Annotated in this window: 45 protein-coding genes and 1 other RNA gene; 18 read left to right on the forward strand and 28 right to left on the reverse strand. The window is 39.7% G+C overall.

The window, feature by feature from the left end:
- The first annotated feature begins 66 nt into the window (after nucleotides 1-66).
- The gene (locus MKL35_RS19145) at nucleotides 67-516 is read left to right on the forward strand and encodes a hypothetical protein (protein WP_135925307.1); all 450 of its coding nucleotides are present in this window, start codon (nucleotides 67-69) and stop codon (nucleotides 514-516) included.
- A 45-nt stretch (nucleotides 517-561) separates the two neighbouring features.
- Here MKL35_RS19145 and MKL35_RS19150 read toward each other — a convergent pair whose 3' ends face one another.
- From MKL35_RS19150 to MKL35_RS19175, 6 genes are all read right to left on the reverse strand, one after another.
- The gene (locus MKL35_RS19150; RefSeq protein ID WP_032010853.1) at nucleotides 562-1,152 is read right to left on the reverse strand and encodes a hypothetical protein; all 591 of its coding nucleotides are present in this window, start codon (nucleotides 1,150-1,152) and stop codon (nucleotides 562-564) included.
- A gap of 349 nt (nucleotides 1,153-1,501) precedes the next feature.
- Nucleotides 1,502-1,861, reverse strand: a transfer-messenger RNA (tmRNA) gene (gene ssrA, locus MKL35_RS19155).
- 161 nt (nucleotides 1,862-2,022) lie between these two features.
- On the reverse strand, nucleotides 2,023-4,008 hold the full coding sequence (gene ggt / locus MKL35_RS19160) for a gamma-glutamyltransferase (RefSeq protein WP_032010878.1): 1,986 nt from the start codon (nucleotides 4,006-4,008) through the stop codon (nucleotides 2,023-2,025).
- Between the two features lie 303 nt (nucleotides 4,009-4,311).
- Complete coding sequence (locus tag MKL35_RS19165; protein ID WP_032010880.1) at nucleotides 4,312-5,835, reverse strand: DHA2 family efflux MFS transporter permease subunit; 1,524 nt, start codon at nucleotides 5,833-5,835, stop codon at nucleotides 4,312-4,314.
- Nucleotides 5,836-5,841: 6 nt separating this feature from the next.
- The gene (locus MKL35_RS19170; RefSeq protein WP_004710210.1) at nucleotides 5,842-6,993 is read right to left on the reverse strand and encodes an EmrA/EmrK family multidrug efflux transporter periplasmic adaptor subunit; all 1,152 of its coding nucleotides are present in this window, start codon (nucleotides 6,991-6,993) and stop codon (nucleotides 5,842-5,844) included.
- Nucleotides 6,994-7,260: 267 nt separating this feature from the next.
- The gene (locus MKL35_RS19175; RefSeq protein ID WP_004710212.1) at nucleotides 7,261-7,758 is read right to left on the reverse strand and encodes a thioesterase family protein; all 498 of its coding nucleotides are present in this window, start codon (nucleotides 7,756-7,758) and stop codon (nucleotides 7,261-7,263) included.
- Between the two features lie 142 nt (nucleotides 7,759-7,900).
- Between MKL35_RS19175 and hemB the strand changes: the two genes are divergently transcribed.
- Complete coding sequence (gene hemB / locus MKL35_RS19180) at nucleotides 7,901-8,914, forward strand: porphobilinogen synthase (RefSeq protein ID WP_032010882.1); 1,014 nt, start codon at nucleotides 7,901-7,903, stop codon at nucleotides 8,912-8,914.
- A gap of 25 nt (nucleotides 8,915-8,939) precedes the next feature.
- Nucleotides 8,940-10,055 (forward strand): NAD(P)/FAD-dependent oxidoreductase, encoded by a 1,116-nt coding sequence (locus tag MKL35_RS19185; RefSeq protein ID WP_032010884.1) that lies wholly within the window; start codon nucleotides 8,940-8,942, stop codon nucleotides 10,053-10,055.
- Here the strand turns inward: MKL35_RS19185 and MKL35_RS19190 are convergent.
- Both MKL35_RS19190 and MKL35_RS19195 read right to left on the reverse strand, forming a co-directional pair.
- Nucleotides 10,047-10,952: a TIGR01777 family oxidoreductase gene (locus tag MKL35_RS19190; RefSeq protein WP_032010885.1), complete on the reverse strand. Its 906-nt coding sequence runs from the start codon at nucleotides 10,950-10,952 to the stop codon at nucleotides 10,047-10,049. The genes MKL35_RS19185 and MKL35_RS19190 overlap by 9 nt on opposite strands.
- Nucleotides 10,953-11,035: 83 nt before the next feature.
- Nucleotides 11,036-11,488 carry an ABZJ_00895 family protein gene (locus tag MKL35_RS19195; RefSeq protein ID WP_017398091.1) on the reverse strand — a complete coding sequence of 151 codons (453 nt, stop codon included), beginning with the start codon at nucleotides 11,486-11,488 and terminating at the stop codon, nucleotides 11,036-11,038.
- A gap of 375 nt (nucleotides 11,489-11,863) precedes the next feature.
- Here MKL35_RS19195 and MKL35_RS19200 point away from each other — a divergent pair, with 375 nt between their 5' ends.
- Nucleotides 11,864-12,241 carry a VOC family protein gene (locus MKL35_RS19200; protein WP_032010887.1) on the forward strand — a complete coding sequence of 126 codons (378 nt, stop codon included), beginning with the start codon at nucleotides 11,864-11,866 and terminating at the stop codon, nucleotides 12,239-12,241.
- Between the two features lie 69 nt (nucleotides 12,242-12,310).
- Here the strand turns inward: MKL35_RS19200 and MKL35_RS19205 are convergent, their stop codons facing one another.
- A complete protein-coding gene (locus MKL35_RS19205; RefSeq protein ID WP_032010889.1) occupies nucleotides 12,311-12,784 on the reverse strand; it encodes an OsmC family protein in 474 nt (157 codons plus the stop codon).
- Between the two features lie 164 nt (nucleotides 12,785-12,948).
- Between MKL35_RS19205 and MKL35_RS19210 the strand changes: the two genes are divergently transcribed.
- Nucleotides 12,949-14,217, forward strand: coding sequence for an exonuclease SbcCD subunit D (locus MKL35_RS19210; RefSeq protein ID WP_032010891.1), 1,269 nt, complete (start codon nucleotides 12,949-12,951; stop codon nucleotides 14,215-14,217).
- 9 nt (nucleotides 14,218-14,226) lie between these two features.
- Nucleotides 14,227-17,823: an AAA family ATPase gene (locus MKL35_RS19215; RefSeq protein WP_032010892.1), complete on the forward strand. Its 3,597-nt coding sequence runs from the start codon at nucleotides 14,227-14,229 to the stop codon at nucleotides 17,821-17,823.
- 121 nt (nucleotides 17,824-17,944) lie between these two features.
- Here the strand turns inward: MKL35_RS19215 and MKL35_RS19220 are convergent, their stop codons facing one another.
- Entirely contained in the window at nucleotides 17,945-18,787 is an 843-nt protein-coding gene (locus MKL35_RS19220) for an undecaprenyl-diphosphate phosphatase (protein WP_006581385.1), read from the reverse strand.
- Between the two features lie 107 nt (nucleotides 18,788-18,894).
- Nucleotides 18,895-19,587, reverse strand: a complete 693-nt coding sequence (locus tag MKL35_RS19225) for a YggS family pyridoxal phosphate-dependent enzyme (protein WP_032010894.1) — start codon at nucleotides 19,585-19,587, stop codon at nucleotides 18,895-18,897.
- A gap of 126 nt (nucleotides 19,588-19,713) precedes the next feature.
- Between MKL35_RS19225 and MKL35_RS19230 the strand changes: the two genes are divergently transcribed.
- Nucleotides 19,714-20,751 (forward strand): type IV pilus twitching motility protein PilT, encoded by a 1,038-nt coding sequence (locus MKL35_RS19230; protein WP_006581387.1) that lies wholly within the window; start codon nucleotides 19,714-19,716, stop codon nucleotides 20,749-20,751.
- 27 nt (nucleotides 20,752-20,778) lie between these two features.
- Nucleotides 20,779-21,897: a PilT/PilU family type 4a pilus ATPase gene (locus MKL35_RS19235; protein WP_002052019.1), complete on the forward strand. Its 1,119-nt coding sequence runs from the start codon at nucleotides 20,779-20,781 to the stop codon at nucleotides 21,895-21,897.
- A gap of 69 nt (nucleotides 21,898-21,966) precedes the next feature.
- Here the strand turns inward: MKL35_RS19235 and fur are convergent, their stop codons facing one another.
- Nucleotides 21,967-22,404, reverse strand: a complete 438-nt coding sequence (gene fur, locus MKL35_RS19240; RefSeq protein ID WP_002052029.1) for a ferric iron uptake transcriptional regulator — start codon at nucleotides 22,402-22,404, stop codon at nucleotides 21,967-21,969.
- Between the two features lie 111 nt (nucleotides 22,405-22,515).
- Here fur and MKL35_RS19245 point away from each other — a divergent pair, with 111 nt between their 5' ends.
- On the forward strand, nucleotides 22,516-22,914 hold the full coding sequence (locus MKL35_RS19245) for an outer membrane protein assembly factor BamE (protein WP_001170994.1): 399 nt from the start codon (nucleotides 22,516-22,518) through the stop codon (nucleotides 22,912-22,914).
- 55 nt (nucleotides 22,915-22,969) lie between these two features.
- Here MKL35_RS19245 and MKL35_RS19250 read toward each other — a convergent pair whose 3' ends face one another.
- The 10 genes from MKL35_RS19250 to MKL35_RS19295 all read right to left on the reverse strand — a co-directional run bounded on the left by MKL35_RS19250 (nucleotide 22,970) and on the right by MKL35_RS19295 (nucleotide 32,972).
- Complete coding sequence (locus tag MKL35_RS19250; RefSeq protein WP_032010899.1) at nucleotides 22,970-23,293, reverse strand: RnfH family protein; 324 nt, start codon at nucleotides 23,291-23,293, stop codon at nucleotides 22,970-22,972.
- On the reverse strand, nucleotides 23,293-24,360 hold the full coding sequence (locus MKL35_RS19255) for a hypothetical protein (RefSeq protein WP_004710227.1): 1,068 nt from the start codon (nucleotides 24,358-24,360) through the stop codon (nucleotides 23,293-23,295). The genes MKL35_RS19250 and MKL35_RS19255 overlap by 1 nt, the downstream gene beginning before the upstream one ends.
- A gap of 152 nt (nucleotides 24,361-24,512) precedes the next feature.
- Nucleotides 24,513-24,968, reverse strand: coding sequence for a bacteriohemerythrin (locus MKL35_RS19260; protein WP_000782976.1), 456 nt, complete (start codon nucleotides 24,966-24,968; stop codon nucleotides 24,513-24,515).
- A 251-nt stretch (nucleotides 24,969-25,219) separates the two neighbouring features.
- Nucleotides 25,220-26,068, reverse strand: a complete 849-nt coding sequence (locus tag MKL35_RS19265; protein WP_009505210.1) for a class II glutamine amidotransferase — start codon at nucleotides 26,066-26,068, stop codon at nucleotides 25,220-25,222.
- A 108-nt stretch (nucleotides 26,069-26,176) separates the two neighbouring features.
- Complete coding sequence (locus MKL35_RS19270) at nucleotides 26,177-26,959, reverse strand: GNAT family N-acetyltransferase (RefSeq protein WP_004710230.1); 783 nt, start codon at nucleotides 26,957-26,959, stop codon at nucleotides 26,177-26,179.
- Nucleotides 26,960-27,077: 118 nt separating this feature from the next.
- Complete coding sequence (gene argB / locus MKL35_RS19275; protein WP_002052003.1) at nucleotides 27,078-27,986, reverse strand: acetylglutamate kinase; 909 nt, start codon at nucleotides 27,984-27,986, stop codon at nucleotides 27,078-27,080.
- Between the two features lie 14 nt (nucleotides 27,987-28,000).
- Entirely contained in the window at nucleotides 28,001-29,419 is a 1,419-nt protein-coding gene (locus tag MKL35_RS19280) for a phosphomannomutase/phosphoglucomutase (protein WP_032010902.1), read from the reverse strand.
- A gap of 188 nt (nucleotides 29,420-29,607) precedes the next feature.
- Complete coding sequence (gene dut / locus MKL35_RS19285; RefSeq protein WP_002121799.1) at nucleotides 29,608-30,060, reverse strand: dUTP diphosphatase; 453 nt, start codon at nucleotides 30,058-30,060, stop codon at nucleotides 29,608-29,610.
- Between the two features lie 25 nt (nucleotides 30,061-30,085).
- Nucleotides 30,086-32,125: a UvrD-helicase domain-containing protein gene (locus tag MKL35_RS19290; RefSeq protein ID WP_002052000.1), complete on the reverse strand. Its 2,040-nt coding sequence runs from the start codon at nucleotides 32,123-32,125 to the stop codon at nucleotides 30,086-30,088.
- Nucleotides 32,126-32,318: 193 nt separating this feature from the next.
- Nucleotides 32,319-32,972, reverse strand: a complete 654-nt coding sequence (locus MKL35_RS19295) for an OmpA family protein (RefSeq protein ID WP_002052040.1) — start codon at nucleotides 32,970-32,972, stop codon at nucleotides 32,319-32,321.
- A 245-nt stretch (nucleotides 32,973-33,217) separates the two neighbouring features.
- Between MKL35_RS19295 and MKL35_RS19300 the strand changes: the two genes are divergently transcribed.
- The 6 genes from MKL35_RS19300 to MKL35_RS19325 all read left to right on the forward strand — a co-directional run bounded on the left by MKL35_RS19300 (nucleotide 33,218) and on the right by MKL35_RS19325 (nucleotide 37,578).
- Nucleotides 33,218-34,144 carry an acyltransferase gene (locus MKL35_RS19300; protein WP_032010905.1) on the forward strand — a complete coding sequence of 309 codons (927 nt, stop codon included), beginning with the start codon at nucleotides 33,218-33,220 and terminating at the stop codon, nucleotides 34,142-34,144.
- 14 nt (nucleotides 34,145-34,158) lie between these two features.
- Nucleotides 34,159-35,205 carry a hypothetical protein gene (locus tag MKL35_RS19305; protein WP_004710238.1) on the forward strand — a complete coding sequence of 349 codons (1,047 nt, stop codon included), beginning with the start codon at nucleotides 34,159-34,161 and terminating at the stop codon, nucleotides 35,203-35,205.
- A gap of 121 nt (nucleotides 35,206-35,326) precedes the next feature.
- Nucleotides 35,327-36,049 (forward strand): septum site-determining protein MinC, encoded by a 723-nt coding sequence (gene minC / locus MKL35_RS19310; protein ID WP_002052013.1) that lies wholly within the window; start codon nucleotides 35,327-35,329, stop codon nucleotides 36,047-36,049.
- 70 nt (nucleotides 36,050-36,119) lie between these two features.
- Nucleotides 36,120-36,932: a septum site-determining protein MinD gene (gene minD, locus MKL35_RS19315; protein ID WP_001074362.1), complete on the forward strand. Its 813-nt coding sequence runs from the start codon at nucleotides 36,120-36,122 to the stop codon at nucleotides 36,930-36,932.
- A 2-nt stretch (nucleotides 36,933-36,934) separates the two neighbouring features.
- Complete coding sequence (minE, locus tag MKL35_RS19320; RefSeq protein ID WP_000896934.1) at nucleotides 36,935-37,207, forward strand: cell division topological specificity factor MinE; 273 nt, start codon at nucleotides 36,935-36,937, stop codon at nucleotides 37,205-37,207.
- 83 nt (nucleotides 37,208-37,290) lie between these two features.
- The gene (locus MKL35_RS19325; RefSeq protein WP_001218558.1) at nucleotides 37,291-37,578 is read left to right on the forward strand and encodes a PA4642 family protein; all 288 of its coding nucleotides are present in this window, start codon (nucleotides 37,291-37,293) and stop codon (nucleotides 37,576-37,578) included.
- Between the two features lie 50 nt (nucleotides 37,579-37,628).
- Here the strand turns inward: MKL35_RS19325 and rhtC are convergent, their stop codons facing one another.
- Both rhtC and MKL35_RS19335 read right to left on the reverse strand, forming a co-directional pair.
- On the reverse strand, nucleotides 37,629-38,249 hold the full coding sequence (gene rhtC / locus MKL35_RS19330; RefSeq protein WP_002052086.1) for a threonine export protein RhtC: 621 nt from the start codon (nucleotides 38,247-38,249) through the stop codon (nucleotides 37,629-37,631).
- Between the two features lie 149 nt (nucleotides 38,250-38,398).
- A complete protein-coding gene (locus MKL35_RS19335; protein WP_032010907.1) occupies nucleotides 38,399-41,431 on the reverse strand; it encodes a DNA translocase FtsK in 3,033 nt (1,010 codons plus the stop codon).
- Between the two features lie 269 nt (nucleotides 41,432-41,700).
- Between MKL35_RS19335 and trxB the strand changes: the two genes are divergently transcribed.
- The 3 genes from trxB (at nucleotide 41,701) to MKL35_RS19350 (ending at nucleotide 44,333) form a co-directional block, all read left to right on the forward strand.
- On the forward strand, nucleotides 41,701-42,648 hold the full coding sequence (gene trxB, locus MKL35_RS19340; RefSeq protein ID WP_002052068.1) for a thioredoxin-disulfide reductase: 948 nt from the start codon (nucleotides 41,701-41,703) through the stop codon (nucleotides 42,646-42,648).
- A gap of 119 nt (nucleotides 42,649-42,767) precedes the next feature.
- Nucleotides 42,768-43,499 carry a leucyl/phenylalanyl-tRNA--protein transferase gene (aat, locus tag MKL35_RS19345; protein WP_032010909.1) on the forward strand — a complete coding sequence of 244 codons (732 nt, stop codon included), beginning with the start codon at nucleotides 42,768-42,770 and terminating at the stop codon, nucleotides 43,497-43,499.
- An 18-nt stretch (nucleotides 43,500-43,517) separates the two neighbouring features.
- Entirely contained in the window at nucleotides 43,518-44,333 is an 816-nt protein-coding gene (locus MKL35_RS19350; RefSeq protein ID WP_002052085.1) for an arginyltransferase, read from the forward strand.
- Between the two features lie 40 nt (nucleotides 44,334-44,373).
- Here MKL35_RS19350 and rimI read toward each other — a convergent pair whose 3' ends face one another.
- The 4 genes from rimI to tuf form a co-directional block, all read right to left on the reverse strand.
- Nucleotides 44,374-44,829 carry a ribosomal protein S18-alanine N-acetyltransferase gene (gene rimI, locus MKL35_RS19355; protein ID WP_002052080.1) on the reverse strand — a complete coding sequence of 152 codons (456 nt, stop codon included), beginning with the start codon at nucleotides 44,827-44,829 and terminating at the stop codon, nucleotides 44,374-44,376.
- 108 nt (nucleotides 44,830-44,937) lie between these two features.
- Nucleotides 44,938-45,813 carry a metal-dependent hydrolase gene (locus MKL35_RS19360; RefSeq protein ID WP_270914459.1) on the reverse strand — a complete coding sequence of 292 codons (876 nt, stop codon included), beginning with the start codon at nucleotides 45,811-45,813 and terminating at the stop codon, nucleotides 44,938-44,940.
- Nucleotides 45,814-46,052: 239 nt separating this feature from the next.
- Nucleotides 46,053-46,934, reverse strand: coding sequence for a metal-dependent hydrolase (locus MKL35_RS19365; RefSeq protein WP_004710249.1), 882 nt, complete (start codon nucleotides 46,932-46,934; stop codon nucleotides 46,053-46,055).
- A gap of 203 nt (nucleotides 46,935-47,137) precedes the next feature.
- On the reverse strand, nucleotides 47,138-48,328 hold the full coding sequence (tuf, locus tag MKL35_RS19370) for an elongation factor Tu (protein WP_002157016.1): 1,191 nt from the start codon (nucleotides 48,326-48,328) through the stop codon (nucleotides 47,138-47,140).
- Nucleotides 48,329-48,340: the final 12 nt, after the last annotated feature.

Consider the following 48,340-nt stretch of genomic DNA (forward strand, 5'->3'; position numbering starts at 1 on the left):
AGATGACTCATTTATCTTAACAATCACAACTATAAACAATGGTGAAATATGCTTTTTGATAATTTAATGAATAAAGAACTGCAATCATTTTCTAGAAATATTGCTTCTCAAATCTTTATCGGTGGTACAGGTTTATTATTTTTATACCGAGCAGATACAAAACCAGGGTTAGTATATTATGAGTTTTTTGGTTTATATATTGTTGGTCTTCTCCTCTTAACTTGGTCTATGTATATGGCACTAAGCAATGCCACAATTTTACGTAATGATTATCGAGATTATTTATGGCGTCAGAGTGAAAAGTTTGACCGTATACGATTAATGAAACATTCTGAAAAAGAAGATAATAAAACAAGCGATATTTTGAAAACCTTTAAAGGTTTAAATTTTGTAGATGTAATTAAATTTCGTTTCGAAGGGGCATGTATCTTACTTATGTTGTTCCTATTCACAATCATGTACATGCTTGGAATTATCGCTATTCTTTTCCAACAAGCTAAGGCTTTTGGATTTTAATTTATATAAAAAACCCGCATATGCGGGTTTTAAAATTTTAATGTCTTAATAATTTTCAGAACTACCAGTATCTGACGTTGTAGATTCAGTAGCTGATTCTTCAATAGCTACTTCCTCTTTCTTACGTTTACTAACTGATCGAGTTTCATTTTCTAAAGTTTCTCCCGCTGCCGCATCAGCAGCCGCTGCCGCTGATATTTGTTCAGTTGTATTCGCATCAATTGCTATATCTTCACTTGTTTGCACTGGAAACTTAGCTAAATAATCTTTATGGCAATATGACTTAACCAAACTATCAAAATAGTAATTATCAGGCCCATCAAAGATAACTTGTTTTTCTGATTTAACTATAAATCTGGAGAAACCCGAATAAGCCCCCCATGAGTTTTTAGCATTTACCTCACCACAATTTTTAATGACATTTCTAAATTTTGCAGAATCACCATCTTTAAGATAATAGCGAACAGCATCCTCAACTTTTTTAAGTTCAGCCTGTTCTTTTAATTGTCTCTCTTGTTCTTGTTTTATTTTAAGTGCTTGTTCTTGAGCTTGCTTTTCTTTAGCAATATCTTCTGCCGATTTACCACAACCAACTAACACTAAGGAAAATAAAAATATTCCTATTATTTTTTTCACAGTCTAACCCCTATATATTAGAGGTTAGACTATAACGAGATTACAAAACATTACGCAAGTAAGTCTTTATAAAGAATAGATAAGGTTCTACTTCTTTTATCTTTGTTATCGATTTATTGTTTGTTCTTTCTAGATCATTCAAGCTTAATAAAATGAAAATTTAAATAATTAATTACACGTCCATATTCAAACTTGTTATATAGCTAAATCATATTTGTAAAAACTAGAATCATTTAAAAACAAGGAATTTAAAAGTCTTCCTTTTCTTTCATCGCCTAGATGATTTAATAATTTGAATCTTAAAAAGAAAAAACCCCGAAACTTACGTATCAGGGCTTTTCACGAATCTTGGTGGAGATGGCGGGAGTTGAACCCGCGTCCGCCAGCACTACGCTCGAGAATACTACATGCTTAGATATCGTCTATTGTTTTAACACCAAGTGACCCGACGAACAGGGTACAAGGTGCGATCCTCTAAGTTTGGTATAAAGCCCCGAGGCTTGACTCTATACGGACTTGTGTGCGTGCGCTTCAGTCGGGTTCCCAGACCACAAGTATTCTAGGAAGCGGACAAGCGGCCCTTAGGCAGCTAGAGCGTAAGTTTCGTCGTTTGCGACTATTTAAATGCAAATTTTATTTACGAGAGAAAATGCGCTCTCGGCATGCATCTATGAGTTTCATCACCGGCGTCGAAGCCAATAACATCCCCATGAATGTCTGCACATCATAGCATAACTAAAATAAAATGCTGTGCATTTTATCAACAGTCTGCCACTGATGAACATACTTACATAATTGAGTGCCTTTTGATTTTTTCAAGGCCCCTTATAAAAAAGCTGCCAAAAATGACAGCTTTTTTTAAAGTTTGGCCTATAAAGCACCATTGCCTAACACGATCCCTTCACGGCGTGGGTCTACCCCACCTGCGTATTTACTTTGATTATTTATATTTACTTTCATAATCGTTGAAATACCACTGGTTTGTGCAGTGTTAGAGATACCATGCCCTTTTGCTTTTAAGCCTTCAATCAGGTCAACTAAAGAAAGCTGTACATTCGAGCTATCAATATTGGTGTTTTTGCTATTGGTTGCGCCAAAGTTTACAAGCGAAGTGGCCTGCTGTGCGTTTAAGTTCCAGTCCAATGCACCCACCAAAGTTTTAACCACATATTGAATGATGGTACCGCCACCTGGTGAACCTGTTGCCATATAAAATTCATCTGGCGTGGTGCCTTTAAACACTAAGGTTGGTGCCATAGTACTACGTGGGCGTTTACCCCCTTCTACACGGTTGGCAACCAGCGCCCCAGTGCTGTCATAAGGGTTCGCGCTAAAGTCAGTTAACTGGTTTGACAGCAAGAAGCCATCCACCATGTGGAATGAACCCATGCTCGATTCAACAGTCGATGTCATTGAAACCACATTGCCATAGGCATCTACTATCGTAAACTGAGTTGTGCCGTGTTCAACAGTGGTGTCTACACCTGCCGCTGTATTGAAATTACCTGCTGGTGCAACGCCCATACTCTGGTTCGGATTAATCAGTGCGGCACGTTGTTTTAAGTAATTTTTATCGATAAAACTTGGAATACCCTGTGCCGGCAAACGAACAAAGTCGGTATCTGCGACATATTTATCACGGTCAGCATAGGCCAAACGCTCTGCTTCAGACACTAAATGCACACCCATGACATCGGGCACACCACCTTCATTTTCAGGGTTCTTAGGTGGATACAGCGACATATCAAAGTTTTCTAAAATACCCAGCGTCTGTGCAACTGCAATTCCTCCCGAAGATGGAGGTGGCATGGTACATACATAGTAACGATCACGGTACGTTGTACAAATCGGGTCGCGTTTTTTCACCTGATAGTTCGATAAATCCTGCAAGGTCATCAAACTTGGGGTAATTGGAGTTTTTGCTGGGTCATCTCCTACGGTTTGCCCTGCTTTTGCCACAATGGCTTGCGCAATCGGGCCAGAGTGCAATGCATTTGCTCCTTGTGAAGCAAGTGCTTCAAGTGTTCTGGCATAGGCTTTATTGGTCATGGTCTCGCCGACTTTCCGTGGAGATCCATCTGGGTAGAAATAGGTCGCCATTGCATTTGCATCGAGCGCTAAATTGCTTGCATTGCTTGCAATTGCATCTGCCAAACGCCCCGGTATACGGAAACCGTTGTCAGCCAAACCAATCGCTTCACCAAAAAGCTGTTTCCATTCAAGCTTGCCATGTTCTTTTTGGGCTTGTTCAAGCAAACGCATCACACCTGGCACACCAATCGAGCGACCGCTACGGCGCGCACTTGGTACAGGCGGAGGTGAATTTGGGTCATATATATTTTGGCGAATTAAATAAAATTCGTTGGCTGCCGCTGGTGCGGTTTCACGGCCATCATAAGCAGTGACCTGTTTGGTTTTAGCATCGTAATACATCATAAAACCACTACCGGCAATGGTGCTCGACTGTGGTTCGACCAAACCAAGTACTGCTTGTACCGCAACCGCCGCATCGACTGCGCTACCACCTGCTCTTAAAACATCACAACCTGCTTTTACCGCAAGTGGTGTGTTTGCCACCACCATATATTTATCTGCGTATTTAACCGTGTTACCAAGTCTATAACCCGAAGCACCCTCTGGCGCGGCAGGGTCACCATTTTGGTTTGAACCGACCACCACGCTTGAACCGTCTTGTGCCAGTTTGCTACAACTGGTGGGGTCATTATCTACAATTAAATTGGGCGGGGTTGTATTTGAATCATCCTTGGGCTGATCTGACGAGGAGTCATCTCCACATCCCTGTAATAAACCGACTGCTAATAAACTACTGAACAAAAATGAATATCTTTTATTCACGTGATAACTCCAATATATACGCCTGCCTATCCATGCAATTGCCATGCAAGCTTCTTTGTTTTCAGGTCTTCAGTTTTTTAATCTTTGATAAAAATAAAGTTTTAATAATATTAAATGATTAAGGGTGTTTATTTTGTGCCCTGAGTTATGCCTCCTCGCTTGATATCACACTCTTTTATAACTGATTTGCCCAATTCTGGCATGTTTTATTTCTTTAAATGTAGACAAAATCTGCTGTTTATAAACTCACTCATTTTGTAGCAGGCCTAAAAAAAGCACCTCCGAAGAGATGCTTTTTGATGTTTAGTGAGAAGGCATACCACTGACCTGTTTGGGTTTTGGACACAGCCAAATGACCAGCCCCGCAAAGACAAACACAATCGCAAATAGCAAAAATACATGGTTTGCTGACATGGTAATGGCTTCTTTATCGACAAGGTTAGAAATAATTCCTAAGGTCGAGTCAGTCGTAAAACCATTTTGCAGAAGGTTGTTTTGTACTTCGGTTGGGTTCAGGTTGGACACCATTTCACTACGAGCAACTTTGGCGTGGTCATCCCATACGGTCACTGCAATTGAAGCACCAATCGCCCCTGCCATGGTTCTTAGGAAGTTCATGAGACCCGCAGCAGATGCAATCTCTTGCTGGAGTACCGAACCAAGCGCAATATTCGACAATGGAATAAAGAAGAACGGTACAGCAAAACCTTGCAAAATTTGCGGCCAAGCCAACGCCATAAAGTCGGCATCTGTAGTCCAGAATGCCCGCATTAAGGTCACTATACCCAGCAAAATTAAACCGAAACTCGCCAGCGCACGCGGGTCATGTTTGGTCGAAAGTTTTGCCACAATCGGTGACATGGTCAAACTACCAAAACCCATGGTTGCGGTTAAATAACCGGCCCACGTCGCGGTATAGGAAAGGTTCATTTGTAGCCACTGCGGTATCAATACAATACTGCCAAAGAATGCGCCAAAGCCAAGCGACAAGGCCAGTACCGAAATTGCAAAGCCCCTATGCCTAAAGACTTTGACATCTACCACGGGATGTTTATCGGTGAGTTCCCATATCAGGAACACCACAAAGCCAATAGCGGCAGTTAAGCCTAAAACGACAATACTCGTACTATTAAACCAGTCGCGTTCATGCCCCAAGTCAAGCATAAGCTGTAATGCACCAATCCATAGAATTAATAGACCTAAACCAACAGTGTCGATTCTTAAAGAAATGGTTTCTGTTTCGGCAACTCTTAACAAGCGCATTGCTGCTAATACACAGACAATACCAACCGGTAAGTTAATAAAGAAGATCCAGTGCCAAGACAGGTTATCACTAATCAGACCACCCAAAATTGGCCCTAGAATTGGTCCAACGACTGTGGTCATTGCCCATAGGCCCATCGCCTGTGCATGTTTTTCTTGAGGGAAAATACGCATAAGCAAGGTTTGGCTAAGTGGCATAAGCGGGCCGCCACAAAGGCCCTGCCCAATACGGAAAAATACCAACATTTCTAACGATGTTGCCAAACCGCACAGGAAAGAAAAGACCGTAAAGCCAATTAAACCAAAAATAAAGACCCGTACCGTCCCAAAACGGCCAGCCAGCCAGCCCGTTAAAGGTACACAAATCGCTTCTGCAACTGCATATGAAGTAACGACCCATGTTCCTTGTGTACTTGAAACAGCAAGGTTACCGGTAATATGCGGTACAGAGACGTTGGCAATGGTCGTATCAAGTACGACCATAAAGTTCGACAAGGCAATAACAAACGCTGCCAGTAGTAAACGTCCACCGCTTAACTCGGCAAAAGGTGTTTGCGTTTTCATAAGCGTTTACTTCGCAGATAAGTCGACTTTTGCTTCCATCGACAAGCCAACACGTAGTGGGTGTTCAGCAAGTTCTTTCGGGTCAAGTGCAATACGAACCGGTAAGCGTTGAACTACTTTAATCCAGTTACCTGTTGCGTTTTGAGCCGGAATTAAGGCAAAGGCAGAGCCTGTACCACCAGAGAAGCCCACCACTTTGCCGTGGTATTCAACATCATCACCATATAAATCTGACGTTAATGTGACTGGCTGGCCTGGGCGGACTTTTTTCAACTGACTTTCTTTGAAGTTAGCGTCTACATATAACTCGTTCAGCGGCACAATCATCATCATACTGCTACCCGGTGCCACACGTTGTCCAACCTGAATATTACGACGTGTAATGACACCATCAACTGGTGCACGTATTACGGTACGTTCCAAGTCAAGCTGAGCTTGTTCCACATGTGCTTGTGCAACTTGTACATCCGGAGTCGATGTTTCGCTTACACCCTGAATTAACGCTTCGTTTGCAGCTAAAGTGCTTTCGGCAGCTTTACGGCTAGAAGTCGCTTGTGCCAAGCCAGCTTTAGCAAGCTCTAGTCCTGCTTTAGCAGTTTCAACTGCACTTTGTGCTTTGGTGAGTTCTTCTTTAGATACCGCACCAGAAGCAGCAAGCTGCGCACGGCGATTAAGCTCTAAAGCAGCTTTGTCATAGTCGGCCTGTGCTTGGGCAACTTGTGCTTTGGCACTGTTAATTTCGTCAGCACGGACCACAACTTGAGAGTTTAATGAGCTACTGTTTGCCGCAGTCTGTTTGTATTGGCGTTTTGCTTTGGCAAGTTCTGCCTCGGCTTGTGCCAATGCAATTTTGGCATCACGGTCATCAATACGAACCAGCACATCACCCCGATGTACTGTTTGAGTATCATTTACCAAAACCTGAGCGACCTGACCACTCACCATTGAGGTAATTTGCGCGGTTTCTGCACCGACATAAGCATTATCTGTACTCACCGAGTGATTTAAAAATAATGCCCAAATTGCATATAAAATAGCGGCGATCAATAAAATCAGCGCAAAAAAACCAAGAAATTTTTTGCGCTTGTTTTGGTTGTTGTCATCCGAGGCAGATGTTGTTGGCACTGTTTCTTGTACATTGCTTTGTGCATCAGTCATGGTATGTTCCTAAAGATGAGTTGGCTTTGCCATCAATCTTGCACTACACCTTGTTATAGAGTTTTTATTATTCTATAAACAAGACATATCGCATTGTCAAAGCAGTCAATTTTAACGCTAAAACCTCATGATGTGAGAATAAAAAAATATAACTCATGCGTTCGTTCTAATTAAATTAATGTTTATCTCAAGATTTTTATGAAAATTCTAGCTTTTCAAGCACTAAAAAAAGCGCACATGGCGCTTTTAAAGTGTTCAATTCATCGCCTAATAGGCATATGAAGCGATCCCCGCAGCGATGGGTTTATCTTCATCATTCACCATCGTCATACGCATAGTGCAGCCTTTACGACCTAAACGTAACACTTCTGCACGCGCAATAAAATACTTACCGCGTCCCGGCGCCAAATAATCTACACGCATATCGACGGTTGCCAAGCGTGTAACTTGTTTAATGGTTTCAGGCAGGGTTTCCGGCGTTGAGCGGCGATAGAGATGTTCCATTGCCACAATTCCACCAATGCTATCGAGCAAAGTTGCAGCCACACCACCATGCAAAACCTGAAAAGCCAAATTGCCAATGAGATCAGGTTTCATTTCAACATAGCCTTCAATATGCCCATCTACCACACGCATAATCATTCCACTATGCTTAAAAAAAGGACAATTATTAAACGCTTTACACAATTGGTTGAGAACCACATTTAGGTCAGTTTTAGCGCCTAATTGTATGTTCCCCGTCCAATTTTTCTTTTCATCACTCATACGTTGCCTAAATTTAAAAGCATGATAAATACCCATAATTTTGTACAAATCTAGCATTATGGGTCTACAATACAGCAGTCGGTTGACAGTAATGGAATATCCGCCAACCTATCCTAGTGTAATACCGAACATCGAGATTGTTATGACTTATACGTTCAATCGTCCTGCATTTCCAGCTACTCGCATGCGCCGTATCCGTAAAAATGACCAGTTGCGTGCGATGGTCAGCGAAACACAGCTCACTACCAATCACTTGATTTATCCAGTATTTGTATTACCAGGACAAAATCAGACTCAAGATATTCCAAGTATGCCAAACATTCAGCGTTTGTCGGCAGATTTATTACTGAAAAAAGCTGAAAGACTTCTGAAATTAGGTGTATCAAAACTGGCTCTTTTCCCTGTAACACCTCAAGAAGATAAAAGCCTTACCGCAGAAGCTGCATGGCATGAAGATGGTTTAGTTCAAACCACTTGTCGTTTGCTTAAAAAAGAATTGCCAGAAATGGTATTAATCACTGATGGTGCACTCGACCCATATACGACTCATGGTCAAGACGGCATTATTGATGAAACAGGCTATGTGCTCAATGACGAGACTGTAGAATGCTTGATTAAACAAGCCTTAAGTCACGCAGAAGCAGGTGCCGATGTCGTTGCACCAAGTGATATGATGGATGGCCGTATTGGCGCGATTCGCCAAGCTTTAGAAGCCAATGGTTACATCTATACCAACATCATGGCCTACTCTGCAAAATATGCGTCTAGCTTCTATGGTCCGTTCCGTGATGCTGTTGGCTCTGCAACCAACCTAAAAGGTGGTAATAAATATAACTACCAGATGGACTTTGGTAACCGTGCCGAAGCTTTACACGAAGTTGCGCTTGATATTCAAGAAGGCGCCGACATGGTGATTGTAAAACCGGGCATGCCATATCTGGATGTGGTACGTGAAGTGAAAGATACCTTTGGTATTCCAACATTCATTTATCAAGTGAGTGGTGAATATGCAATGTTAGCTAGCGCAATTCAAAATGGCTGGTTATCAGAATCAGTGATTTTAGAATCACTCATGTGCTGCCGCCGCGCTGGTGCAGACGGAATCTGGACTTACTTTGCAGAAACCGCTGCTGAAAAACTCAAGGAAATGAACTAAGTTCGCAGAGAAAGGATAACACTGCATGCATATTGCAATTATTGGCGCGGGCATAAGTGGATTAATGTCTGCGCTGGAGTTGGCTGAACAAGGCTGTACCATCAGCATTTTTGATCAACAACAAGCGGGACAAGCAGCCTCTTGGGCTGGCGGAGGTATTCTCTCTCCGATGTACCCGTGGCGTTATGTGCATGCAGTGAACCAACTTGCTCAATTTGGTAAAGCCTCTTATCAAGCATGGAACCAAAAGCTCTACCCTATTACAGGGATTGATTTTGAAATTCATGACACAGGCATGCTGATTTTTGATGAAGAAGATTTTGACGTTGGTTTGTCCTACGCCGAGCAGCATCAAGAACCAATGCAGCGTTGTGAATATTTACAGCGAGATGCCCTAGAGCAAGTCAACCCGCATATTTCCGATCAGTTTCAAGAAGCGATTTATTTCCCTGAACTGTCTAATATTCGTAATCCGCGTGTATTACAGTCCCTGATTCGCTATTTAAAGCAACATCCAAATGTTGAGTTTTTTGAACACACTCCTGTTAAAAAACTGATTCAACAAGGTGATGCCATACAAGCGCTCCAAACCGAAGATGGTCGCAAACATACAGCAGACCATTTTGTAATAACTTCAGGCGCTTGGAGCCATTACTGGAACTCACAATTACAACTCGAAATTCCAGTCGAACCTGTTCAAGGCCAAATGCTGTTATTTAAAACTCCTGCTCACTGGCTACCGACCATGTGTATGAATCGAGTCATGTATTTGATTCCACGTATGGACGGTCATATTGTGTGTGGGTCTAGCATGGCACATCGTGGTTTTGACACCTCTACCGACGAAACGACTCAGCACAATATTTTAGAAGCATGTTTAGAAATGGTGCCTGAACTGGCCGATTTCCCGATTGTACATCGCTGGGCAGGACTTAGACCAAGTTCACCAAATGGCGTTCCGTACATTGGCAAAATGCCTGAAATGGATAACCTATGGGCAAACTTTGGTCACTTTAGAAATGGTTTGTGTATGGGCGCAGGTTCTGCACAATTGCTTCGTCAACTTATGCTAGGGCAACCAACTTTAGTTGATGCCAAAGCATATTCACCAGAGCGTTTGCAAAATAAAATCTTAGCCTGAGGCGAGTATATTCTCTAAAGCCATTTTTAATTGAGGATAAGCAAACTCAAATCCTTCAGCTTGTAAGGCAGCAGGTTTAACGTATTGCCCATTCAAAATCAATTGCGACTGCTCTCCTAACAAACAGCGGAAAACTGTGCTCGGCGCCGACAACATTGGTTTCTTATTTAAAACTTGTGCAGCTTGTTCAACAAAAGCTTGTTGGGTCACATTTTCTGGCGCTACCACATTATGAATTTGAGCAGATTGAGGATGCTGAAATATAAACTCGATGGCATTTAACACATCTTCAATATGTACCCAAACCACAGGCTGGTGCCCGTGACCAATTTGACCGACTAAATTAAGTCGTATAGGAAATAACATTTTAGGCAAGATACCACCACCCTGCCCGAACACTACGCCTAAACGAATAATTTTAGTATTTTGCTGAGCGTCTGCTAACGCTGCGCGCTCCCACTCTTGGCAAAGCTCGGACATAAAAATAGGTTGTGGCGAGCTTTGTTCAGTGCACACCTCTGTCCACTTTTCTTGAACATCGATCCCGTAATAACCAATTGCAGAACCAGAGACAATCACTTCAGGAAAAATTTGAGATTGCTTGAGCCACACATAAAGTTTTCGAGTCGTATTTACACGACTTTCAATGAGTTGTTTTTTACGTGACTCGGTCCAGCGTTTCTCACCAATATTGGCACCTGCCAAATTCACTACATAATCAATTTTATGGGTTGAGATATCTTCGAACTTTCGTACCCACTGCAAGGCAGGATGGTCAGATTCCTTTCCAGCCTGCCGTGTCACCGCAATCACGTTATAATTTTTTTGTAATAGGAACTTAATTAAATGCGTTCCGATAAAACCACTGGCACCAGTAATTAATACATTCTTATTCATATTTCCTCCTAAGCTGAGGATTCAAGTTTTATTTTATTGTATAAGACTCATTTATATTTAATCGTATGAGTTTTCCTAGTGATCTATTGCACATTAAACATTTTGTCTGCCATACGCTGTGCCTGTTTGCCATAAAACCAGTAAGTAATTAAATACAGCGGAATAGCCAACATTAAAATCATAATGACCATAATACTTAAGAACTGAGGCTGCTTGAGGTAAAGCATAAAGTTTTGCAAAATCTCAGGGTCTTTTCTTGAAAATAAAAACAGACCGAACAAAACACCACACAAGTTATAGCCCCAAAATATGAGGGTAAAGCCTAAAGTAAATTTCTTTTTTTCTGGTACAGTCGGTGCACGGCGTTCTTTCTTTAAAAATCTAAATAAGACAAAAATCATTGCGCCTAAATATGGAACGGCTGTTAAAATACCGCCTACACTCGCTGGTAATAGTGCTGCAATTACACCGACAATTAAAGTGAGCACGATGCATAAAGCAAAAAACCAGAGAAAGTAAGAACGTAATTTGGTCATATTTTTGCCTAATTTATGGGTTCAAAAAATAATTATAAATTTTTTTCGATTTTTTTTCATTTTTCTGTCAACCAATCCTGATCTCTTGACGTTATATAGAGTAACAAGGTCGCAGCAACCGAATACTTCCTTTGCACGGCATCCGCAAAATTGTTTCGGTGACCTTTCATTACGACTCTTTCTTCCTTCGGATTAGGTTTTGTTAGCAGCCGAAACCCTTGATGAAGTCTTTGACCGACGATTCTCTCATCACTCGAATCGTCGGTTTTTATTTTCTAGCACGTTCATTTTACGCTCAACATACACAATCGTTATTTCATAGCCATGAAAGCCATGCGTATACTTTTTACACCATAAAAATATGTTTTAAATAATATGAACAACATTGCCTATTTTGAAATCCAGTCTTCAAACCCTGCTCGCGACGCGCAGTTTTACCAAGCTGTGTTCGGCTGGCAATTTAAATTAGATCCAAACTTACCGATTGAATACTACCGTATCGAAACCCCTTCAATTATGGGCGGCCTTTTAAAACGTCCCGCTCAAACACCACCAATGGAATATGGCACTAATGCATTTACTTGTTCGGTTCAGGTGGAAAATTTCGATGAGGTAGCTGCAAAAATTTTAGCGCAAGGCGGTATTGTCGCAATGGATAAATTTGCTATTCCGGGCCGCGCTTGGCATGGCTATTTTGTCGATTTAGACCATAACGTTTTTGGTATTTTCCAAGTCGATGAAAATGCAGCTTAAAGATTTTACTTAGCCTTTTTATTTTAACTTATAGCCACCGCTTTTTTATTGGTGGCTATTTCATATAGTTTATTCAGCAAAGCTAAAACTGGCTTCACATGTAATTGGAAAATTTACCGAATTGGCAATCATGCATTCGTGATGTGCTTCTTCATGCAATTTTGCTGCAAGCTCTGGGTCAGCACCTTTTTCTAACACAACCTCAGGCCTTAAAATAATTTGGGTAAAGTGACCACGTTTGACCGGATCTGTATCTTCCATAAACCCAAGTGCATGATCGACATAACTCACAACGTGAATATGATTGACTGCACAAAGGTGTAAATACCAAAGCTTATGACAAGCTGAAGCTGACGCGACCAATAAATCTTCCGGGTTCCATCTGGTCACATCGCCTAAATAGGCAGGGTCTGATGAACCTTGAATAGTCGTCTTTTGAGGATGCTGAATACTAAAGTCTCGTTTATATGAACGATAAGATGAAGTGCCTGTACCCGTATTGCCTTCCCACTGTATTTTTACTTCGTATTTATGAATAGTCATTTTATTCTCAAAGTTCATGGTTTGACCTGATAGTAACAAAGCAGAGTTTAAAGTGAAAAATTTAATTCAAGTTTTACTATGGGCTTAAATAACGAGCACTTTAAAATGTCTTGATAAAATCTGCTGCCAATTTATGCTAACGTATCTGTGTTTATTTTGGCTTGATGTCTGTTTCTATGTCCGTACATTTTCTACATACTTCTGACTGGCATTTGGGGCAGTTTTTTTATAATCACTCTCGACATTACGAACACCAACAATTTTTAAGCTGGTTGCTCACTCAAATTCAAGAAAAACAGCCACATGCTCTGCTTATTGCTGGCGATATTTTTGATGTTATTAACCCAGGTTCTCAGGCACAAAAACAACTCTACCAATTTTTAGCAGATGCGCATCGCATTGCACCGCACATGCAAACACTCATGATTGCGGGTAACCATGACTCAGGCTACCGTATTGAACAGGTCGAACCGCTTTTAGAAAAATACAATGCGAAAACTGTGGGCGTGGTTCGCTGGAATGAAGATAAAACTCTAGATCTCGATCGGCTACTTTTACCTATTTATAATCAAAATCAGGATATTGTGGCATGGTGCCTTGCCCTACCTTTTTTACGCTCGGCTGAAATTACGGGCTTTAACGAACATACCACCAATAGCAAAAACGCAATTGCCTATTTGCACCAGCAACTCATTGCCGAAGCCAAACGTCGCAAGACACCGGACCAAGCGCTTATTTTGATGTCACATGCCCATATGCAAGGTGGGGAGACATCCGACTCTGAACGCCCCATTATTATTGGTAATGAAGAGGCACTTTCAACGACTTTATTTGAAGATGCAGTCGACTATGTCGCTTTAGGGCATCTACATAAACCACAAAAAGTAGGTCAGCCACACATTCGTTATAGCGGTTCACCCATTCCACTTTCTTTCAGTGAAATTAACTATAAACACCAAGTGGTTGAAGTCAAAGTTGACCCTAGTCAGGAGGCAAACAGCCGATTGCAATTTGAAGCTATCGAAATTCCTCGCTGCATACAATTGCACCGCATTCGTGGTGAGCTAAACGAAGTACTGCAACAACTCAAAGCCTTGCCTCACGGCGTGATTGAAAATATTGACCACCGTGAATATGTCGATATTGAATATTATAGTTTAACGCCGCCACAGCCGAATTTACGTCAGCAGTTTGAAGCAGCTCTACCACCTGACCGCTATCGTTTAGTGCGTATTTCACGTCAATATGTCAATAAAGACACCACTAATTCAAATACCACCCAACAGATTGCTCTTGAACCGCCAACACCAGAAAAACTCTTTCAAAATATTTGGGAAAAACAAGGTTACAGCGCCGATGACGCGGTCTTAAAAGATTTTCTGAGTCTGGTACAAGAAGCACAAAAACATCTTGAAAATGATGCAAGCCATTAAGGATATGTCATGAAAATTTTATCCATTCGAATAAAAAATCTGGCATCGCTTGCTGATGAACATTTTATTGATTTTGAAAGCGCACCTCTGGCTCATGCAGGTCTTATTGCAATTGTGGGGAAAACTGGCGCAGGTAAATCGACCATTTTAGACGCGATGTGCCTAGCCTTATTTAATCGGGTTCCACGTCTTAAAGACAGCGATGGTAAGTTAAAAGATGTCGATGGTTCCGAGTTACTGACCAATTCGCCTTTAACCGTCTTACGCCGTGGTACAGGGCATGGTTTTGCTGAGCTTTGCTTTATTGCTCAAGATCAAAAACGTTATTTGGCTCGTTGGGAAATTAAACGTGCACGTGAAAACCCAAATGGCAAATTACAAAGCGTACAGCGCCACTTAAAATGCTTAACCGATGGGGTGGTGCTTGCCGACAAAGCCAAAGCGGTTGATGAAAAAGTTAAACAAATTACCCAGCTTTCTTTTGAACAGTTTACGCGTGCCGTATTACTTGCTCAGTCAGAAGTCACTGCATTTTTAAAAGCTAGAGACAGCGAACGCGGTGAATTACTTGAGTACCTAACCAACTCCAGCATTTTTGCTAAAATTGGTGAACTGGCTTTTCGTAAAACAGCCGATATTGCAAAGCAGCGTAAACAGTTGGAAGAATTTTTAGGTCACATTGAAATTTTGTCTGATGAAGAGATTGCTGCATTTACCGAGCAATACCAGCAAGCTCAAGAAAACTATCAACAGTTAGAACAACAAAAACATGTCTTAGACAAACAGCAACAATGGTTTGAACACAAAGCAAAACTTGAACAAGAAGTTCAAGCGAAACAGCAACAGTTTCAAACTCAGCAAAATCACCATCAACAATTGACTAGTGAGCGTGAGCAATTAAAACGTCTCGAAGTTTTCTCTGAAATACGCCCACAAGTTTTTCAGCAAGCTCAAAATTTACAAACACTACAACAACTTGAGCCGCAAATTCAGCAAGCTCAGACCAAGTTTAATGAGTTGGTGCAAATTTTTGAAACAGGGCAAAAACAATATCAACTTGCAGAACAAGAACTGAAACAGACCCTTGATTTTGAGCAACAGCATCAACATGCTTTAAATCAAGTTCGACAGTCCATTCAAGAACGTGCTTTTATTGCTGATGAATATAAAAAGTGCAAAGAAAAGAAAAATGTACTTGAGCAGAAACTCAGTCCATTGCAACAGCAGCAAAACATTGTGCAACAGCATATTACACAGCTTGAGCAGAACCAAGTTCATCTACAACAGCAGCTGATCCAGACTCAGCAATACGCTGTATTAGACAAAGGCCTTTCAGCGCATTTGCATCAGCTTAGGCAATTTATTCAAAATTACGAAGCGATTGAACAACAGCTTGGCAATCCTACCCTTGCCCGCCAAAAATTATCGGAAGCTAAAAGTGAACTCGAACAACTCACAGCTTCACTCGGCACAGTTGAACAAGTTGAGTTAAAGCTTGAACAGCAACGTAAAGATAAAGATCAGAAACTTGCTCAAGTCACGCAGTTAGATCTAATTCAGCAAAAAATAAAAATTTATCATGAGCTATACGCTGAGCTTCAGCAATTCTTTGAAAAACAAACTCAAGTCTCAGCCCAAGAGCAGCAGCTTAAAACCGTTTGTCAGTTAGCTGAACAAGAATACCAAACAGCAAAAACTGAGCGTGAAAAGTTACAGCACATCCTGCAACAGCAGCGTTTACTACACACTGAAAATATTGAGCAATTACGAGCCAATCTTAAAGAAGGTGAAGCTTGTCTAGTGTGCGGAAGCACACATCACCCCTATCGTATTGATGACAGTGCAGTCTCCAAGGCCTTGTTCGATTTGCAGCAACAACAAGAGCAGCAAGCTGTTGCACTAGAACAAACTAAATTTAATGCATGGCAAACCCAACAGCATGCACTTACTCAGTGCTGTGCCGAACTTGAACAGGTTCAGAAATATCTAGCTCAACTTCAAACAAAACAATCAAGCTTGCAGCAAGAGCTTGAGCAAACGTTTAAGCTCAATCAATTACATATTGAGCTTAATCAAGCTCCTGAGCAGATCTTGCTAACGCTGAACGAACTCAGACAAGCCGCGCAAACTGCCATAAGTTCATTTGACTCAGAAAACTTGCGTTTATCCCAAGCGATTAAACATCACAATCAACTGGTTCAATCTATTCAGCGCAATGAAAGCTTGCTGAATACAGCACAACAATGGCAACAACAAGTTCAACATATTGTTGAGTGTTTATCTGAAGCCGAACAGCATGCATGGCAGCAGTCGAGTAGCCAAACGGCTAAGCAGACTTGGACTATTCTTGATGCACGCGCTAAGCAGCTTGAGCAACAAGAACAGCTTTCACATCGTTTTGAACAGCAGCAACAAGAACTTAAAATGTTGACTGCTAACTTTGAACAAATGACCAAGCAAATTGATGAGATCGATCAAAATCTCCAAGAGATTACGCTTAAAGGCCAACACAATAATGAAAAAGCGGTATCGCTCATTCAGCAAATGACGGGCCTCTCTGATATTAAGCCGTATGAATGGTTAATTGAGCATGACGCTAAACGTCAGCACCAACAAACGGCGTATCATGAGGCTAAACAACGTTTCGAACAAACCAGACAACACTTTGAACAGCAAAAACAGGCGCTCGATCAACTTAAACATCAGTATCAACACACAGAACAACATCAACAGCAGATTGATGGGCAAATTCAAAACTGGTTAAAAGCCCATACTGATTTTCAGGCAACTGATCTTACAGCGCTCATACAAATTAATTCAGCTCAAGAGCAAGATATCCGTAACCGTCTTAATCATGCCGAGCGTTTATTAAGTGAAGCCTCTTCTGCCCTTAAAACCATGCAAGAGCAATTGAGCGAGCACTTACAAACTCAGCCAGATATTCAATATGAAAAGCTTGTTAGCCTCATTCAAGACAATATTGCAGAGCTCAAAACCCAGCTTGAAGTACGTGATCGACTTAAACTTAAACTTGAAGTCCATCAGCAAAATCTAGCTAAGCAGCAACAATACGCCGAGCAAATTCAAAATATTCAGCAAGAAGAACATCGTTGGAGCAAAATTTCAGGCTTGATTGGTGATGCAAAAGGTAAAGAGTTCCGCGACTATGCCCAGCAATATCACCTAGATATTTTAGTGGAACATGCCAACCAGCAACTGGCAATGCTGTCTCAACGTTATACGTTAAAACGCCTAGATCAGTCTCTAAGTCTTGCCATTATTGACCACGACATGGATGGAGAAACCCGCTCAGTTGCTTCTTTATCTGGTGGAGAGTCATTCTTAACCGCACTGGCCTTGTCTTTAGCAATTGCCAATATGGCATCGGGTTCAATGAAAATTGAATCACTGTTTATTGATGAAGGCTTTGGTACTTTAGATGCTTCTTCTTTGCACATGGTCATGAATGCTTTAGACCAATTGCAAAATCAGGGACGTCAGGTCATTCTCATCTCACACATTCAAGAAATGCATGAACGTATTCCAGTACAAATTCAAGTGAAACCACTTGGCGCTGGTGCAAGTACCATTGAAGTCGTAGGTTAATTTAATCTAGGTACTTATCTTAAATTTGATTGAATCTTATATAACAAAGGGGCGTATGAATTACGCCCCTCTTTTATTGTATGGTCTTGTACTAATTTTTTATTTTTTAAACATCAAAAAATTAATTCACGCAGAGCACGACAATTGCGAAACCAATACAGTACAAACCAAATAAATGCCAGCGTCCATGTTCTAACCATGAAGACAACCATTTTAATGCTAAAAGGCCAGCACCAAAGCTAAAGCACATCCCTAATAAGCTTGGAACTATCGAATGGAATACTTGTCCATGAGCTACGGTTTGTAAGCCTTGAGCGTGAACTAAACGATATAATTCTTTTAGAATTACTGCTGGCGTTAATACCACAGCCAATGCAAAACTGAACTCTTCAGCTTTTTGGCGAGATACACCTAAAAATAATCCTGTAGAAATTGTAGCGCCAGAACGTGAAAAGCCACGGAAAGGTAAACATAACGCCTGTACTGCCCCAATAATAGAAGCACTACGCAAACTGATTTCACCTGATTGTCCGCGATCTAAACGCGAAGATAAAATAATCAGGACACCTGCCGAAATCAGTGCAGCCGCCATTAATTTTGAGTTACTAAACAAATGCTCAATTTCGAAACTGCTCGCGCCGCCGAAGAATACATGTTTAATAATAGATTGGAGCGCTAAACCGAGTACACCTGTAATAAGGGTTGCCAAAATAATATAGAAGGCTTGTTTTTTAAAACTTTCCCAAGAAGAAAAATAAGTCTTTTTCCAAGATTTCCAAAAGTAAACGATCACGGCAAACATCGTACCTGTGTGCAACATCACAAGTAAGAAGGTCATGTCAGGTGCAGATGGATCATACCCCATTAACTTTTCAGCTAAAATAACGTGTGCGGAACTAGAAACCGGCAATAATTCAGCAAAGCCCTGAATAATTGCCAGAATGAAAACATGCAACAAATCCATACATTACACACTCAAATATTAAAATATCTGGTTTATAAATGAGGAAAATTAAATTTAAATTAACCGATTACAGTTTCGCCACAAAATATTTAGCTAAACCTTAAAAGTTATTTTTTTACAACAGGATCACGTTTTCCAAACAAAGCAGTTCCCACACGAACCATAGTTGAACCTGCAGCAATTGCAGCATCCAAATCACCTGACATCCCCATACTTAACGTGTCCCAGTCTTGCGCGTGGGCATGTTGCTCTTTCACCTCATCAAATAGTTTTTTAGCATCTGCAAAAGCGGCAGTATTGTCTGGTGCCGGAATTACCATTAAGCCACGCAGCTTGATTTTCGGCAGTTGACTTATTTGAGCAACCAATTCGGCAACTTCTTCCGGTGCGCAGCCATCTTTAGTATCTTGCCCATCAATATTGACTTGCAAACAAATATTAAGTGCAGCTTGGTCATCACCACGTTGGTTAGACAAACGCTCTGCAATAATTAAACGATCTACTCCATGTACCCAGTCAAACTTTTCAGCCAAATGCTTGGTTTTGTTACGTTGAACATGTCCAATAAAATGCCATTCAATATCTAAGTCATGCAGAGCTTCTATTTTATCCAAAGCTTCTTGTAAATAATTTTCGCCGAATGCTCTTTGTCCCGCTGCATACATTTCACGCAATCTTTCACTCGGATGTGTTTTAGATACGGCTAAAAGTTGCACAGTTTCAGGCGCACGCTGAGCATGTTCACAAGCAGTTCTGATTTGCTGTAATACGTGCTGCCGCGCATCTTGCAGGTAATTCATTGACAAGGTTCTCATTTTCAAAAAACTTTTTTGCTTTTCACCTAAAGCGAGGTGTTGGTAAGCCTCGGTGAAAGCCGTATATTATTCTACAAAATAATGACATATTTTGATTTACTTGGGGAAATTATGGATATTACAGAGCTACTCGCCTTCTCTGTGAAAAATGGCGCATCCGATTTGCACTTATCAGCTGGTATGCCACCAATGATTCGTGTCGATGGTGAAGTTCGTCGTATTAACTTGCCAGCCTTAGAACATAAAGATGTCCACCGCCTCGTTTATGACATCATGAATGATAAACAGCGCCGTGACTATGAAGAAAAACTCGAAACTGACTTTTCTTTTGAAGTACCGAATGTTGCGCGTTTCCGTGTGAACGCATTTAATCAAAACCGTGGTGCTGGTGCAGTATTTCGTACCATTCCATCTAAAGTCCTCACCATGGAAGATCTAGGTCTAGGGCAAATCTTTAAAGATATTTGCGACTATCCTCGTGGCATTGTACTGGTCACAGGACCAACAGGTTCGGGTAAATCAACTACGCTTGCAGCAATGCTCGATTATATTAACGAAAACCGCTATGACCATATTTTAACGGTGGAAGACCCAATCGAATTTGTACACCAGTCTAAGAAATGTCTGATTAACCAGCGTGAAGTGCATCGTGATACACATGGCTTTAATGAAGCCCTTCGTTCAGCACTACGTGAAGACCCAGATATTATTTTAGTCGGTGAGATGCGTGACCTTGAAACGATTCGATTAGCACTTACTGCTGCCGAAACAGGTCACTTGGTATTTGGTACGCTTCACACCACATCGGCTGCAAAAACCATTGACCGTGTGATTGACGTATTCCCTGCCGAAGAAAAAGACATGGTTCGTGCCATGCTGTCTGAATCTTTACAAGCCGTTATTTCACAAACCCTGCTTAAAAAGAATGGCGGTGGTCGTGTTGCGGCACATGAAATTATGATTGGTATTCCGGCTATTCGTAACTTAATTCGTGAAAACAAAGTCGCACAAATGTATTCAGCTATTCAGACTGGTGCTAACCATGGTATGACAACCCTCGACCAAAGCCTAAAAGGTTTGGTTTCACGTGGTGTAATTAGTCCACAAACAGCCCGTACAGCGGCGAAACAGCCTGAATCATTCCTATAAAAACAATAAAATAGCGAGAATACAATTATGGATTTTAATGACTTGCTCAACCTGATGGTTGAAAAAAAATCATCGGATCTTTTTATTACAGATGGCGTTGCACCATCAATGAAGATTAACGGGCAAATTGTTCCAATTTCAAAAAATAGCCTTTCAGGTGAAGTAATTGGTCAACTCTTACATTCCATCATGAGTGAAAAACAACGTAAAGAATTTGCAGAGACTCGTGAATGTAACTTTGCCATCATGAACCGCGATAAAACGGCGCGTTTTCGTGTCAGTGCTTTTCAGCAACGTGACATGCCGGGTATGGTACTACGTCGAATTGAAACGAAAATTCCTTCAATTGATGACTTACAGTTGCCGACTGTGCTTAAAGATTTATCGATGACCAAACGCGGCATTATTATTTTCGTAGGTGCAACAGGTACAGGTAAATCGACTTCATTGGCTTCAATGATCAGCCATCGTAACCATAACTCTAAAGGCCATATCATTACCATTGAGGACCCGATTGAGTTTATTCACGAACATGCAGGCTGCATCATTACTCAACGTGAAGTCGGTATTGATACGGACTCTTTCGAAATTGCTTTAAAAAATACATTACGACAAGCACCCGATGTCATCTTAATTGGTGAGATTCGTTCTCGTGAAGTCATGGACTACGCAATTGGCTTTGCTGAAACAGGTCACCTTGTATTAGCTACAATGCACGCCAACAACGCCAACCAAGCACTCGATCGTATTATTCACTTTTTTGAAAGTGACCGTCATAGCCAGCTTTACATGGACTTGTCTCTTAACTTAAAAGCCATGATTGCACAGCAGCTTATTCCAACACCAGATGGCAATTCACGCCGTGCAGCGATTGAGATCTTAATTAACTCACCATTAATTTCAGACTATATTCGTAAAGGTGAAATTCATGAAATTAAGGACTTGATGAAACGCTCACGTGAGCTTGGTATGCAGACCTTTGACCAAGCTTTATTCGACTTATATAAAGCAGGCCAAATTACTTATAAAGATGCGCTTAAACATGCCGACTCACCAAACGATTTACGTTTAACGATTAAGCTTGCAAATGAAGGGCCTGATCAAATAACAGACGAAAAACAGCATTTAACTTTTGATCGTCAGTAATTTCTTCATAAAAAAAGGAAGGTTAAACGTAACCTTCCTTTTTTATTTGTTTTCTTTGTGTGAAAACGATTATTTCTTGCGCAATGCATCCTGACATTCTGGTTCATTACAGTAACCATAGAGATTTAATGAGTGACCCGTTAAGGTAAACCCATGTTGTTCTGCTACAGAATGCTGTTCTTTCTCGATAACATCATTAGTAAATTCAATAACTTTGTTGCAGTTTTGGCAAACCAAGTGATCATGGTGGTCTTCTTGCATAATTTCGAAAACAGAATGATTATTTTCAAAATGATGACGTTGAATAATACCCGCAGCTTCAAATTGTGTTAACACACGGTAAACTGTCGCAAGTCCGACATCTTCCCCTTGCTCTAACAAAGTCTTGTAAATATCTTCAGCGCTAAGATGATGTTGTTTTGAATTTTCTAATAATTCCAAAATCTTAATTCGTGGAAGGGTAACTTTAAGTCCAGCTTTGCGCAAATCTTGATTGGAAATAGGCATGAAAAAAGGTCTCTCAACAAATCTCAAGTTGGAATAGGCAATAGAATTTATATGAAGTATGATCTATCCTTTGATCAAATGCATCATAATTTATTGGGATAGTGTAGCAAAATGCAAAAACTCGTGCTGACGTTATTCGTCACTTCACTCCTAGCTGGTTGTTCAATCTTTGGTGTATATAAGGTTGATATTCCTCAAGGGACTCCATTGACTAAAGCTCAAGCCTCTCAAGTACAGGTCGGCATGAATTTCCAGCAAGTGCGCTTTTTGCTTGGTAGCCCAACAGTGACTGATCCCCTCAATCCACAACGTTGGGACTATATCTACAACTATATCCCGGGAACATATGCTAAAAAAGCGAAAATCCCCGCAGCACATGGTCAGCATTTAAAAATTTACTTTGATGGAACTGGAACTGTAACTAAAATTGAAGGTTTAGAGACTATTCCAGAATCGCAACCAGGTTTACCTGCTTCTAAAGAAGCAATTTTAACTGCCCCACCACTATAATCGTTTTTTCTAATAAAAAGAAACCCCTCAAGTGAAAAAACTTGAGGGGTTTTGCTTATTGAGCTGATTGCTTAAAGCGATTACCTTTAATGTATCTGCCTACAGGGTTCTTCGCAGCACGTTTTCTACGAATGTCTTTTGGATTAATCGTTAAAGGTCTATAAACCTCAACTCGATCACCTACATGTAGTACGGCATCAGCTTCTACTTTTACTCCAAAAACGCCGAGCTGAAGTGGTTCAGGCAAATCAACTTGACTTGATAAACCACTGACTTGAACTGCCTGTGAAGCAGTCATTCCCTCTTCAAATGGAACAGAGATTAGAAACTGTTGCTCTGGCGCTGCAAACGCAACCCAAACTTGTTGAATGCGTTCCATTAGATACTTTGCCCAATTACAGCAATCATTGCCACAATAATTGAAAGCGGCAATACGATACGTACAGCAATACGCCATAGGTTATAAAAAAGCTCATTGCTGAAATTCATCGATTTACGTAAGTGACTAATTTTCATAATCCAACCTGCAAAAATTGCATAGATCAAACTAATGAGTAAGCCCCAAAGCATAAGAATCAACGTAAATAAGTTATGAAGTTCAGGCACAGCCCAAACTGCAATCGCAACAATAAGAATCACCCATTGTAAAACAGGCATAAGCTGACGCTGAGCAAGTTGTTCTCTTGCTAACTGCACAAATAATGCTGATGTCATCACACCAGTAAATATCCACGTAAGGACTGGTAATTGAGCTTGAAGCGAGAAGAAACCAAAAGCAATTACAGCAATGAGCTGAGCCAACCAAATTGGAAGAACAGTTTTAGTTGCACCTTCTTGAGTCTGAACAGTACCAACACTATTTTGCCAGTAAAGTCCTAAACCTAACCCGCTCGCTACAAGTGCAAGTACGGTTGCATTACCCCACTCTTTAAACTCTACATTGGTCCAATGCCAAGGCTGTAACGTGGTACCCATCATATTTGCCAACACAATAGAAGCGATTACCCCTATGGTCATTAACAAAACAAGAATTTGACGAGGAATAAATGATAAGACCAAGGCAGCAACTGCAAGGCCCGCAAAAATGATTTGACCGGAAACGCCTGGGGCAAACTGCGCAACTAATATATTGCTTGCAGTGCTCAGTACATTACCCGCTAAGAAAGGAATAAAAACAACAGCAAGCCAGCCAACCACGCGCCATTTAGGTGAACTATCTGCTTCACGAGTTAAACTCGATAACGCATTTAAAGCGGTTGTTTTAGATCGTTTTGCTAAAGCAATTTCCAAATAACAAACTGGTAATGCCAATAACAACATTGTGCCAAACCACAATAACCAGAAATCGAGCTGACGATCAATCTGGATGCCCATGGTTGGTGCCAAAGTGGCCATTATCACAAAAGATAAGCAAAACGCCATAAGAGGCGATAACCAACGTGACATAGGTATGTCCTGCATTATGCATTCCTTGAAAAAGTCTTTAGATATTTTGCCCGTCTCATGCATGAAAATCAAAGTCTGCACAATAAAAAAAGCAAACCACCGAAACGATAGTTTGCCGCGCTAACTGTATATTAGAGTTTTTCGAGTTAAATTTATGAGAAAAAACGGGCGAACCAGTTCTTTCCTTTCTTCTTTTCTTTTTCTCTAATAATCCCCATCATATTTTCTTTTACTGCTCCTACATAATCAGCATCATCATGTTGAATATGATTAATTAACCATTTAGCCAAAATTTCTTGTAATTCAGCTTCTATAGTATGCCCCATTTCAAAACGCTCACGATATAACTCTATTTTTTTAATAAATAAGTCATGTACGCGTTTATGAGGTACTCTATATTTATAATCAGCTTCTTCTTGCAAACTTTCTTCAAAGGTAAAATGTGACTGTGTATAATCGATAATATTGTCTAAAACATCTTTAATACGACGTCTATCTTCATCATCTTTTACATCATCAATCTCATTAATATAATCGAGTATTCGTTTATGTTGCTCATCAATAACATCAATACCCGTATTATATTCTGAAGCCCATTTCATTTTCATACACCCCCCCAATGATGTTCAATGACTGTTGCATAAAACGCATCTTATCTTTAAAGGGTATAAATAAAAACAAACCTATTTCGTCGGCTTTATATAAATAAAAATAAACAATTAATTAAGTTCTTGATTTATAAAATATTTAATAATATTAACCGACCAAAACAATAAAGTATTTTTTAAACAAAATACTTTATTGTTAATTAAGTGAAATATATATTAGTCAAGCAATTACTTTTATTTTTACTAAAAATTTAATATTGATCTGCACGAGTAATACGTTTAAGCTCAGGATTTTTTTCTTCACGTATTAATCTTTCAACATGTGTTATTGCTTTTTTTATCGGCTGGCCATGTTGAAATAAAATCATTTCACCAGGTTGATATGCTGTCCAAGTTTCATTATGTGTTAAAGGCTCAGTAGTTATTACTGCAACTCGATCTTCAGGAGTCGTTACTTGACTAAAATCGACTTCGACATCTAAATCGATTAAATGCGCATTATTAAATGGATATTCACGAACGAGCCAATGTAATTTAGTAATTGCATAACTAAATAAAGCTTTGCCATTAGATAAACAGAAATTAAATGTGCCATATTCTGCAATTTGTGGAGAAATTTTCTCTAGCACTTCAAATATCTGTTCAAGACTTGGTTCTTCATAGCCAAATACTTCTACAAGCTGGTCTAATAAATAACAAAATGCTCTTTCACTATCAGTATTTCCTACTGGTGTAAAACGCCCACTCAAGGGTGGATTAAAATCATGTAAATCGCCATTATGAGCAAAAATCCAGTGACGTCCCCATAGCTCACGAATAAAAGGATGTGAGTTCTCAAGTGTAATTTTGCCTTGGGTTGCCTTACGAATATGCGCGATTACGTTACGTGATTTGATAGGATAATTACGTATAAGATCAGCAATTGGTGATTCAACTGCAGACTGGTTGTCTACAAATAATCGGCATGCCTTGTCTTCAAAAAAGGCTATACCAAAACCATCACTATGGTCAGAGGTAATTCCTGCGCGCTGTGAAAAACCACGGAAAGAAAAAGTGATATCCGTTGGTGTTGCACAATTCATTCCTAATAGCTGGCACATATTGTTTTAAACTTTTCGCTTCATTACCTCATACATACTATTGTGCATGAGAGTAAAATAGCTTGTAAATCCCAATATGCGCTCGCTATTACAAAATATAAGATATCTTTATCGCTGAGCCATTTTGTTCATTACAAAAGAAGTTGCGATTTTATTCACTTCCAAAAATACAAAATAGTCGAGACAATTAAATTCAGCATCAAAAAAGGCATCTTTAGATAGTTTAGACTGCATACTCAAATACATTTGAAACAATTTCGGCATGCGCTCATCTTGAGGAAAGCTAAACTCAGGATATTCTGGTTCATAAATTTTCTTAGAACGAATATCGATGGTTTTACTGTCTGGTAATTGCTGAATCTGACGGTGCGTATAGTACGCTCTGGCCAAGTTATCTTGCAGATGAATACTGACACATCCCATCAAATATTTAGCACGCATTGACCACAATACTTTAGGTGCAAGATTCAGCCATAACGTTGAAAGTGCCTTACCATTACGAAAACGTGGATGTACACAGGTACGCCCTATTTCCAATACATTTGGCAAATGTGATAAGTGGGGAACAATATCAAATTCGTGAGCACTATAACTTTGTGCAATTTCATGGCCCTGAAAGAGTTTGAGACGTGTATAAGCTACAATCTCTCCCGTCCATTTCTCACGTAGTACTGCATGCTCACAGCTAAAGTCGTAAATATCTTGATCTAAGTTATCTTCAAAATGAATACCGAACTGTTTACTAAATTGTTGTGCACGAAACCGTTGTACATCTTGTAATTCTTTTAAATTATCAACCCATTCAAAGCGAAATTGTGTTTGATTCGTAGCCTTATGGCGATTTAGAGGTAAAGTCCACGTTTGGCGATATTGATTAAATTTTTCCAGCATAATGAACGCTCCTAGTGACACCCCCTACACTAGTCAAAGCTCATGACAAAAAAATGACCAAAATTAAATGGCATAAAAAAAGACCACTTAGCGTGATCTTTTAATAAAAATAATAATTTTAGTGGGCTGAATGAGTACGGTTAGAAATAAGCGTACCTACACCATGATCTGTAAAGATTTCAAGTAATGTCGCGTGCGGTACACGGCCATCAACAATATGAGCACTCACGACACCGCCTTTTACAGCATCTAATGCACAACCTACTTTAGGAATCATTCCGCCGTAAATCACACCTGTCTCAATTAAACGGTCAACTTCTTGTGTTGTTAATCCGGTTAAGAGATTTTTGTTTTCATCTAATACGCCGGTAATATTCGTAAGCAGAATTAATTTTTCTGCACCCAGTGCTTCAGCAACCTTGCCAGCTACTAAGTCAGCATTAATGTTGTAAGTATTACCTTTTTCATCAACGCCTAAAGGAGCAATAACAGGAATAAAGTCACTTTGAGTAAACATCTCCAATACGTCTGTTTTTACCCCAGTCACTTCACCCACCATACCTAAGTCGATATGTTTGATAGAACCGTCTTCTTCGTGCTTTTCCATTAATAATTTACGGGCACGTAAAAGATTGCCGTCTTGACCCGTGAGGCCAATCGCACGTCCACCATGTTTATTAATTAAATTAACAATGGATTTGTTTACGCTACCACCTAATACCATTTCAACCACTTCCATAGTGGCTTCATCGGTCACACGCATACCGTCAATACGGTCAGACTCACGGCCTAATTGCTTCAAGAAAGAGTCAACTTGTGGGCCACCACCATGTACAACAACCGGGTTTAAGCCCACAGTTTTAAGTAAAACGATATCGCGAGCAAATGAACTTTCCAATTCCGGATCAGTCATCGCATTACCACCGTATTTCACCACCAGCGTCTTACCAGAAAAACGTTGAATATATGGCAAAGCTTCAATCAAGATTTTTGCTTTGTCGACGCCGAGATGCTGATCTTGTGGCATTGCGCCTCTCCTTATTAGGCCTCAGAAAGTTCTTGTGCAATTTGCGGGTAACGCTCTTGCAACATATCAATAAATTTTTGCTGGATTTCCTTTAAACGCAAAGGACTATCAGCGTCAAATCTTACGGTAAAATACTCACCCGTATTTGATGCTCGAATAATGCCAAAACCATCATCAAAATCAAGACGTACGCCATCAATTTTACTAATATGAGCGCCTAAACGATGGCTCAAAATTTCAATGTCTTGTAGTACATGCTTAGGATCTGATTGGTGAGTACTGATATAGGTATCTTCGGTACAGCATCTTTCAGGATAAATAGAAAATAAATCCGAAACTGTTGCCGCATTAGACTCGGTGAAATATTCCATTACACGCAGTGCCGCATATATACCATCGTCATACCCAAAACCACGTCCGTCATTAAACACATAGTGGCCAGCATATTCGCCACCAAAAATGGCTAGGCCTTTGGACTTAGACAAGTATGAACGGAGGAAACTGCTACCCGTACGAATCATTTTCGGTTTACCACCGAGTCGCTCTACGGTTCTTTGAACCATAAGCGAACATTTCACATCAAATACAATTTCTTTATCGGGCTGCTGTTCCAGACACATTTGCGCAAATAGCGACAGTAACCGATCAGCTGTAAGTATGTTGGCTTTTTCATCGAGTAATACGACGCGGTCACCATCACCATCAAGCGCAATACCAATATCTGCACTTTGTTCAACAATTGTTTTACGCAACTCTTTCAAATGTGCAGCATGTGAAGGGTCTGGCGCATGATCAGGGAATTCACCATTTGGCGCCGTACGTAAGGCAATAACCTCACAGCCCATCTTTTCGAGTACCAGTTTCGCACAGTGCCCTGCCGAACCATGTAAACCATCCAGCACTACTTTTAATGGACGTTTGAGTTGAATGTCTTCAAAGATGGCTTGCTGATATTTTTTGCAAAATTCTGATTTAAATTGAGGGGTTGATAATTCTAATAATGAAATCGGATGAGTAGGAACATAAGTTTGCGCGAACTCACCGACTTGCTGAATCATTTCTGGAGATGGAGGTTCGCTTCTTAAAATCCACTTAATACCATTATCTGATTTTGGATTATGGCTAGCTGTCACCATAATTCCATTACCGCCAAACTCACGTGCAATGTAATACATCATCGGAGTTGAGCAGCAACCAATGTTTGTAACTTTGAGGCCCTGCTCTACTAATATCTCTTCAATTAAATGCGCATAAGCTGGGCTTGTGAGACGGGCATCATAACCAATGACCAGTTGAGTTTGTTCTGCTTGTTTATATTGTTGTGCCAATCCATAGGCAATTGAACGGACGACATCCGTAGTTAAATAAGAAAGTTTGCCTCTAATATCGTAAGCACGGAAAATATTTTTTGGGAATGAGTGTCTTACATTCATAGCGTATCTTCTATTTAAAGATCAATCTGATCTATCGCAAAAATATAGAGTATTCAAAAAGGTATTTGCTAAAAAAGTTAAAAGAGTATGAGTAAAGCGTGTTGTAATATAATTCATTGTAACATTCAAGGTATAAAAAGAAACACCTGTAAAACAGGCGTTTCTTTTCATTATTTTTTATAAGTTAATTATTGTTTACCAGTGTGACCAAAGCCACCAGCACCGCGTAAAGTTTCTTCAAATTCCTCTACTTGTTCAAACTCAGCCTGAACAACTGGGACTAAAACATATTGTGCTAAACGTTCACCTGGTTCTAAACGGAAAGTGGTTTGACCACGGTTCCAAACTGAAACCATCAATTCGCCTTGATAGTCTGAGTCAATTAATCCGACCAAGTTACCAAGAACAATGCCGTGTTTATGGCCTAAACCTGAACGCGGTAAAATTAAACCAGCAAAATTCACATCATGAATATAAATTGCCATACCTGTTTTAACTAATACAGTTTGGCCTGGTTCAATATCAATTGCTTCATCTAAACAGGCACGTAAATCTAAACCTGCTGATCCTGCTGTTGCATACGAAGGTAAAGGCCATTCTTTACCTAAACGTGGATCGAGCAATTTAACTTGAACTTTCATGGGATTTCCTAAAAATTAAAAAAAATTAACGCTTTAATAAAGCTTTTAAATTTGCCAAATATTGTTGAGCCTGTTCTTTAGGGTCAACATTTGCTGCAATTTTCTTTTTACGCCCTAACCATTCGAGCTCGTCTTGTGGAAGCTCATCAAGGAAACGGCTTGGGGTCATTTGTTTCATTTGACCACCATTTTTACGCTGTTCTGCCAAAGTTAAAGTTAAGCCTTGACGCGCACGGGTAATTCCCACGTACATAAGACGGCGTTCTTCTTCAATGGTTTCAGCTGCAATCGAGTTCTTATGCGGTAAAAGCTCTTCTTCAAGTCCCATAATATACACAAATGGGAACTCCAAACCTTTTGCTGCATGCAAAGTAAGTAGGTTTACTTTGTCAGTGTCCTCTTCTTCTTGCTGTTGTTCTAACAAATCGAGCAAGACCAGTTTTCGAATAACGCTTTCAATGTTCTTTTCATCAACATCTTCTGCACGATTAATCAGATTTTGAATACTGGTAAATAAATTCTCGATGTTATCAAGCTTACTTTTCTCTTGAGCAGGTGTTGCAGACTGCTCGCGAATATAGTCGATATAACCTGCCTCATTCATCATTTGACGAACTTTAGGTACAGGCTCATCGTCTTCTAACAACTCACGAGTAAACGTTGCGATAAAGTCAGCAAACTCATGTAATTGAGTTTCTGCCTTTTTAGGAAGCACCATACTTAAACGCTGGTCGGAAGAGGCACCAAGTAAAGACAAATTATTTTCTTGCGCAAATAATCCTAGCTTCTCAAGAGTAACTGGGCCAATCGCACGTTTAGGGGTATTAATAATACGTAAGAAAGCACTGTCATCTTCAGGGTTAATAATAAGACGCAAGTAGCTCATTACGTCTTTAATTTCTGCACGAGCAAAGAATGATGTACCACCAGAGAGCTTATACGGAATCTGCATTTGGCGAAGCTGGGTTTCTAATACACGCGCCTGAAAGTTTCCACGGTATAACACAGCGTAATCTTTCCAGTTCTTACCATTCATCAGTTTATGAGTCAGCAAGTCTTTAACTACGCGTTCAGCTTCATCGTCATCATTACGACAAGTAATAATTCTAATGACCTCGCCATGGCCTTTATCACTCCACAATTTCTTATCAAAAATATGCGGGTTATTTTGAATCACACAGTTTGCAGCTTTCAAAATACGGCTGGTCGAACGGTAATTTTGCTCAAGCTTAATAATATGTAAATTTGGAAAATCCTGTTTAAGCAAAGCCATGTTTTCAGGCTTCGCCCCTCGCCATGCATAAATCGACTGGTCATCATCACCAACGGCAGTAAACTGCCCCATTACACCAACCAATAGTTTCACTAAAATATATTGTGCAGTGTTGGTATCTTGATATTCATCGACCAATAAATAACGAACACGGTTTTGCCATTTATCACGTACCTCTGCATTTTCTTGCAGTAATCGTGTTGGCATAACAATTAGATCATCAAAGTCGACTGCATTGTAGGCACGTAAATTACGCTCATAAAGTTGGTAAAGATGGGCAAATTGAACATCTTCGGGTGTTTCACACGTCGAATGTGCTTGTTCTGGCAAAATCAGATCATTTTTCCAATCTGAGATTTTCTTCATTGCCTTGGCAATTAACTCTTTACTCTCTGCACCTGATAAATTATCGCGATGCATCAGATCCATCAAAATACGTTTACAGTCATCTGCATCCAAAATCGAAAAATTGGCTTTTAAAGGTAAATTTTTAAGTTCTAAACGTAAAAGATTTAAACCAAAAGTATGGAAAGTCGAGACTGATAAACCTTTTGCTTCTTCGCGTGATAAAAGCTTGGTTACACGCTCTTTCATTTCACGTGCAGCTTTATTGGTAAAGGTCATCGCTGTAATACGATGCGCTGGAATACGGCAATGTTGCACCAAATAGGCAATTTTACGAGTAATTACCGATGTTTTACCTGAACCAGCACCAGCAAGCACCAATAAAGGGCCTTGAGTATATTTCATGGCTTCTTCTTGCTTGTCGTTCAATTGACTGGCAGATGACATCGTGTATTACCTCTTAATTTTTCGAGCATGATTATAGTCATCTCTTTTTTAGAATCCCAATAGTAAATCTACGGATATGTATAAATGATGTCTAATAATGCAATTTATGCGCCGCAGAATGTCGTGATTATTTATTGTACTGCACCCATAAAAAAACCACCCGAAGGTGGTTTTTGAAACAATAAATTAAATCTTATTGTTTAGCATAAATGCTGATTTCTACACGGCGGTTTTGTTCACGACCAGAAGCAGTTGAGTTGTCTGCGATTGGGTTAGAAGAACCATAACCTTGTGCATCGATACGGCTTGAAGAAACGCCTTTACCAGCTAAATAGATTTTAACTGATTGAGCACGTGCTTGAGATAATGGAATGTTGATAGAGTCATTACCAGTGTTATCTGTGTAACCAGTAACTAAAATCGCACTCTTGTTATCTTCAGCCAATGTTTGCGCTACTTTGTCCAAAGTTGCATAGAAGTTTGGCTTGATGTTTGATTTGTTCGTATCAAAAGTGATGCTACCAGGCATGATCAATTGAACAGAACCATCTGGGTTACGACCTACTTCTACACCAGTACCCGCCATTTGTTCACGTAATTTTTTCTCTTTTTGGTCAAGATATAAACCACCAGCTGCACCAAGAACTGCACCGATTGCCGCAGCACGGTTGTTTTGACGGCTAGAGTTTGCACTTGATTTAGAAATACCATAACCTGCTGCTGCGCCGATTAATGTACCTAATGCGGCTTTATCGTATTCAATTCCACCAAGGTTGTTACCTGTTGTCTGACAACCAGAAAGTACTACTGCTGCCCCTACGACTGTTGAAATAACTAATGCACGCATTGCATGCCTCCTCACTTTGTGTGTTTTGTTGTCTGGATGAATAATGAAACAAAAAGGAAGTATAAAACATTGATATTTTGTTAATAATAAACAGTTTAGTTAGTTTTTTGTAATATTTTGATGCACTTTAAGACGTGCACTCATCACAATTTCTTCATTGTTGTCTAAGATACCGTTGTATTTCATTTCATGATAGTTATAGTTGAACAACTTTCTATGGATTTTGGATATTCGGGGCCATTTATATGTCAACTGCACCCAATAAGCAATCTGCGCTAAAAAAAATTACACGTGGACTCACTGTCGGTACAGTCATTACAGGTAGCACCTTTTTTCATGGACCACCTGTATTGGCTTTGGGTTTAACCAAGTTATTTAAAAAATCATCCAAAGTAGATGAAACCAACATTCAAATTACAAATAGCTGGCTCAGTGTCAACAATTGGCTCATTGACCATGTTCTACCTAATTTAAAATGGGACATTATGATCGACGAAGGTCTTGATTTAAGTATGCAAGGCCGTTACTTAATGACTTGTAACCATCAAAGTTGGGTTGATACGACTGTAAACCAGTATTTCGGCTTAACCCGTATGCCACTTACCCGTTTTTTTACCAAGTGGGAACTCATCTTTATTCCATTCGTTGGTCAAGCATTTAAAATTTTAGGCTTCCCAATGATGAAACGTCATACCAAAGAGCAAATCGCGAAAAACCCTGAATTAAAAGACCGCGATATGATGGAAGCACGTAAAGCATGCGAACAGCTCTTAAGCCAACCTTTTACATTATTAAACTATTTGGAAGGTACACGCTTTACTCAGGAAAAACATGATCAACAAAATTCGCCATATAAACACTTACTAAAACCTAAAGCAGGTGGTTTGGCACTGGCTTTAAATATTTTAGGCGACAAAATTGATGCTTTAGTTGATATGACGATTGTTTACCCTGACGGTGTACCAGGTTATGGCGATTTCTGGTTAGGTGATGTTTCACAAATTGCGGTAAATCTTCGTAAAATTGAAATACCAGCTTGGGTACTCGGCGGTAACTACGAAGATGACCCAGTTTACCGTGAGCGTTTTCAACAATGGGTACATGAACTCTGGACTGAAAAAGATCAACTCATCGAACAAATGAAAGCTCGATATACTACTTCAACTCATTAAAAGCATTTATAGCTATGCAAAACAGTTCCAGAAAACAAGCACAATATTACCATATGGACCCAAACAGCATTTCATTTAAGCTGTTTTTGGTTTATGACATCTTTATGGTGTTTATTATTATTTTCAATCTGTTCTGTCTTGCAGCAAATTTCTTTTTAATGAGCAGTATTGGGGCATGGTTTTTCGAACATATTCACTTGCCCCAAGTACTTAGCTTTTATAAAACCTATTTACACCCATGGGTAATTACGACAGAAGCTTGGTTTATTGGCTTTTTAATTACTGAATTTTTTGTCCGTTGGGGCATTTCTATTGTTTATAAACACCATAAACGTTGGTTCTTCTTTCCATTTATTCACTGGTATGAAATTTTAGCCATCATACCGCAATTGCGTTTTTTACGTTTGTTTCGTGCCGGCATTATTGCCTATCGCTTATATGAATTAGGCTATCCGGTTATTCCTGAAAGCTGGAGAAAAAACGGTTTATTTTATTATCGTGTCGTTATGGAAGAGCTATCTGATCGCGTGGTTATTACGGTTATTGATGGTATTCGTAATGAGCTTCAAACAAGCTCAACACATAAGCAAATTATTCATGAGCTGGTTAACCATCATCGTGAACAATTTACGGTTACCCTGACCTCCATATTACAAGAATCCTTAGCTACAGCATTAAAAGAACAAAAGCCCGCAATTACAAAAGGTGTTGGACAAATTGTTGATCAAGCCATAGAAGATACGCCAGAATTAACCCAATTATTACGCTTAATTCCTTTAGTCGGAGGCCGTATTGAACAGCAAATACAAAGTATTGGTCAAAGACTTGGGGAAAATATCAGTGCCGGTTTAATAGAACCTTTAATTGAAGGGTCAAAAGAACAGCCCAATGCAACTTATCAATTAATTTCAGAAAAAATAAGTAACGTGAATATTAATAACCGTGAGCTTGAGCAACTTGTAGAGTCTGTAGTATTTGAAAGTCTCGAAGCAATTCGCAAACAAGTTAAAGTCAAACAGTGGCAACAAACCCTTGCGGAGCATGATCGAATCAAAGAATAAGCATTTACTTAATTTTTTATGAAACACGCTAGAGAATTGGCACGATTTGTTCTAGCATTTGCTCTATTTACAATAAACTTAACGATATTACAGCTCGTTTTAACGCCTTGAAGGAAGACTTATGGCTGATATCCGGATTACCGGCAGAATGGTTAACTTTAGCAGGATAACCTTCGATACGAATGATCATGATGTGATCCGCCAGCAATTATCAAATATTCTAAATGAAGGTTCCTATCAGGGAACTGTCGTTATTATAGATAGTACTGTGGAGCAAGAGCTCATTGCTTTAATTCAGTTGTTAGTCAGCTTAGGTTTACAGCCTATGGCGGTTATTGACGGTATTTTAGGTGATGAAGCACGCGCCATTCAGTTCCCTGTATTACCGGCAGACCAGCCATTACAACGCATTAAAGCAACTGCGGAGCAAGTTGCAATTGTAGAGAAAGCTGCCCCTGCACAAGCTTCAACAGAAACAAAAAAACCACTAAATAATAATGCAGTTGCCCATATTACCTCTTATCATGATGAAATTTTGCGTACAGGCCAATCTCTTGTACAAGACCAAGGCGATATTATTTTAAAAGCTGGCATGAATAGTGGATCTGAAGTGATTGCTTCAGGAAATATACATATTTATGGCACGGTTCGTGGTAGAGTCATTGCTGGTGCGGGTGGGCACGCTGCTGCACGCATTTTTTGCCAATCTTTAGAGGCTGAACTCGTTTCCATTGCCGGAACATATTGTGTCGCAGATGATATCCCTAAACATGTGGTAAAAAAGCCAGTACATATTTATTTAAATGAAAAGCAAGAGCTTGAATTTGAAGCTCTAGAACTTTAGTTTATTAAGCAAATCACCAAAAAACAGCCCTTTTAAGGGTGTATGTATGACCATAATAGGAGTGGATTCGGTGGCCAAAATTGTTGTCGTAACATCAGGCAAAGGTGGTGTAGGTAAAACTACAACGAGTGCATCTTTTGCAACAGGTTTAGCCCTTCGTGGTCATAAAACTGTTGTGATTGACTTTGATGTAGGCTTACGTAACCTTGATTTAATTATGGGGTGTGAGCGTCGTGTTGTTTATGATTTCGTCAATGTAATTAATAATGAAGCACGTCTGCAACAAGCCCTTATTCGCGATAAAGATATCGAAAACCTTTACATTTTGCCGGCTTCACAAACCCGTGATAAAGATGCTTTGAGCGACGAAGGTGTTGCTCGTGTAATTGATGAGCTTTCTCAAGAATTTGATTACATTATTTGTGACTCACCTGCGGGGATCGAGCGTGGTGCGATTTTAGCAATGTACCATGCAGATGAAGCCATCATTGTGACAAACCCTGAAATTTCTTCAGTACGTGACTCTGACCGCATCATCGGAATGTTAGACAGCAAAACTAAAAAAGTTGAACACAACGAAGGACGTATACGTAAGCATTTATGTATTACACGTTTTAACCCTGAACGTGCTGACCGTCAGGAAATGCTGACGATTGATGATATTTCTAAAGATATTTTACGCGTACCGACATTAGGTGTTATTCCTGAATGTCCAAGTGTATTACAAGCATCAAACGAAGGTAAACCAGTTATTCTGTACTCAGAAACTAAAGCTGGCCAAGCGTATGATGACTTGGTTGCTCGCTTTCTTGGCGAAGACCGCCCTTATCGACACATCACAGCTCAACCTAAAGGCTGGTTAGCACGACTATTTGGAGCGTAGATATGGCAGGATTCTGGAGTAAATTATTTAGCAGTGAAGAAAAACCATCAAGTGCTCAAACTGCCAAAGATCGTTTAAAAGTTATTGTTGCATCAGAACAAGGTTTAGGCCGTCGTTTAAGCCAAGACAAGATTGACCAAATGAAGAAAGAAATCATGCAGGTGGTCAGTCGTTATGTAAGTGGTGTAGGCGAACAGCATATCCAAATGCAAGTTCGTTCTGAAGCAAATATCGAAATGTTAGAAATGAATATCAATTTACCTGAAGAACGATAATTCTATTTCTGACTATTCAATAAATCAGAATCAAGGCAAAATAACGCAAGTTATTTTGCCTTTTTTAAAATGAGGAGATTGTCATGGCATTATCACAGCCAGCAACTTTCAATGAAGAATGGTCCGATGAGCGTGTTTTTGCCTACCTCAACCAACTTCCTCCAAATGGTGTGAACGCAGACTTTCATGTGCTCTACCATGCTTTCAAACATATGCGCCCAAATGACTATGAACGTCTTTTGACTAAATTCGTTGCAGATGGGCGAGATATCAATGCAACAAATCCTGAAGGCGAACACATTCATGACGTGATTGCTAAATTTCCGCGTCAATCAGCGCCGTTTTTAGAAGTTTTAGCAAAATTTGCTTAAGCTTAAGAATAAAAAAAGCCTCTTTAAGAGGCTTTTTTTATTGTCTAGATTTACCGGTTTCCAATCAAGAAAATACCAAACACGGTGAAAATACCACCTGAAATCCCATCAATCCATTTTGAAAAATTACGGTAAGCCACTCTGAAACTCGGTAATGAGAAAATAAAAGTCACAAAGCAGAACCATAAAATCGTTTCAACCGACACAATAATAAAAAGCAACCAATGAACTTGATCAAGCTGAGGGTTAGCTAAAAATAAAGAGAATACACTACCAAAATAAATCACGGCTTTAGGATTCGATAAATTGGTGAGTAATCCCTTCATAAAAAATAAGTAAGGTGCTTTAGGCAACTCAACAGCTGTAACCTCTTGCTGCTGATCTTTTGAAAATGCTGAACGCAACATTTGATAGCCTAACCAACATAGGTACAAACCACCTGCGATGAGTAACCCTTGCTTTAACCAAGCCATTTTCTCAAAAATAATATTTAAGCCCATCAATGCTAAAGAAGCCCAAAACATAACACCTGCTGTTATTCCTGCCACAACCAACATGGCTTCTTTACGAGAGCGGCTCACTGCGGTCTGTGATACCAGAAAAAAATCAGGCCCTGGAGTAATAAGCGCACAAAAATGAATAAAAGCTAACGTAATTAACGCGACTAACATGTTGTCCTCCTGATTTGTTTCATTGTTTTTTATTTAGAAGCACACATTAGCATTTTTTACTATTTGATAAAATCTCAAACTACAACTGAATAATGATTATTTTTAACCATAAAAAAGCCTCCGAAGAGGCTTAATTTTAAATGTAGATATTAAACTAAAATATCTCGCTTACCATTGGCGCCCATAGCACTCACAATACCGTTCTCTTCCATTTGGTCGATAATACGGGCAGCACGGTTATAACCTAAGCTAAACTTACGCTGTAATGATGATGTAGATGCCTTACGAGTTTCTAGGACAAACGATACACATTGATCATAAAGAGCATCACGGTCTGAAGCACCATCACCCTCTTCAAAGCCACGCGAAGCTGGCTCTTCATCAAATGGTGTTAAGATCTCATCTACGTAGTCTGGTTCACCACGTTCACGCCATGCATCACAGATTCGGTTAACTTCATCATCACTAATAAATGCACCATGTACACGTTCTGGCTCAATCTTACCTGGCCCTAAGAACAGCATATCACCATGACCTAACAAGTCTTCTGCACCACCTGCATCCAAAATAGTACGTGAGTCAATTTTACTGTTTACACGTAAAGCTACACGCGTTGGAATATTGGCTTTAATAAGACCCGTAATAACATCTACCGATGGACGCTGAGTTGCAAGTAACAGGTGAATACCAGCAGCACGAGATTTTTGCGCCAAACGCGTAATCATTTCTTCTGCTTTCTTACCTACCTGCATGATCATGTCGGCGAACTCATCTGCCACAATCACAATTGATGGTAATGGCGTTAAACGAGGTGCACGCTCTTGTGTCGCTGAATCACTTGGTTTCCATGTTGGATCAATCAAGTCTTCTCCATTCGCAATTGCTTCTTCAACTTTTCGGTTGTAGTCACTTAACTTACGAATTTTAAGGAACGACATAAGCTTATAACGGCGTTCCATTTCATTTACACACCAGTTTAATGCACTAACTGCATCTTTCATGTCAGTGACTACAGGCGTTAATAAATGCGGAATATCGTTATAGTTAGCCAATTCAAGCTGTTTCGGGTCAATTAAAATTAAACGTAATTGATCTGGCGTATATTTAAGTAACATCGACAAAATCATCGAGTTAACGGCAACAGATTTACCCGAGCCAGTTGTACCCGCAACTAACATATGCGGTGCTTTTGCCAAGTCTGTTAGTACCGGATTACCCGAAATATCTTTACCCATTGCCATACTAATCAGAGCACTTGGGTCACGATATGCTGGTGTTTCCAACAGCTCAATTAAACGTACCATTTCACGGGCACTATTTGGTACTTCAATACCAATATATGGTTTACCCGGAATAACCTCTACAACACGTACTGATGCCATAGACATGGAGCGCGCCAAGTCACGGGAAATATTAGTCACTTTAGATGCTTTCACACCCGGTGCTAAATCTAATTCAAAACGTGTAACAACTGGACCCGGCTGAGCTTCAACAACCTGCGCCTTCACATTAAATTCTTGTAATTTAATCTCAAGCAATTCAGACAAACGCGAAAGCTGCTCTTCGGTAAAGTTAACTTTCTTATTTGGGTCAACCTTATCAAGTAATTCAAAACCCGGTAATGTTGGTAAATCTAAACGCTTTTTGGCTACCTGCATTGCACGCGACATTGGTCGACCTGATGCATCTGTTAATGGCGCATCAAAATCGAATTCATCATCAAGATTGTCTTCTGGCTTTCCAGCAGTTTCCTGCCAAGCTTCAATAAACTCTTCTTTTGAAAGCTTCTCTGCACCAATCGTAGTTTGAATAGGAGCTTTTACAAATGCAGAAGATTGCGCATAGCTACTTGCTTTGACCGATTGAGGTGCTGGGGCAATATCTTCATCAATTAATAAGTCATCAAAATCATCAAATACTTGTTCATTTGATAAGTTTTTAGGTGACTGATTTAAATTTGATACAGGTACAGATGTTTCAACTGATGGATGAGGTGTTTGCGGTGCTACCGCTGGTTCAACATGATGATCTTGAACGAACGGCGTATGTACATCAGTAGCAGTTTTACTATTTGGAACTGCTGCAAGCAATTCATCAAAAATCTCATCATCATTCCAATCTAGGCCTTGATGAATATTCGATGCTTGAGGTTGTGCTTGTTTAGCCTGATAAGCCGTTTCTTGGAATTGCTCATGACTTGGATGTTCATTTGAATCATCAGCAGCTCTTAACAGTGCATCAATTTCTTGCTTATGACTTGCATCATCGCGCTGTAGGGCACGCCAAACCTCACCTGTCGCTACTAAACGCTCACTGTCTTTTTTAAGCTGTTGAGCTTGTTCAAGCGTACGCTCAAAGTTTTCTGGCTGAGGAGCTGGTTTTTCTTCAACAGTTTCAGGCTGACTTTGCTCTTTCGCTAACACATCGGCAAATAAACGCTCCGCCATTTCATCGTGTCGTGTAGAGCTAGCTTTGGCTTGAGTTTTTTCTGGCTGAATATTTAGCTCTGCTTCATCATTAACTTCAGCTTTAGGCATCTCGGCAACTTTTACCGTTGCTGTTTTATTTGCAGGCTGTGTAGTTAAATCATAAGCAGATTCATTTGGCGATACATTCTTATAGAATAAATCTTGTAAATAACTCGGCATTGCTTTGAGCGTAACCCATGTTTTGCTCCACTGCACCCCAAATGCCAAAGTGAACAATACCACTCCGAAAACCAATAAAAATAAGGTCGCACCATAAATTGTCAACAGTTGAGATAAGCTCTGCCCTAATTCATAACCAATAATCCCACCTGCCGCATTATCTAAAGTATCTGCAGGTACATTCCAGTGTAAGTAAAGCAAACTAGACACAACAAGAATTAAGAAGAACTGAGCAGCATAACGGAATGGACGGTTTAGAAAACTATGCGGCCACCAGACTTGAATAGCTTCAACAAATAAGAAAATTGGAATAAGTAAACTTGCCCAACCTAAAAAGCCAAACAGCAAATCTGCAATCCATGCACCGGCAATACCACTTGCATTGGATACTTGCTGAGTATCACTTGAAATATGCATCCAGCCCGGATCAAATGGCGTATACGTTACTGTCGCCAGAAACATATAAATACCAAAAGAGACCAAGAATAATGTCATCAATAAGCGCTGTGCATAAACACTTGACACCGCAGTCATATACTGTCCTGTAACCCATTTAATTATTGGTTTAGAGATGTGAAGACCTACATTTCAGATCTTCAACGAATGAACTTTATATTATGCACCTGTTCTTACAAAAAAGGTGCATGATTCTTTACAGTTGTTGTTAACATAAGGCTCTTCTATATTGTTATATAACTTAATTCGATTGTCCTGATCAATATTATCCACATTGATTTCACGCTATTGGTCGGCAATTTCACGTATAATTTTCAAAATTCTCGAAATAAATAAGGATACCCTCAATGAGTGCTCGTCATTCTCGGTTAATTATTCTCGGTTCTGGTCCTGCGGGTTATAGTGCAGCTGTATATGCAGCACGTGCAAATCTTAAACCAACACTTATTGCTGGTTTACAACTTGGCGGCCAACTTACAACGACAACCGAAGTTGACAACTGGCCGGGCGATCCTGAAGGTTTGACTGGTCCTGCTTTAATGGACCGTATGCAAGCACATGCTGAACGCTTCGGTACTGAACTCGTCTATGACCATATTAATGAAGTGGACTTAAATGTACGTCCTTTTGTTCTTAAAGGTGATATGGATGAGTACACTTGTGATGCATTAATTATTGCAACTGGTGCGACAGCTCAATATCTTGGTTTAGAGTCTGAACAAAAGTTTATGGGCCAAGGCGTGAGCGCATGTGCAACATGTGATGGCTTCTTCTATAAAAACCAAAAAGTAATGGTTGTAGGTGGTGGTAACACCGCTGTTGAAGAAGCGCTTTATTTATCAAATATTGCTGAACATGTAACACTGGTTCATCGCCGCGATTCTTTACGCTCTGAGAAGATTTTACAAGATCACTTATTTGCTAAAGAAAAAGAAGGCAAGATCAGTATTATTTGGAATCATGAAGTTGAAGAAGTCCTTGGTGACAATACTGGCGTAACAGGTGTTCGCTTAAAATCTACAAAAGATGAAAGCAAACAAGATGTACAAGTTCAAGGCTTATTTGTTGCCATTGGTCATAAGCCAAACACTGGAATGTTTGAAGGCCAGTTAAACTTACGTGATGGCTATATTCAAGTACAAAGCGGTACTTCAGGTAATGCAACAGCAACTTCTGTAGCAGGTGTTTTCGCTGCGGGTGATGTTGCTGACAGTATCTACCGTCAAGCCATTACTTCAGCTGGTTCAGGCTGTATGGCAGCATTAGATGCAGAAAAATATCTAGATAATCTTTAAGTTTAGATATTTCAAACAGCCGTTATAAAACGGCTGTTTTTTTATCATTTATAATAATTGCTGGCTGCCTCAAATTAATTTTTATAGCATAACCCTTAAGCACACATTATTTTAGTTTTATGAACATACTACCTCTATCTCAATATATTTTTCCAGATCCAGAGGAAGCCGATCCAGATGGTCATGGTCTAATTTGCATTGGTGCTGACCTCTCCCCTTCTACCCTCTATGAAGCATATACTCACGGACTTTTTCCTTGGTTTAATGAAGATGAACCTATTTGTTGGTGGAGTCCTGAACCACGCTGTGTAATTTACCCTCAAAACTATAAGCCAAGTAAATCGCTCATTCGGAACATGAAAAAGCACGATTACACCATTACGGTAAACCGTGCTTTTGAACAAGTCATTCGTTCATGTTCACTACCTAGAAGTTATGCTAACGAAACTTGGATTAGCGAAGATATTATTCAAGGTTACTGCGCGTTGTTTAATTCAGGTTATGGCTACAGCATAGAAGTTTGGCAAGACAAACAGCTGGTAGGCGGTTTATATGGAGTTACGATTGGTAAGGGTTGTTTTGGCGAGTCTATGTTTAGTACTCAAACCGATGTTTCTAAAATGGCTTTTTATACTTTAATGTTAATCGGTCAAGAAAATCAGCTTCCTTGGGTCGACTGCCAACTGGTAAATAGTCACTTAATTAGCTTGGGGGCTTGTACACTTTCTCGGCAGGAATATCTTAAATCGTTACAAGATGTAATTATTCACCCCTCTATCAATTGGAAAAAGTATCAAGAACGTGTATTTTCAAGTAAAACAATAGTATTAAATGCAAAATTAATGGAATGATAACAGGAGGGACCAATCATGAAATCATATCACCCGAAGTCCCTTTTAAATGATCTGCAGTACTATATTACTCCACCTCACGATTGCAGCTATTTAGAAAATAAGTCAGCACGTATGGTCTTTTTAGACCCGATTCATCGCATTGATGTGGTGACTCTTTCAGAGTTATCGCGATTAGGTTTTCGTCGTAGTGGTGACTTTGTATATCGTCCTGAATGTCATTTATGCAGACAATGTTTGTCTTGTCGTGTACCAGTTGCCGACTTCCAAATGAACAGTATGCAAAAAAAAGCATGGAAGCGGAATCAAGACCTTACCATGACTGTTCTGCCAACACGGCAAGCTGCACAAATTCATTATGATCTATATGAACGTTACATTAACGAGCGCCATGCCGATGGTGATATGTTTCCGCCAAGTTTAGATCAATTTGAAAAATTCCTAGTTCATAGTTGTACAGATAGTTTCTTCTTAGAGCTATGGAAAGATAACCGTCTAATTAGCGTTTCTACATGTGATTTAATGGATGATGGATTATCTGCGGTCTATACATTTTTCGACCCAGACGAGCACCGCAGATCTTTAGGTGTTTATTCAATTTTGAATCAGATCGAATATGTAAAATCACTTGGTTTAGAATATCTTTACTTAGGCTATTGGGTACCCCACTCAGCCAAAATGAATTATAAATCTCAATATACTCCACTAGAACTTTTATTAGATGGGCAATGGCGCCGCTTAAATAGATCATTATCGCCAGAGGAGATTAATCAGTTAGGTAACTCTCTCATGACAACGTTACCTTCTGAATGGAATAATTTAATTATTAAATAATGTGATTTTGTCTTGTTGTTAAAACAACAAGACAGCTATTTTAGAATAAAGACGCAAAATCGTCGGTACAGCTTTTTACCATAATAACGGCATTTTCACGCCCACCCTCTTGAGTTGGGTAATAATTGCGACGCACATCAATTTGATGAAAACCTGTTTTTTCGTATAAACCAATGGCTGCTTTATTACTTTCACGAACCTCTAGAAAAATTTGTACAGGTTGATTTTCTAACCGCTCAATCGAGGTTTCCAACAATTGATATCCTAAACCTTTACCTTGCATTTGAGGATCAATTGCCATAAGCAATAAGTTCGCTTCATCTAACACAGGTTGTAAAATACAAAAACCGACGACCTTATTATTTAACTCAATTACCGTACACTGATAAGAGTTCACAGATTCTAGAAATTGCTGCCTAGACCATGGGTGTGTTTGAACAAGCTTCTCAATTTGGGCAACACTATCAATATCGGAGGCTTGCATAGTACGGATCATGAGTTTCAGCACATTTTTAGATTTCAAAGTAAACGTATTATAGAAACTTAAATAGAAAAAACGAGTAAAAAAAAGAGCAATTAAATTGCTCTTTTTCCGGACAGTTTTTTAAAGCCCTAACTTTTCACGCCAAGTGGCCAATAAAGCTGTCGTATCTGAATCATTTGGATAGAATTTTGGTCTTAAGAAATCAAGTAACTCAGGAATTTGACGGGTCATAAAACCTTTACGACCGTACATAAACTTGAGCATGTACTTCGTATCTTTCCAAGTTAGTTTGTCATCAGTCTTAAGTAACTTAACAGTAAAATAAGATTGTGTTGCGAAGATTAATGCCATCGCAATAATTAAAGCGGTTGAGCGCATAAAATAAGCTTTTGGCCCTTGCCCATACATACTTGTATACACATCAAACGCAACAGCTTTATGTTCATTTTCTTCTACTGCGTGCCACATCCATAAGTGATACATGGTGTCATCTTGGAACATGGCCTGAATTTCAGGATTTTGTAAAAGTTCAGCGGCAATCGTCGATGTAAAATGTTCTAAAGCACAAGTACCTGTCAAATCAATCATTTCTTTAGTATAGCCAAAAGGTTTCATTAACTTGGTTACAACTGCTGTACCCATTTTAATAACTGTACCTGTTTGCTTTTCCATTTTGCGAACATCATACCCATACGCTTGCGCAGAAGCGTTAAATGCTAAATGTTCTTTAGAATGCATAGCTTCTTGACCAATAAAAGCACTTATTTCTTTTTGAAGAGCCGGGTCAGCAAGCTTTGGATCATTTCGTACTGCACGTGTACTATTTACAAAGAACTGCTCGCCTTCAGGAAAAAGAGCCGATAATGCTGTCATAAAGTGAGTTAATCCTGCATCGTAATTTGCCCAATAACGTGGGACTTGAGCAAATTCAAAGTCCATACGACGTACAGGGAAACTTGCTCCAGCACGATTAGAAATATTTACTTTAGCATTCATGTCAGACTCCTTTAAGTGAACCATCAATTCACTTATATCCTTATTTATTTTCTTAATATTTATAATAATACGCCTTTGAAAGCGCTATTTAAGTGCAGATGAGGACAGCAAATTATCAGATGAGGTCATCACTAGCCCCTTTCTGGAGCAAAATGAACATATATCAATTTTAAAAATGAGCAGTGGTTTCAAGACAATAAAAAAGGACTGCTAACAGTCCTTTTCACTTTATTTTTAATTTAAAGTCCAAGTTTGGCTTTCCATGATTTTAATAGGCTAACTGTATCTAAATCATTAGGATGAAAGCCTGGTTTAAAATAAGCCAACATCTCTTTAGCCATACCCGTAATAATGCCTTTCGACGGGCTATAACCATATTTATAAATCACAGACAATTCATCTAAGTTTAATTTTTTATCTTCTCTTAAAAGACGGAGTACAAATGAAGATTGAATTGCGAAAATAAGCGCCATCGCAAATACAAGTGAACTTGTACGTAATGCATAAGCTTTAACACCTTTGCCAAATACGCCTTCGTATACATCAAAAGCTACGGCTTTATGTTCATTTTCTTCTATTGCATGCCAATACCACATAGTTGACATTGTTTTGTCTGTCATAAGCTCTTGAATATGAGTATTAACTAAAAGCTGAGATGCAATCGTTGCAGTAAAATGCTCAAGAGCCGTAGTCGCAGTTAAATCTACCATTTCTTGCGTCATACCAAATGGTTTTACGATCTTTGCAAAAGTTTTACGGGCAGTCTGAATAGCTGTATCAGTAAATTTTTCCAACGACTCTACATCATGACCGAACTTTTGTGCAGATGCATTAAAGTTCACATGTTCTTGAGTATGCATAGCCTCTTGACCAATGAAAGCACTAATTTCTTTTTGTAGCTCTTCATTGTTTTTAATCGCTGGGTGATAACGCACCGCACGTACACTATCAATAAAGAACTTTTCACCAGCAGGAAATAGTGCTGATAATGCTGTCATAAAATGTGTAAGGCCAGCAGAACCATTCATCCAGTATTCTGGTACATCATTAAAGTCAAAGTTCATACGACGTACAGGAAAGCTTGCTCCGGCACGATTCGTAATATTTACTTTAGCGTTCATAGTGAAAGCTCCTTGCTAGTAACCGTAGTTACTTAAACTTTATTGTTCGTTTTCTTGATTCTTATCATACAAAGTTAATAAAAAGGCTTAAGTGCAAATAGGGACATTGAAGTATCAGTTAAGGCCAGCTTTCTATTGAATTGTCGAACAATTAAACATAAAAAAAGCGCCCCAAAAGGAGCGCTTTTTTCACTGAAAAGTGATTATGCAGTTACTTTCGCAACAACACCAGCACCTACAGTACGACCACCTTCACGGATCGCAAAACGTAGACCTGGGTCCATTGCGATTGGGTGGATTAATTCTACTGACATTTCAACGTTGTCACCTGGCATTACCATTTCAACGCCTTCTTTCAACTGGATCGCACCAGTTACGTCAGTTGTACGGAAGTAGAACTGTGGACGGTAACCATTTAAGAATGGAGTGTGACGACCACCTTCTTCTTTAGAAAGTACGTATACTTCTGCGTCGAATTTAGTGTGCGGCTTGATTGTACCTGGTTTAGCAAGTACTTGACCACGTTGTACGTCTTCACGCTTAGTACCACGAAGTAATACACCACAGTTCTCGCCTGCACGGCCTTCGTCAAGAAGTTTACGGAACATTTCTACGCCAGTTACAGTTGTTTTAACTGTATCTTTAATACCAACGATCTCTACTTCTTCACCAACTTTAACGATACCAGATTCTACACGGCCTGTTACTACTGTACCACGACCAGAAATTGAGAATACGTCTTCGATTGGCATTAAGAATGCTTTGTCGATAGCACGTTCTGGTTCTGGGATGTAAGAGTCAAGAGCTGCTACAAGAGCAAGAACTGATTCTTCACCGTAAGGACCTGCTTCACCGTTAAGAGCAGCAAGAGCTGAACCACGGATTACTGGAGTGTCATCACCTGGGAAGTCGTAAGTAGAAAGAAGTTCACGAACTTCCATTTCTACTAATTCAAGTAATTCTTCGTCGTCAACAAGGTCGCATTTGTTTAAGAATACGATGATGTAAGGTACACCAACCTGACGAGAAAGAAGGATGTGTTCACGAGTTTGTGGCATTGGACCGTCAGTCGCAGCACATACAAGGATCGCGCCGTCCATCTGAGCAGCACCAGTGATCATGTTTTTAACGTAATCGGCGTGGCCCGGGCAGTCAACGTGTGCGTAGTGACGAATTGGAGAATCGTATTCTACGTGTGAAGTATTAATTGTAATACCACGTGCTTTTTCTTCAGGTGCTGAGTCGATTTGCGAGTAATCTTTCGCTTCACCGCCGTAAGTTTTTGCACAAATAGTTGCAATCGCAGCAGTTAAAGTTGTTTTACCATGGTCAACGTGACCGATTGTACCCACGTTTACGTGTGGTTTATTACGTTCAAACTTGGCTTTAGCCATGATGATCTTCCT

This window comes from Acinetobacter sp. AOR41_HL (assembly GCF_027854645.1).
Lineage (GTDB): Bacteria > Pseudomonadota > Gammaproteobacteria > Pseudomonadales > Moraxellaceae > Acinetobacter > Acinetobacter nosocomialis.

Bases quoted from the DNA above. Each gene is read 5' to 3' on its own strand.
- MKL35_RS19360 (WP_270914459.1), bottom strand. From the start codon at position 45,813: ATGAATGCTAAAGTAAATATTTCTAATCGTGCTGGAGCAAGTTTCCCT.
- MKL35_RS19250 (WP_032010899.1), bottom strand. From the start codon at position 23,293: ATGGAACGCATTCAACAAGTTTGGGTTGCGTTTGCAGCGCCAGAGCAA.
- MKL35_RS19350 (WP_002052085.1), top strand. From the start codon at position 43,518: ATGAAATCATATCACCCGAAGTCCCTTTTAAATGATCTGCAGTACTAT.
- MKL35_RS19220 (WP_006581385.1), bottom strand. From the start codon at position 18,787: ATGGATTTGTTGCATGTTTTCATTCTGGCAATTATTCAGGGCTTTGCT.
- MKL35_RS19260 (WP_000782976.1), bottom strand. From the start codon at position 24,968: ATGAAAATGAAATGGGCTTCAGAATATAATACGGGTATTGATGTTATT.
- MKL35_RS19295 (WP_002052040.1), bottom strand. From the start codon at position 32,972: ATGCGTGCATTAGTTATTTCAACAGTCGTAGGGGCAGCAGTAGTACTT.
- fur (WP_002052029.1), bottom strand. From the start codon at position 22,404: ATGCCTATTTCCAATCAAGATTTGCGCAAAGCTGGACTTAAAGTTACC.
- dut (WP_002121799.1), bottom strand. From the start codon at position 30,060: ATGAAAGTTCAAGTTAAATTGCTCGATCCACGTTTAGGTAAAGAATGG.
- MKL35_RS19165 (WP_032010880.1), bottom strand. From the start codon at position 5,835: ATGAAAACGCAAACACCTTTTGCCGAGTTAAGCGGTGGACGTTTACTA.
- MKL35_RS19270 (WP_004710230.1), bottom strand. From the start codon at position 26,959: ATGCTGGAAAAATTTAATCAATATCGCCAAACGTGGACTTTACCTCTA.
- minC (WP_002052013.1), top strand. From the start codon at position 35,327: ATGGCTGATATCCGGATTACCGGCAGAATGGTTAACTTTAGCAGGATA.
- MKL35_RS19200 (WP_032010887.1), top strand. From the start codon at position 11,864: ATGAACAACATTGCCTATTTTGAAATCCAGTCTTCAAACCCTGCTCGC.
- MKL35_RS19210 (WP_032010891.1), top strand. From the start codon at position 12,949: ATGTCTGTTTCTATGTCCGTACATTTTCTACATACTTCTGACTGGCAT.
- MKL35_RS19225 (WP_032010894.1), bottom strand. From the start codon at position 19,587: ATGAATTACCTGCAAGATGCGCGGCAGCACGTATTACAGCAAATCAGA.
- MKL35_RS19365 (WP_004710249.1), bottom strand. From the start codon at position 46,934: ATGAACGCTAAAGTAAATATTACGAATCGTGCCGGAGCAAGCTTTCCT.
- MKL35_RS19325 (WP_001218558.1), top strand. From the start codon at position 37,291: ATGGCATTATCACAGCCAGCAACTTTCAATGAAGAATGGTCCGATGAG.
- MKL35_RS19175 (WP_004710212.1), bottom strand. From the start codon at position 7,758: ATGAGTGATGAAAAGAAAAATTGGACGGGGAACATACAATTAGGCGCT.
- trxB (WP_002052068.1), top strand. From the start codon at position 41,701: ATGAGTGCTCGTCATTCTCGGTTAATTATTCTCGGTTCTGGTCCTGCG.
- MKL35_RS19290 (WP_002052000.1), bottom strand. From the start codon at position 32,125: ATGTCATCTGCCAGTCAATTGAACGACAAGCAAGAAGAAGCCATGAAA.
- tuf (WP_002157016.1), bottom strand. From the start codon at position 48,328: ATGGCTAAAGCCAAGTTTGAACGTAATAAACCACACGTAAACGTGGGT.
- MKL35_RS19185 (WP_032010884.1), top strand. From the start codon at position 8,940: ATGCATATTGCAATTATTGGCGCGGGCATAAGTGGATTAATGTCTGCG.
- MKL35_RS19235 (WP_002052019.1), top strand. From the start codon at position 20,779: ATGGATTTTAATGACTTGCTCAACCTGATGGTTGAAAAAAAATCATCG.
- MKL35_RS19145 (WP_135925307.1), top strand. From the start codon at position 67: ATGAATAAAGAACTGCAATCATTTTCTAGAAATATTGCTTCTCAAATC.
- MKL35_RS19170 (WP_004710210.1), bottom strand. From the start codon at position 6,993: ATGACTGATGCACAAAGCAATGTACAAGAAACAGTGCCAACAACATCT.
- MKL35_RS19255 (WP_004710227.1), bottom strand. From the start codon at position 24,360: ATGTCACGTTGGTTATCGCCTCTTATGGCGTTTTGCTTATCTTTTGTG.
- MKL35_RS19215 (WP_032010892.1), top strand. From the start codon at position 14,227: ATGAAAATTTTATCCATTCGAATAAAAAATCTGGCATCGCTTGCTGAT.
- MKL35_RS19245 (WP_001170994.1), top strand. From the start codon at position 22,516: ATGCAAAAACTCGTGCTGACGTTATTCGTCACTTCACTCCTAGCTGGT.
- MKL35_RS19280 (WP_032010902.1), bottom strand. From the start codon at position 29,419: ATGAATGTAAGACACTCATTCCCAAAAAATATTTTCCGTGCTTACGAT.
- MKL35_RS19190 (WP_032010885.1), bottom strand. From the start codon at position 10,952: ATGAATAAGAATGTATTAATTACTGGTGCCAGTGGTTTTATCGGAACG.
- aat (WP_032010909.1), top strand. From the start codon at position 42,768: ATGAACATACTACCTCTATCTCAATATATTTTTCCAGATCCAGAGGAA.
- MKL35_RS19300 (WP_032010905.1), top strand. From the start codon at position 33,218: ATGTCAACTGCACCCAATAAGCAATCTGCGCTAAAAAAAATTACACGT.
- MKL35_RS19265 (WP_009505210.1), bottom strand. From the start codon at position 26,068: ATGTGCCAGCTATTAGGAATGAATTGTGCAACACCAACGGATATCACT.
- rimI (WP_002052080.1), bottom strand. From the start codon at position 44,829: ATGATCCGTACTATGCAAGCCTCCGATATTGATAGTGTTGCCCAAATT.
- argB (WP_002052003.1), bottom strand. From the start codon at position 27,986: ATGCCACAAGATCAGCATCTCGGCGTCGACAAAGCAAAAATCTTGATT.
- MKL35_RS19195 (WP_017398091.1), bottom strand. From the start codon at position 11,488: ATGACCAAATTACGTTCTTACTTTCTCTGGTTTTTTGCTTTATGCATC.
- MKL35_RS19305 (WP_004710238.1), top strand. From the start codon at position 34,159: ATGCAAAACAGTTCCAGAAAACAAGCACAATATTACCATATGGACCCA.
- MKL35_RS19335 (WP_032010907.1), bottom strand. From the start codon at position 41,431: ATGACTGCGGTGTCAAGTGTTTATGCACAGCGCTTATTGATGACATTA.
- hemB (WP_032010882.1), top strand. From the start codon at position 7,901: ATGACTTATACGTTCAATCGTCCTGCATTTCCAGCTACTCGCATGCGC.
- MKL35_RS19205 (WP_032010889.1), bottom strand. From the start codon at position 12,784: ATGACTATTCATAAATACGAAGTAAAAATACAGTGGGAAGGCAATACG.
- rhtC (WP_002052086.1), bottom strand. From the start codon at position 38,249: ATGTTAGTCGCGTTAATTACGTTAGCTTTTATTCATTTTTGTGCGCTT.
- minE (WP_000896934.1), top strand. From the start codon at position 36,935: ATGGCAGGATTCTGGAGTAAATTATTTAGCAGTGAAGAAAAACCATCA.
- MKL35_RS19230 (WP_006581387.1), top strand. From the start codon at position 19,714: ATGGATATTACAGAGCTACTCGCCTTCTCTGTGAAAAATGGCGCATCC.